Source organism: Streptomyces ruber (assembly GCF_014648075.1).
Taxonomy (GTDB): domain Bacteria; phylum Actinomycetota; class Actinomycetes; order Streptomycetales; family Streptomycetaceae; genus Streptomyces; species Streptomyces ruber.
Genome location: NZ_BMQK01000008.1, coordinates 57,672 through 114,460, shown reverse-complemented (window position 1 = coordinate 114,460; position 56,789 = coordinate 57,672). Strand labels below are relative to the sequence as shown.

The window sequence follows — 56,789 nt, the reverse complement described above, 5'->3', positions numbered from 1 at the left end:
GTTCGGAGCCGGGGTGCGGGAGTCAGGCCCTGACGCCGTCGTCCGCCGGGGACGGCACCTCCCGTGCCCGTCTCAGCGCCTCGTCCTCCGCGCTGCTCGCACGCAGCTGCAGCCGGGACGCCGGGCGGCCGCGGGGGAGGAGCAGGGCGAGCAGGAGACCGGCGGCGACCGCCGCGAGGGCGATCAGGAACGAGGTCCGGAAGCCGTCCATGGTCGGGACCGCGACGCCGTCCACGTGGTGCGCGGTGCCGGCGAGGACCATGCCGACGACCGCGCTGGACACCGAGGTGCCGATGGAGCGCATGAGGGTGTTGAGGCCGTTCGCGGCGCCCGTCTCGGAGGGGCCGACCGCGCCGACGATCAGCGCGGGGAGCGAGGAGTACGCGAGTCCGATGCCCGCGCCGAGGACCACCGACACGACGACCGTCTGCCAGGCCGCGCTCATCAGGTTCAGGCCCGCGCCGTAGCCGATCCCGATGATCAGCAGGCCGAGGACGAGCGTCAGCTTCGGGCCGTACCGCGCGGAGAGGCGGGCGTACACCGGCGCGGTGAACATCATCGTCAGGCCCAGCGGCGCCACGCACAGGCCCGCGACCACCATCGACTGCCCGAGGCCGTACCCGGTGGCGGTGGGCAGCTGGAGCAGCTGGGGCAGGACGAGCGAGACCACGTAGAAGGCGACACCGACCATGATCGAGGCGAGGTTGGTGAGCAGCACCTCGCGGCGGGCGGTGGTGCGCAGGTCCACCAGGGGGGCCGCGACGCGCAGCTCCAGCAGGCCCCACAGGACCAGGACGGCCACGGACGCGGCGAACAGGCCGAGCGTGGTGGTGGACGTCCAGCCCCAGTCGCCGCCCTTGGTGATCGGCAGCAGGAGGAGGACCAGGCCCGTGGTGAGCCCCAGCGCGCCCAGCACGTCGAAGCGGCCCCGCGCACGCGTTGCCGACTCCGGTACGGCGAGGAGGGTGAGCGCGATCGCCACCGCGCCGAGGGCGGCGGAGAGGTGGAAGAGGACGTGCCAGTCGGTGCTCTGCGCCACCAGGGCGGCGAGCGGCAGGGCGAGTCCGCCGCCGACCCCGATCGAGGAGCTCATCAGGGCCATCGCCGAGCCGAGCCGCTCGCGGGGCAGCTCGTCGCGCATCAGACCGATGCCGAGGGGGATCGCGCCCATGGCGAAGCCCTGGAGCGTACGGCCGACGATCATGACGAGCAGTTCACTGGTGAACGCGCAGACCAGCGAGCCGACGACCATCACGGCCAGGCTCGCGACGAGCAGCCGGCGCTTGCCGTACAGATCGCCGAGACGCCCCATGATCGGCGTGGCCACGGCGCCCGAGAGCAGGGTCGAGGTCAGCACCCAGGTGGCGTTGCCGGGCGAGGTGTCCAGCAGTTGTGGCAGATCCTTGACCACCGGTACGAGCAGGGTCTGCATCACCGCGACCACGATGCCCGCGAAGGCCAGGACCGGGACGATCGCGCCGGCCGGTCTCCGCGTGGGCTGCTTCGTCGTCGTGTGCGTCATCGGGTGGGGCCTCCGGAAGGGGTGGTGAGGTGGGTGGGTGCGCGGCTCGTCCGGGCGGACGGAGCACGGCTCGTCCGCCCGGGTGGCACCCCTCCCCAACTCCGTTGACCCAGGCCCCTATTCCGATGCTTCGAGTCACTAACGAAATCTTGACCTCACCTTGAATAACTGACAGCCCCTCAGAAGTACTGCGGGCAGCAGCCGGTGCCACGCGCGACGGGTGTTGAGAGCATGACACCCATGCTCCGAACCACCGCCGAAGACGCGCGTCCGTCCGTCAGCCGCCCCGCACCGCCCACCTGGCTCCTGGTGGCGCTCGCCTGTTCCGGTCAGTTCCTCGTCGTCCTTGACGTGTCCGTCGTCAACGTCGCCCTGCCCTCCCTGCGGGCCGACCTCGGCCTCGGCGCATCGGGTCTGCAGTGGGTGGTGAACGCCTACACCATCGCCTTCGCCGGCTTCATGCTGCTGGGCGGGCGGGCCGGCGACCTGTACGGGCGCAAGCGGATGTTCCTGGTCGGACTCGCCCTCTTCACGCTGGCGTCCCTGGCCGGCGGGCTCGCCCAGGAGAGCTGGCACCTGCTCCTGGCCCGGGCCGCGCAGGGGCTGGGCGCCGCGGTGCTCGCCCCCTCCACGCTGACGATCCTCACCGCGGCCGTACCGCAGGGCCCGGCACGCGCGCGTGCCATAGCGACCTGGATGGCGGTCGGCGCGGGCGGCGGAGCCGCGGGCGGACTGGTCGGCGGCGTCCTGGTCGACTTCCTGGACTGGCGGTGGGTGCTGCTCGTCAACGTGCCCGTGGGCGCCGTGATCCTGGCCGGCTCGGCGCGCTGGCTGACGGAGAGCCGGGCCGGGGACCGGCGGCGGCTCGACCTGCCGGGCGCGGTGCTGGTGACGGCCGGTCTCGCCACGCTCGCGTACGGCATCGTGCAGACGGAGGCCGAGGGCTGGGCCGCCCCGGCCGCCTGGGCACCGCTGTGCGCCGGGCTGGTGCTGGTCTGCGCCTTCCTCGCCGTCGAGGCGCGCACGAAGGCCCCGCTGATGCCGCCGCAGCTGCTGCGCCTGCGGTCGGTGGCGTCGGCGAACGCGGCGATGCTGCTGTCCGGTTCGGTGACGTTCTGCATGTGGTACTTCGTGACGCTGTACGCGCAGAACGTGCTCGGCTACACCCCGCTGGAGGCCGGCCTCGCCTCGATGCCGAGTTCGCTCGCGGTGGTCCTCGGCTCCAAGCTCGCGCCGCGGCTGATGCGGACGCTGGGGGCGCGGCACGTCGTGGTCCTCGGCATGCTGGTGTCCGCCACCGGGTTCGGCTGGCAGTCGACGATGACGGCTGACGGCTCCTACGTGACCGCCATCATGATCCCCGGCGTGCTGATGATGGCGGGCGCGGGTCTGTCGGGGACCCCGCTCGCGGCGCTCGCCACCTCCGGGGCGGCACCGGGCGACGCCGGACTCGTCTCCGGACTGGTCAACACCTCGCGCACGATGGGCGGTTCACTGGGCCTGGCCGTCATGTCGACCGTCGCGGCGTCCCGCACGGCGGGCGGCGAGGCGGCGTCGGCGGCGGAACTGACGGCCGGGTACGCGCTGGTGTTCCGTACGGGCGGGACCGTGCTGCTCGCGGGCACACTGCTGATGCTGGTGTGGCTGCCGCGGGGCGCGGACGGGGAATGAGCGGGCGGGGAAGCGCGTGGCCCCGCCCGTCGGACCGACGGGCGGGGCCACGCGCTTCCGTTCCGGAAGGCCGTGCGTCTCAGGCAGCCGACTCGGCCGGTGCGGCCTGCCCGGACGGCTTGCGGTGGCGGCCGCTCGGCGCCACTTCGACGTCCTCGGCGCGAATCACGCCGCGGTGCCGTCCGCGAGCACTGGTGTCCTGGTCCGGGACCTGCCCCTGGACCTGGTCCGTGATGTGCGTGTCGCTCATCTGCGAATGTCCCCCATCAGCAGTTTTCGTACAGGTGGGTGATTTTAACGGGGCCCGGTGCCGACTCCGACGCGGCCCACAGGGGATACGTACGTCCCGCTCACAGGGGAGGGAATACGTGCGCCCCGCCCACAGGGGAGGGAATACGCGCGCCCCGCCCACAGGGATACGGCGGCCCGCTCTCATCTGTTCGCCGCCACCGGTCCGACCCGCCCCCGCAACGGGGCCTCCTGCAACGGCACCGGCCGCGGAACGGTGGGCTCCGCGGGTACCGGGACCGGAGCCGTCGGCGCGTGACCGGGCGCCGGCGCGGAGGCCGGTCCCGGGCATGCGCCGACCGTGCGGCCCTCCGGGCCCGCGCCGCCCGTCCCCGCCGCCCGCGCCCCTCCGCACGGCCCCGCCGGCACGGTCACCCACGACACCCCGCACGGCGTCGCCCGCGTCGCGTGCGGCAGGCACAGCACCCCGTCCCTCGTCAGCAGGCCGGCGCCGGTCAGCCACCCCTCCGGCGGCGGCAGGTGATGCACCCGGCCCTCGGCGGGCCGCCAGGCGCCCACCCAGCTCCCGGCCGCGCTGTCGATCCGCAGCGCCACCGCACAGCTCTCCGGGGTCAGCACCTCCCCGGGCTGGATCGCGAACGGCGCCACCGCGCAGTCCCGCAGCCGCAGGCACTCCGGGAAGCGGACCGGCATCGTGCTGCCCAGCACGCCCCAGCCGAGGCGGGCGCGGCCCGGCGACGGCGCGTCCGAGCGGATCAGCAGCAGCCCGCTGTACGGGTCCGCGAGCAGCAGCCGGTCGTCGCTGTGGTCGGAGATCTGCAGCAGCGGGGAGACCTCGCCGGACCGCTGCAGGTCCACCACCACCGTCTTCGTCCGGCCGCCCTGCGTCCGGTCCAGGGCGAGGAGCCGTCCCGTACGGTCCAGCCACACCCCGCCCGAGCACCGTCCGGAGACCTCCGTCAGCTGCTCGGGCCCGAACTGCCCGCCCACCACGAGCCACACCGCCGTGGACCGGGGGCCCACGGCGAGGGCGTACGCGCGCTCCCCGCACGGGGCGGGCGGCAGCAGCCGCAGCTCGGCCGACGGGTCCTGGTTCTCGACCCCGCCGAGCGGCAGCTCGCCGGTGCCCGGCCCGGTCGGGTAGCCGGTCGGATAGAGCAGCGCGAACATGTGCCGCCCGCCGGCCGCCCGGTGTACCAGCACCCGTCCGTCACCCATCGGGTGCACCTCCGTGCCGGGCTCCTCCGGCTGGTGCACGGGCAGTGGCACGGCGTAGGGCTCGGGGCCGTCCAGGGTCCAGCGCTCCGGGTACCAGGACTCGCCGGCGCGGGCGAGGCGTGCCGCGTACGTCCCGTCCGCGGTGATCACGCATCCGGGGGCCATGAGCCCGGGGGGTTCACTGACCGTCATCGTTCGGTCACCTCCAGCCATGACGCTAGTTTTCGCACGCACGGGCGTGGAACCGGCAGGCAGCCTCTTCACACATAAGGGGGTTCGTGCCGCGGTTCGTCCGGGCAAACAGGGGCCGGTGTGCTGCCGGTGGCGCCGGTGGGGGAGAACCGCGCACGACAGCGGGCGAAAGCCGGCCCCGGACGGCCCCGGACGGCCCCGGGCTGGTCACATGACCCGCGGCCGGCGGGGCACCGCGGGAAGGCAGGTAGCCTTTTCCCCGTGCCCCGTCTGTCTGAAGTCATCGCCGCGCTCGACGCCCTCTGGCCCCCGGATAGGGCCGAGGGATGGGACGCGGTCGGCACGGTCTGCGGCGATCCCGACCAGGACGTCTCCCGTGTGCTGTTCGCCGTCGACCCGGTCGGTGAGGTCGCGGACGAGGCGGTGCGGCTCGGCGCCGACCTGCTGGTCACCCACCACCCCCTGTACCTGCGCGGTACGACGACGGTGGCGGCCTCGACCTTCAAGGGCCGCGTCGTGCACACCCTGATCAAGAACGACGTCGCCCTGCACGTCGCCCACACCAACGCCGACACCGCCGACCCGGGAGTGAGCGACGCCCTCGCCGGCGCCCTGGACCTGCGGGTCGTGCGCCCCCTCGTACCGGACCCCACCGACCCCGCCGGCCGCCGTGGCCTCGGCCGTGTCTGCGCGCTCGAGCACCCGCTGACCGTACGGGAGTTCGCCGCCCGCGCCGCCGAGCGGCTGCCGGCGACCGCGCAGGGCGTCCGCGTCGCCGGCGACCCCGACGCCCTCGTGCGCACGGTGGCGGTGAGCGGCGGCAGCGGCGACAGCCTCTTCGACGCCGTACGGGCCGCGGGCGTCGACGCGTTCCTCACCGCGGACCTGCGCCACCACCCGGCGTCGGAGGCCCGCGCACACGACCCACGTACACCTCTCGCGCTGTTCGACGCGGCGCACTGGGCCACCGAGTGGCCCTGGTGCGAGCTGGCCGCAGCCCAGCTCGACGAGATCTCCGACCGCCACGGCTGGGACCTCCGGGTCCACGTCTCCAAGACGGTCACCGACCCCTGGACCGCCCACGCGGCGTCCACCACCACCGATCACCCGGGAGCCCCCAACTGAACGCCGCGCCCGCCGACCAGATCCGACTCCTCGACGTGCAGGACCTCGACGTACGCCTGCAGCAGCTCGCCCACAAGCGGAGGTCGCTTCCCGAGCACGCCGAGATCGAGTCGCTGACCAAGGACCTCACGCAGCTGCGCGACCTGCTGGTGGCCGCGCAGACCGAGGAGGGCGACTGCGCCCGCGAGCAGACCAAGGCCGAGCAGGACGTCGACCAGGTCCGCCAGCGCGCGGCCCGCGACCAGCAGCGCCTGGACTCCGGCGCCGTCACCTCGCCCAAGGACCTGGAGAACCTCCAGCGCGAGATCGCCTCCCTCGCCAAGCGGCAGGGCGACCTGGAGGACGTCGTCCTGGAGGTCATGGAGCGCCGGGAGTCCGCGCAGGAGCGGGTGACCGAGCTGACCGGCCGCGTCGCCTCCGTCCAGGCCAAGATCGACGACGCGACGGCTCGCCGGGACGCCGCGTTCGAGCAGCTCGACGGCGAGGCCGCCGCGGTCGGCAAGGACCGCGAGGTCATCGCCGGCTCCGTCCCCGCCGACCTGCTCAAGCTCTACGACAAGCTGCGCGAGCAGCAGGGCGGCATCGGCGCGGCCAAGCTGTACCAGCGCACCTGCCAGGGCTGCCGTCAGGAGCTCGCGATCACCGAGCTCAACGAGGTCCGCGCGGCCGCCCCCGACACGGTGGTGCGCTGCGAGAACTGCCGCCGCATCCTGGTGCGCACCGCCGAGTCCGGTATCTAGGGCATACGGCGGTACGGGGTGGCGGAGTTCATCGTCGAGGCCGACGGGGGTTCCCGGGGCAACCCGGGCCCGGCGGGGTACGGCGCGGTCGTCCTGGACGCGGCGACGGGAGAGACGCTCGCGGAGCGGGCCGGGTTCCTCGGCACCGTGACCAACAACGTGGCGGAGTACCGCGGCCTCCTCGCCGGTCTGGAGGCGGCCCGCGAACTCGACCCGGCCGCCTCGGTGCACGTCCGCATGGACTCCAAGCTGGTCGTGGAGCAGATGTCGGGCCGCTGGCAGATCAAGCACCCCGACCTCCGGTCCCTCGCCCTGCGGGCGGCGTCCGTCCTCCCCGCGTCCCGGGTGACGTACGAGTGGATCCCGCGCGCGCGGAACAAGCACGCCGACCGCCTGGCCAACGAGGCGATGGACGCGGGGCTGCGCGGCGAACGGTGGTCGCCGGCGGAGTCGACGGCGGACCTGGACGCGGCGGCGTCCGCGCTCGTGTCCGGGCCGGTTCCGGGACCGGTCTCCGCACCCGAGCCGCTACCCGGCCCAGGTTCGGTACCCGGGCCGGTTCCGGGACCGGTCTCCGCACCCGAGCCGCTACCCGGTCCAGGTTCCGCACCCGAGCCGCTACCCGGCCCAGGTGCGGTACCCGAGCGGGTACCGGGCCCCGTCTCCGTACCCGCGGCGGTCAGGGCGGAGGCCGATTTCCGGGCCGCGCGCAACGTGGCGTCCACCGCGCCCGCCCCCGACCTCGGCCCGCCCGCCACCTTCGTCCTGCTGCGCCACGGCGAGACCCCGCTGACCCTGCAGAAGCGTTTCTCGGGCAGCGGCGGCTCCGACCCCTCCCTCTCCGCCGTGGGCCGCCACCAGGCCGAACGGGTCGCCGCGGCCCTGGCCGCCCGCGGCACGGTCCAGGCTGTCGTCTCCTCGCCGCTCGCCCGCTGCCGGCAGACCGCCGAGATCGTCGCGGCCCGGCTCGGGCTCGACGTGACGGTGGAGGACGGGCTGCGCGAGACGGACTTCGGCGCCTGGGAAGGGCTCACCTTCGCGGAGGTGCGCGAACGCCACCCCGAGGACATGGCCGCCTGGCTCGCCTCGCCCGACGCCGCGCCGACCGGCGGCGGCGAGAGCTTCGCGGCCGTGACGAGGCGCGTCGCCGCCACCAGGGACGCGCTCACGGCCGCCCACGCGGGGCGCACCGTCCTGCTCGTCACCCACGTCACGCCGATCAAGACGCTCGTACGACTGGCCCTCGACGCACCCCCGGAAGCCCTGTTCCGCATGGAGCTGTCGGCTGCCTCGCTGTCGGCGGTGGCGTACTACGCGGACGGCAACGCGTCGGTGCGGCTGCTGAACGACACGTCGCACCTGCGCTGAGCGGCCCCGTGCTCAGTGGACCTCGTCCACGAGCACGTCGAGCTCCCAGGCCTTCCCCGCCTTCGCGGGCGCCTCGGCCTCCACGACGTACCCAAGATCCCGCAGGGCCTCGACGAGCTCCGCGGGACGCGCGGGCGCGGCCCCTTCGGTGAGCAGACCGCGCACGATCCGCCCCTTGGTCGCCTTGTTGAAGTGACTGACGACCTTCCGGGTGGGCGCGTGCAGCACCCGCACGGTCGCGGTCCGCTCCGCCACCTCCCCCTTGGGCCTCCAGGCGGACGCGTACGCGGAGGACCGCAGATCGAGCACGAGCCCGTCCCCGGCGGCCTCGGGCAGCACGCTCGCCATCGGCGCACGCCAGTGCGCCGCCAGCGCCCCGAGCCCGGGGAGCTTCACACCCATGGAACACCGGTAGGACGGGATCCGGTCGCTCACGCGCACGGCCCCCCACAACCCGGAGAACACGAGCAGGGAGCCGGCCGCCCGCCGCCGGGCGGCGCCGTCGAGCGAGGAGAGACCGAGCGCGTCGTACAGCACCCCGGTGTAGATCTCCCCGGCGGGCCGCGCCCCCGCCGTCCTCAGCTCGGCGTTCTTGGCGACCTCGCCCCGCAGCCCGTCGCTCAGCCCCAGCACCTCCCGGGCCTTCTCCTCGTCCCCGGCACACAGCGCGACGAGCTCCCCGAGCACGGCCTCGCGGGCCGGGGTGAGCCCCGGCAGCGACAGCGACTCCAGCGCCAGGGGGGCGCCGGGGCCGGAGGGCGCCTTGCCTTCGGAGGGCGGGAGCAGGACGAGCACGGGAGGGTCTCCTTGTACGGGGTGTGACCGGTGGGTCGGGGCACGTGGAGCCCCGCGCCAGCGTACGGCGTCCGCAGGGCGACCGGTGACGCAGCCGGGGCGTCACCGAACCGGCCGTCACGCACCCGCTCCCCGCTCCCCGGGGACCAACCCGCTACCGCGTGTCACGCAACGCGAGAACGTACGTCGCGGTGAGCGCGACGGCACGGTCCTCGTCACGGGACAGCTCGGCGAGGGCACGTGAGCTGGTGATCCCCGGGATGTCCGCGAGCGCCTGGGCCAGCCGCCGCCGTCCGGAAGGCCCGAGGGAGTCGTGGGCGAGGTGGCCGACGAGCCCGGTGGCGATCCGGTCCGCCAGCGCGGGATCACTCGCCAGCGCGCTCAGCGCATCGGCCGCGTCGACGTCGTTCGCCTCCTCGACGATCATGTCGACGAGCGTCGGGACCGCGTCGGCCACGCCCCGTGCGCCGAGCGCCAGAGCGGCGTACCTGCGGACCACGACGTCGGAGTGGGCGAGGGCCTGCCGCAGCAGTGCGGTCGCCTCGGCGCCCGGCATCTCGGCGATGGACCGGACAGCGCGTGCCCGCACCTCGGCCACCGGTGCGTCGAGGCCCTCCGCCAGCAGGGCCGAGGCGCCCTCACCCGCTTGCGCCAGAGCCCATCGAAGGGCTCCGGCGACGTTCGTGTCGGTCTCCCGCAACGCGGCCTCGACCAGGGCTTCCACCGGCACCTCCCCGACCGAGGACAGGGCCGCGCGCTGGCGCTTCCCGGCGCTCTCCGATCCCAGGCCCTGCAGGAGCGCGACGACCTGGAGGACGTCCTCCCAGTCGCCGGGCTCCGCGGCACCGATCCGGCGGAGCCGTACGAGCAGCTCCTCCTCGGCCGCGATGCGTTCCCGCGTCCGGCGGGCGAGGTCGTCGACGAGCGCCGACGGTTCGAAACCGGGATCGTCCAGCGCGCGCCCGACCTCACGCAGGGACAGCCCCAGCGACCGCAGGCTCTCGACATGGAAGATCCGCCGGATGTCCTCGCCGGAGTACTCCCGGTAACCGGATCCGGTACGACCCGTCGGCCGCACCAGTCCCAGCGCCTCGTAGTGCCTGAGCATGCGGGCACTGACCCCGGACCGCCGGGCCACCTCACCGATCAACACCGCGGGTCATTCCTCCTGGCCGGTTGTGCGAGCCGTGCCGTGATCACCGAGGGCCATGATGCGCTTCGCCTCCTCGATCGCGAACTCGAACCCGGCGTCCGGGTCGCGGAACAGCCGTTCCGTGGCGATCGCGTGCCGGCGCACATGAGGGGCGGTACCCGTCGTCGCGGCGCGCAGAACCGGCAGCATCACCTCACCGAGCGCGACCAGCGCCCGGCTGAGGCTGAGCTGCGTCTCGCGCCCACCGCGCCCGAGCTGCGTCACCAGCGCATCGGCCAGCTCGCATACCTCCTCCTCGGGCACGAGCACGACCGCCGCCCGCCAGGCACTCCGCGCCACCTCGTCGTCCGCGTCGGACAGCAGCGCCCGCGTGATCGCCGGCCACGCCCGCCGGTCGCCGATCTTGGACAGCGTGTGCAGCGCCTGACTCCGCGCCTGGGCACGCGCCGAACCAAGCTCGCCGATGAGCGCCGGCACCGTCCCGGACGCCGGATGACGGGTGAGCGCCCACGTCAGCATCTCGCGCACGGAGAACTCGGGCTCGACCGCGCACCGCTCGACGAGCGCGCCGACGAACCCCGGATCCGGATCCGTACCGACCGTCAGCGCCGCCCGCAGCCGCACCGACGCGTCGCCGTCCTCCAGCCCGCGAAGGGCTCGCCTCGCCATCGTGTCCTGTTCCGTGTCCTTGTCCTGTCCCTGCATGGTCATCGGGACCACCTCCCCGACGGCAGTGAAGGGCTTGTCACTGTGTCAAGGTCAAGAGGGGCCCGACGCTGCGGCGGGGTCAAGCGGCGGGCGCGCGTGCCTGACGGCCCACGGGCCCGTGTGCCACGATCGAGATAACGGTTTCGATCTCACGGACAGGCGGCCCGCTGATGTCTCAGTCTGACCGGCGACAGAAGGAGGGGCGTGACATGACTGCCATGGCCCACGAGCCGCTCACACAGGAAGACGTCCTGCTGGAGGGCTTCCTCGCCCTGGACACGCCGGAGGGCTTCCGGGCGGAGCTGATCGAGGGGGAGATCGTTGTGACACCGCCGCCGGACGGGGAGCACGAGGACCACATCGAGCTGATCCTGATGCAGGTGTACCGGCGTTCCCGGACCGACATGCAGTTCTCCGGAACAAAGGCCTGCGGGTGGACGGCGGAAGCGCCTGCCCAGCGGACCACGTGATCCCGGACGGCACCTTCGCTCCGCGGAAGCTCCGGCTCTACAGGGGTTCCGACCCTTGGATGCCCTGCGAAGGCGTGGCCATGGTGGTCGAGGTCACGTCCACCAGGCCGCAGGCCGACCGCGACGCCAAGCGACGCTGCTACGCCCATGGCCGCATCCCGTTGTACCTGCTGGTCGACCGCGAGTACTCGTCCATCACGCTGTTCAGCGACCCGGAGAGAGGCGACTACCGCCAGCACCGCACCCTGCCCTTCGGCAAGCCGGTCGCTCTGCCCGAGCCGTTCGCCTTCGAACTGGACACAGCGGACTTCCTCTGAGCTGCGGCGCCGACACCGGCGGCGAGGGGGACCGGACGCCCGGTACCATGGTCGGCACGGCAGACGAGCCGGGCGGGCGGCCGCGTGGAGTCCCTTGAGGGCTTCCCGAGGAACGTCCGGGCTCCACAGGGCAGGGTGGTGGCTAACGGCCACCCGGGGTGACCCGCGGGACAGTGCCACAGAAAGCAGACCGCCCGGTGCTCAGGCACTGGGTAAGGGTGAAACGGTGGTGTAAGAGACCACCAGTGCCCAGGGTGACCTGGGCAGCTAGGTAAACCCCACCCGGAGCAAGGTCAAAAGGGATCGCTTCCCGGATACGGAGGCGCTCCTGCGCGGACGTTCGAGGGCTGCCCGCCCGAGTCCGCGGGTAGACCGCACGAGGCCGGCGGCAACGTCGGCCCTAGATGGATGGCCGTCGCCGGACGGTCCGCGAGGACCCTCCGGAACAGAACCCGGCGTACAGCCCGACTCGTCTGCCTGTCAACGGTGAAGCACCCGATCAGGTGCAACACCTGTAAGGCTCGTCCAGGTGCTTCCCCTCGGGGTCCGACCTGAACGGTAACCCTCGCCTCTGCAACTGGTCACGCGTGGGTTGTGGCGCTCAGTGACGATCGGGTGGCCAGGAGAAGGCCCCAGGGGGGGCAGCGGGTGCACGTGTTTCCGGTCCGCCGCAGACTGCGGGCCGCAGTGCGGACGCTAACGCTCACGGCATTCTGGTGGTTCCACGGCATTCTGGTGGTTCGTCGCGGTCGCGGCTCGGTTCTGAACGGGCGCAGCGACGATTGCGCAGGGGGAAGACACATAATCCATGACCACGTGCTGTTTCGAGTGAGTAAATCGAAACCTATGCCAGTGCATACTGCCTTCATCACCTGACGGTGAATGTGACAGCTTCCCGCAGAACGGAATCGGCGCTTCTAAGATCGGCCAGCCGGTTGGCCATCGTAGCTTCGGCGAGACGCGGCGGGAGCGCTGCGCTGAATCCCAACCCGCTGAGTGCGCGGGAGTCCACTGCGGGGAGGCGGAGGTGATCGGCCGCGTCCGCGATCGCCTTTCTCCACTCATGCGAGGTGACGTCTTCGCGCAAACGGACGTAAGCGTCCGTAGGGCGTTGCTGGGAATCAGCGACGCTGGAGAGGGTCGCGGCAAGGGTGGCGTTGGCGCGGTGTCCTGCCCACGTCCACCACCGTACGTTCGCGTCGCGCCCGCCCCGCACGATGACGGTCGCGCCGTGGTGCACCACTTCCTCGTTCTCCTCCCGTAGGCGGCTGAGCGTGTTTCCCGCGCGACGTGTAAGCCCGACCAAAGGAGTAGCGCCGAGCAGGAGTTCGCGGGCGGCCCGTGTCAGGTCGTACGACGCGGTGCGGGTCAGGCCGACACCACCCCAGCGAGCCCGGCCACCACCTTCCACTGCCTCGACGAAACAACGTCGGCGTGACCAGTCGATGTATGTCACCTGCCAACTGCGTCCGGCGAGCAGCAGTCGGCGTGGACCGACGACTTCCTCCGTGAGTAACGCGGGATCGGTCGTACCGATCTCGGTCCGGCCCGACAGAACGGTAAACTCCGGAGCAGCTGTGAAAACCGCGGTCAGGTCCATGAAATGCCGAAAGCCAAAACGCTTTTCGGCCTCAGGACCGATGAACAGCAGCTCACCGTCTTGCTTCAGGAAACCCTTCTTGACCAGGTGGCGCACGATCAACTCAGCGGAACGGTCGAAGGGAGCGAGACCTCTCCACCACTCCTGCCACAACTGGCTGCCGACTCGATGCTCTTGCAGGCACAGCGCGAGCACCTGCTGCGCAGCGATGTGCTGAGGCTCCGGAGGGGCGATGACCGGTTCCACCCAGCCACGCGACCACAGCAGCAGGAGTGCCGCCGCGGACAGGAAGCTGGAATCGTCGGTGGCCAGAAACAGACAGTTGCGGCTGGAGCCCGGCCGTCGGCCGGTGCGGCCCAGGCGCTGCAAGAACGAGGCCACCGTGCTCGGCGCATCAATCTGAACGACTCGGTCAAGGTCGCCGACGTCGACACCTAGTTCCAGGGTGCTGGTCGAGACGATGACGCAGTCGCGGGCCTCCGCGAAGGCTTCCTCAGCTCGTCTCCGCGCGTCCGTGGACAGCGACGCATGGGACAGGAAGGTGGTCACGCCCTTGGCGCGCAGCGCGGCGCCGAGTTCCTCGACTTGCTTGCGCGATTCGCAGAACACCAGTCGCTTCTCATCTCGATGCAAGGCCGCGATCACTGTGGTGGCGTTGGGGAGGACCCCGCGTAGTCCAGCTGGATGTCACCCGGAGGAGGCAGCTGCGGTTTCTGTGCGTCGAGGTGCGGGGCGATAACCCGTGCCGTGCGCTGCCCGGCCTTCGCCCCCTGCAGCCAGGTGAGCAACTCCTTCGGGTTGCCGACGGTCGCGGACAGGCCGACGCGCTGCACAGGGCGTCCGGCCACTCGCTCCAGCCGTTCCAGCACGGCCAGGAGATGCCATCCTCGGTCGTCGCCCGCGAACGCGTGCACTTCGTCGACGACGATCGCCTGCAGCCCGGAGAAGAAGGCGCGGTGGTCGACGTTCGAGCTGACCAGCATGGCTTCCAGGGACTCAGGAGTGGTCAGCAGCAGATCCGGGCGTTCGCGCAGGACGCGTCTGCGGAGGGAGTGCGCGATGTCGCCGTGCCGCAGCGCGGCCGTGCGTCCGAGTCAGGAGGTGTACGTCTCCAGCCGGGGCAGGAGGTTGTTGAGCAGCGCCTTGAGAGGGCAGACGTAGAGGACAGAGGTGCCTTCCCAGTTCTCCTGAGCCATCCGTGACAGCGGCGGGAAGCACGCGGCCTCTGTCTTCCCGCTGGCGGTGGGGGCGATCAGCACGGCGTCGGCACCGTTCTTCAACGGGGCGATCGACTCCTCCTGGAGGGGGCGCAAACGGGGCCGGCCCAAAGCGTTCACGATGTGGTGGATCAGTCCCGGGTGGAGCAGGTCCGTCGGGTCGGGCGGTACATCGCTCACGGAAGGTCCAGCTCGACGTCGTCAGCACTGTTGATCGCCGCGGCGCTGCGTTCGGTCTCGGTCAGTTCCGAAGCGCCTACTGTGAGCGCGTAGTGGTCACGCGGGTCGAAGTCCTCGAACTGGTCCACCCGGCCCAGGACGTCGCCGACGAGTTTCTTCAGGAACAAGCGCGGCGCGACGCCCGCCTTGCCTCCCAGGGTTCCGCTCACGGCTTCCGCCAGATCGGCGACGTAGAAGTCGTCTACGGTGCCCTTGATGCGTTCGGCTGCCGGAGACCCGGATGCGTACAGGTCCCGGATGGTCAGCCCAGGATCGGCCAGCGAGTCGAGAGTGAAGCCCGGCAGCCTGAGCTGTACGGCCCGCGGGTTGTCGAACCGCGCATCCGTGGTGAAGTCGGTGGCCAGCCTCTGGGCCAGTGGAGCGAGCCGCTGCACGCCCTGCCGACCGTCGTAGAACGCCGGTGTGCCGGTGATCAGCAGATACAGGCCGGGGAACCGCCCGGAGTGCACCTCGTCGATGAGCTGGCGCAGGGCCTTCAAAGCTTTGTCACGGGCGTCGGAGCGGACCCGCTGCAGGGTCTCCACCTCGTCCAGTACGACGAACAGGCCTGCGTGCCCGGAGTCGCGCAGCACGGTGAGCAGCCCCTGCAGGAATCCGAGGGCGCCGAAGTGGTCGAGGTCACCGCGCACCCCGGCCGACCTGCGGGCCGCCGCGGTTACGTGCGGCTGACCACCCAGCCAGGCCATGACGGCCGAAGCGGTGGCCTCGTCCCTCGACTCGAGAGCCGTACGGTATCCCCGCATCGCCGCCGCGAACGACGGAGCGTGCCGGGACACCTCGGTGAGCCGGGCCGTCATCAGCCGTTCCACTTCTGCGGACAGATCCTTCTCCGCTGTGTCCGCGGCGAGGGCATCCTCCTCAAGGGCGTAGAACCAGGCATCGACGACGGGGCGGAGCGCGCTCGGGGAAAACCTGGGGTGGCCAGCCTTTCGGTGAGCCGACGGTAGACGGTTTCCAACTTGTGCAGCGGCGTCTCGGTCTCCGAGACCTGGATCTCGGCGACGGCGAAGTTGCGCCGCTTGGCGCGCTCGCCCAGCCAGCGTGCGAAGAACGTCTTGCCCGCCCCGTATTCGCCGCGCACCGCTTTGAACACCGACGCGCCCGATGCGACGCTGTTCAGCTCTGCGTCAAGGGCCTCCTGGAAGCGGTCCAGGCCGGTGGCCAGCAGGTCGAGTCCGTTCTCGGGAACGGCTCCCCGGCGCAGCGCGTCGATCACGTCACGGCGCCGAGCGGCACTGACGGGTCCGTTTCGGCCAGGGCTGTCTGTACTCACCCGAACAGTTGCCCATCGGCCGGAAGTCGGGTGCCGGCAACCGGCACGGCAATACGGGATGCATGGGACGGCAGCGCGGACCGCGGTGCGAACCGAGGGTGGCGGCTCTCGTATCCGGCACCGGCGCTGAGAAGAGTGAAACAGGCTTGACTACCGTCAACACCGTTGCTGCAATGGCATGTTCACCGCCGTGAGGGGGCGGTGACGCACTGCTCGGTCCGAGACGAAAAGACACAGCGTGGCACTCGACAGTCTGAAACTCAGCGACGCCCTCGCGGACGTCGCATCCGGCGCCCTGCAGCTCCCGGACTTCCAGCGTGAGTGGAAGTGGGACGACGAACGCATCAGGGCGCTCATCGCAACGGTGACGCTCGACTATCCGCTCGGCGTGGTGATGGCGCTGCAGACCAACGGCACGTCACCGTTCCGTACCCGGACACTCAAGGGTGCCGAGGACGCACAAGCCAGGGTGCCCGATCTCCTGCTCCTCGACGGCCAGCAGCGGCTGACCTCTCTCTTCCAGGCACTGCACCGGGACCGTCCGGTCGAAACGGTTGACGCCCGGGGCAAGGAGCTGCGGCGCTGGTACTACATCGACATCGCCAAGGCCATCGGGCCGCCGTCCGACCGTGACGACGCAATCGTGTCGGTGCCGGAGGACCGGATCCTGAAGACCGGGTTCAACCGCAGGGACATCGTCGACCTGACGACCGTCGAGGGCGAGTGCGCGGCGGGCTACTTCCCGCTGCACTTCGTCTTCGACACGCAGCGGGTGAACGCCTGGCACCAGGAATACGTGAAGGTCGACGTCACGAACTGGGGACTGTGGGGACAGTTCCAGCAGTACGTGCTCAGCCGCATGCAGTCCTTCCAGGTGCCGATGATCAAACTGGCGGCTTCCACGACGATGGACGCGGTCTGTGCCGTGTTTGAACGGGTGAACACGGGTGGTGTGCCGCTCAACGTCTTCGAACTGCTAACGGCCACCTATGCGGGCAACCAGGACTACGTGACCCAGCACGGCGACTACTACAAGCTGCCCGACGTCTGGCTCGACATCAAGAAGGGCCTGGCGTCCTCGTACCCCGTCTTCGGGCGTATGGAGGCCGGCGTCGAGGACGGACTGAGCAGCAGCGATTTCCTCCAGGCCGTGGCCCTCGTCCGGACCTGGGAGCGCAAGCGGCAGGAGCCGCGCGCCGCGGTGTCGTGCAAGCGCCGAGACCTGCTGGAACTGCCCCTCGCCGACTTCAGCCTGCTCGCTCCACGCGTCACGGAGGCGTTCGAGTGGGTGGGCGCCTTCCTGGAGCGGCAGTGCATCGTGCGCGCCCCCGACCTCCCGTACCGCACCCAGCTCGTGCCGCTGGCCGCCGTACGAACCATCCTCGGCGAGGAGACCGACACCACGGCGGCCGACGAGCTCCTCACCCAGTGGTTCTGGTGCGGGGTGCTCGGCGAGATGTACGGCGGTTCGACGGAGAGCCGCTTCACGCGCGACGTGGAGCAGCTCATCGAACGGCTTCAGGGGCACACGGAGATGGTGCCCGACACCATCGCCGAGGCAGCCTTCCTGGACGACCGGCTGGACACTCTCAGCACCCGCAACAGCGCTGCCTATAAGGGCATCTACGCCCTCCTGGTCAAGCAGGGAGCGGTGGACTGGTACTTCACCGAGGCACCTCTGAACGCGGCGCGTCTGGCCGAGTACAGCGTCGACGTGCGTCAGGTCTTCCCGAAGGCGTGGATCGACAAGAACGTCCCTGCCTACAGCGGCAGGGCGAACTCGATCGTCAACAAGACCCCTCTGTCGCTGCGAGCCAGCAAGAGCATGGCAGGCTCGCCCGCTGGGTACCTGAAGACCCTCACACTCGAATCGGGCATGCGCCCCGAGTGGTTCGACGACGTGATCGGTACCCACCTCATCGACCCGGCCGCACTGCACTCCGGCGATTTCGAGCAGTTCTACCAGAGCAGATCAAAGCAACTGCTCGAGCTGGTCATGTCGGCCATGGGTAAGCGCACCGTCTTTCGTGAAGTGAAGGCCGGGTGACGCGGCCGTGCTCCGGACCCCCACCGACGAGGAACTGCTGGCGCTGAAAGGCCGGCGTGTACCGCTCGTCGAGTTCCTGACCTGTTTCAACACCCGTTTCCGCAACGACCAGGCCATCCTGCACATCGAGCAGAGGCTGAAGGAGGTCGGTCTCGCCACCCTCCCGTACTTCGCCACCTGCAGCAGCCAGTCCGAAGTCCATGTCGTGGCTCGGGAGTCCACGACGGCGGATCAGGCGGACGGCGCGGGTGAGGAGCAGGAGGACGAGGCGGGGCTCCTGCCCGGTGCCCTGCCGCAGCAGCCCTTCCGGATCGGTGATCTCCCGTGTGCCCACGCCGGAGTCGACTCGGTGACTCCGGCCTCGGACCTCACCGAGGCGACGTACCTCATGCACACGAAGAACTACTCGCAGGTCCCGGTCCTCGAGGACCAGTACACGGTGGCAGGCGTCGTCACCTGGCGGTCGGTCGCCAAGATGTACGCCACAGGGGCGGACACCGCACTGACCAACGCCATCGTGGAGGATCCCCCGGTAGCGCACGCTCACGATGACTTCTTCGCCATGCTCCCCAATATCTGTGAGCATGGGTACGTACTGGTCAGAGCGCACAACGGGCGTATCAGCGGCATCGTCACCGCCACGGACATCACTCAGCGTTTCGACGCGACCGCATGGCCGTTCTTCGTCGTCGGTGAAATCGAGTTCCGGCTGCGCAAGTGTCTCGGCGCGAGGATAGGCGAGGACGCCATTCGTGCCGTGCAGCGCGACGACCGAAAGACCGGGAAGATCGCGGACCTCATGTTCGGCCAGTACGTGATGCTGCTTGACGGTGATCAGCGAACCAAGCAGGGGAAGCGCAAAGAACAGCTGTGCGCGGCAGCTGATCAGAACTGGCAGACCTTGGGCTGGGCCGGGGTGAACCGCGTCCAGTTCGTGCACCAGCTCGACCGGGTGCGCGATATCCGGAACCGGATCGCACACTTCGACCCCGAGCCGCTGTCGCCGCAGCGCAGCGAGGAACTGCGCCAGTTCGTGGGGCTCCTGCGCCAGCTCACCTGATTCGGCGCGCAGGGGAGCCGGCCCGGACTCCCCGGGCCGGCTCCCCTGCTCACTCAAACCAGCTTGAACTGGTCCCGCAGCAGCCGGGCGTTCAGCCGCAGTGTCCGCCCGTCCGGGAGCGTCTCGAGCACCTGGACACCGTCATGGTTGAGCAACTGCCGTAGCACGGCGGCAAAGCCGTCGGCCGGACGGTTCGCGGGCAGTCCGACACGCTGGGCCAGAGCGATCACCGGCAGGGTGCCACCCACATCCAGCAGCGTACGTACGGCCTTCTCCACCCGGACAAGATCCGGCTTACGGGCGAGCAGTTGCACCTGTGCCGCGAAGACCTCGGACCTCAGGAGAGCCTCGACCACGGCGTCGTCCGGGGACACGGGAACCGCGGCAAGCAGAGTGTCCTCGCCGGACTCAGCGGGAACCAGCGCCATGTCGAACAGCGCCTCGTGGTTCCTGGCGACTTTCGTCTCGTTCATCGTCCTTTTGGACAGCTTACTCGGTACGGAAGCGGGTGCTGTGACCGTGGCAGCGTCCGCTCGCGACGGCTGCTCCGGTACCCGAAGGCCCGGTGACCACCAGGTCGGCTGCTGACCCCCCAATTCCCGCCAACCGCTCGGCGGCTTCGCCCCGAAAGGAAGAAAGGCCAGCACCGGTATGGCGAACTCGACCAGGGCGGCACCACCGTGGTAGCCCGCCTTGCGTGCTGTGTAGCGGGCGTCGGAGTCCCAGAGGGCGACGATCTGGCTCTCCGGTTCCGGATCGAGTACCCGGGGCCCCGTCAGCACGACTTCTTTCTCCGTTACCGGGCCTCCCGGAGCGCGATGCCTGGCGGACTGCACCCTCGCAGCGTCGACCCGCGCGCCACGCCGGTCGATCACGTGGCCATGGTCGCTGGTGAGGATCACCGCCCGGCCCTGCGCCGCTGCGGACCGGAGGAGCGCTCGCAGGCCGCCTATGTCGGACGGCCGCCAGGCACCGTCACCGAGCTTCTGCTCGGAGGCCAGCCGGTCGTCCACCGTGTTGAGGACGACCGCGACATGCGTACGGTCGCCGACGAGCGCCTCATGCAGTTCGGGGCTGAATGGTTCACCACTGCTCTCGGCGCGCAGGTCGTTCTTGTGGAAGACCGGCACGTCCTCCCCGCCCCAGAAGCGGTGAGCAGGGAACAGCCTCTTCTCGTCAGCCTGTGTGCCCTTCATCAGCCGCGCGGCGAAGAGCGAAGTCCGCGACACGGACGTGACCGTGGGAAGCGCCGCCGCCATCGCGCGTCGTCGGGGGGAGCCCTTCGCTTCGGGCAGCGGATCGTACTCGGCCCAGTGGTCGCGCAACTGCTCACCCAGTTCGGCGGCGATGGCGGCGCTCATCCCGTCGAGCACCAGCAGCAGCACTCTCCGCTCCCCGGCCTTCACGACCGGGGCGACGACCTTCGGCTGGAACGTCTCCACGGTCAGCATCGAGGCGGGACCGCGATCGCTTGCCGTCCGGGTGGCGAGCACCCGGGCGAAGTGCCGGTCGATCTCCCGTCGGCGGTCGCGCGCCGAGGCACACAGGGCGTCGTACGCGGACCGGAGTACCGCGTCTGGGTCGCCCCCTGACTCGATGTGCTCCAGCGCGAGATCCACCCAGCTCGTCTCGACGACATGCCGGTCGATGGCGGCCGCCACCGTGTCGGCGTCCACGGGCGGGTCGGTGGCGAGCCACTGCGCGAGCCGTCGCGCCATGCGGACACGCTCGATGCGGATTCCGTTGTCGGGGTCGCGGACCAGCCGGTGGCCGGTGAGGGCCGCCACCGCTGCCGCGATCCGCTCCGTGTCACCGGCCAGCAGGGCCTCGCCGGCGGCGGTGAAGCGTGCCGCGAGTCCCGCCTTCAGCACGGGACTCGAGGCCGTGGCCCGTTCCGCTCCGAACTGCCGCGCCAGGGTGGCCGCCCGGTCGAGCACGGCACTGGTCAGCCGCCGGGCCTCCGCCGCTGTTTCGTCACCGTCCGCTCGCCCGCCAGCAACAGAGCGGAGACGAACTCCTCGCAGGGCAGGACCGACCGAAGGCCGCCGCGAGCATGTCCAGGTGCTCGCCCTGAACGGGAGGCTCCTCCCCGAACCAGCGCTCCGCCCGTCCCCGGGCCCGGTAGTCCTCCACGTCCGCCGCCGCGTCGGCGTGCCCCACAACGCCGCGCACACCAGCCCGAACGCCACCGCGTCCGGCTCGTGTTCGGCCGTCACCAGGGCGAGCATCGCCTGTCCCGCGCGCCCGGCCTGCTCCTCCTCGCCCAGGAACCGCACGAGCCCGGTCCGTTCAGGCGTACGGAGCGCCAGGAGCCGTTCGGGGCCACCGGGCGTCAGGGACCAGCGCAGCAGGGTGTGGATGTCCAGGTCGTCACTGCCGGTGGACGGGGCGGCGGAGGCAGGGGAGTCCTCGGCGTCCGGGTCGTAACGGCCGATCCCCAGCCGGCGCAGCGCCAGGGCCGTCAGCGCCTCGCGCCGCGACAGCGTGCCGCCTCCCAGCTTCGGCCATCCGCCGTGCGGAGGGGCGGCGTCCAGCAGCGCCTCGGCCGCCCAGTTCTCCTCGAACAGCCGGTGGTCGGAGGCGCTCGCGCCGAACGCCTCCCGTACGACGTCCCAGATGTCGACGGCGTTGACGCGCTGCCGGTGCACCCGGGCCAGCAGGTCGGGCCCGAGCTCCGCCTCCTCCCGGTCCGTGAGAATCACCAGCACGTCGGGTCCGGTGGCCGACGGCTTCTGACGCGCCAGGAGCAGTTCGTAGACCCCGAGCGGTGAGGGCGCCGCCGCGACCGTGGCCCGACGCCGCTCACCCCACGGCAACTCGTCCGGGCCGTCCCAGGACGGCGCGGCACGCAACAGCACGACCCGGCGCTTGCCCCCCCCCGAGACCGGGCTGCGACGCCAGGTACTGGGTGATGGTCGCGGCGTTGAGCCGCACCGCGCTGGTGGTGGTCACGGCCGTGTCGGTACTCACAGTTCGCATGTCTTCGCCGTCCGCCGCATCCCGCTCATTCCACAACCCGCCAGCTGATCTCGACTGAGGAATCTGCCGGCCGTTGGGCTGGGTCTGCAGCCAGGTGCCGTTGCGGGACTCGACGGAACCGTGCCAGTCCTTGAGCTCGATCAGGTGGATCCCGCCCGGAGCGATCACCAGCAGATCCACTTCCCGGACGTGGCCGGTGTGGGCGGTGAAGGTGAAGTTCGACCAGGCGTGCCAGGGGTCGTTGTCCGGCAGCTTCTCCGGATGGCCTCCAGGCCCCGGTGCTCATGCTGGAACTCGGAGTCGGTGACCGCGGTCCACCGGCCGTTCCGCATGTGTCATCCCCGCTTCGTGCGCTCTGTGCTGATTTCCGCTGATCAGGCAGCAAAAAGCCTCACGGATCGTAGCGGTGCGGGGGCGGGAGGCGAAGGCCGATCGGGTGCGCGACGGCGCGGGCCGCCCGACTGTGCGGGGTGAGGCGGAGCTGCGGCGACGGAGGCGCAGGGCTGGAGTGTGGGACTCCGCGGGGCCGTAGGCGGTGACGCGTCGATTTCGTCGTCAATTGGTTTGCCGAATTTTGCAGCCATTAGTGAAGTTCACATCTCGTGAGAGTACCAAGCAGACTGCTGAGTGACGCCAAACGGACTGCTGCATGGGCTAGAGTGGGCTGTGCGCGGTACGGGGGGACTGGGTCTCGCCGTTTTGCAGTGCTTCGTTGGCATGCGTACCGAGGGGAGATCGAAGTGAGCGGGATGCGTCTTGTGGCGGCGGGATTCGCCATAGCGGCGGGGGTGATCAGTGGGCTGGCGGTGGCATTCTGGCGCCTGGCCCGTACCGGAGACGTGGACCAAGCCGTCATGACCGGCGGGGGTGCCTTCGTCGGTGCTCTCGGTGTGGCCTTTGCGGTGCTGACCTACGTACATCGCGACTGAGCCGCGACAGGCATGATGGGGCGGACGAGGCCGGCCGCCCACGGCGGGCCGCGACACAGGTGGGAGTCAGAAGTGGAGAGGGCGCGAACGGGGATGCCATCGCTAAAGCGGGCACTGGACACCCTGCGCGGGATCGCGGCACCCGAGAGCGCTCTCACCCTCGCCATGATGTTGATTGTGTTGCGGCACAGGGCGGAGTCCGAACGTGCCGACCCGGCGGCCTCCGGCACCGACGCTTTGGACGCCTGGCGGGCGTTCGGCGACCGAGGCTTTCGTCTGTCGAACGGATATGAGGCAGTGGGCATCATCTCGCAGGGACTCTTGGACGGGGGACTCCCGGACCTCTTCGTCTCGAACCTGCGGGATCTCGATGATGTACCCGGAAGCCGCCTGATTCCCCTGTTCGACAGTGTCGTGACGGCTGCGGACCCGGCCGTGCTCTTCGACGACTGCCTGCGGCTGGCGCAGACGAAATCGAAGGGCGGCGACTACTTCACACCGCCCGGTCTTGCCCAGCTGTTGATCGGCCTGATGGATCCCGAGCAGGGGGACGCCGTCTACGATCCGGTCTGCGGAGCCGGAGGGTTCCTCCTGCGTGCTCGCGATCACGTGGCATCGCACGGCGGGAGTGCCGAGCTGCTGGCGCTGTACGGACAGGACGCAAGTCGTTTCGCCTTGCAGACAGCGGTGATGAACCTGACCGTCCACGGTGCCGAAGCGCATCTCATGGGGCCCGCCTCGTCTCTGACCGACGACAGGTTCCCGGAGTCGACCTTCGACGTCGTCGTGGCCAACCCGCCCTTCAACCAGACCGGCTGGGACGAGAACGGTTACAGCCGCGGCGACTACCGCTGGCGTTACGGAACCCCACCGGCCGGCAACGCGAACTTCGCGTGGGCTCAGCATGTGCTGAGCAAGATGGCACCCGCCGGGCGAGGGGGGATCCTCCTGCCGACGGGTGCGGCCTCCACGACCAAGCCGGCGGAACGCGACATCCGCACCGCCATCGTGGAAGCCGACGTTCTGAGCTGTGTGATCGAGCTCCCCGCCGGGTTGCTCCCCCATGTACGCAATCCGGTGAGCCTGTGGCTGTTCACCGGCAGCAAGCAGCCCCGCCGGTCCTGGGGCCACCACGATCAGTCGGGACGGACACTGGTGATCGACGCAGGTGACACCGCGGTCTTGACCGGGCGAGGCCGCCGAGAGCTGACGGACGAGACCAGGGCTCGCATCGTCGATACCTTCGCAGCCTGGCGAGGTGTGCCAGGGCACGAACCGTACGAGGACGTACCTGGTTGGTGCAGGTCCTTGTCCAGAGAGGAGATCGCCGCCGCCCATTACGACGTACTGCCTTCCCGGCACGTCGGTTCCCCTGCTGTTGTGACTCCCTCGGTCGACTTGCATGACCAAGTGGACAACCTGGCCGAGGAGCTGTTGGAACTGTTCGAGACGTCCGGGCGGCTGGAGGATGAGTTGCGTGATCTGCTGAGGCAGCTGTGATGCCGGAAGCCCTGGAGGACCGGTTGCGACGGCTCCCCGGGGAGTGGGCCGTGCAGCGTCTGGAAGATGTGCCGACCGTGCAGGTGGTCGGTTACGGCATCACCCGCCCGGGGACGCACGCCGATGGCGGTGTGCCCATGATCAGGGCTGCCGACATCCAGGACGGGCGACTGCATGGCGAGGAACTGAGGCGGATCAGTACCCGCGTGCACGATGCCCATCCGCGCAGTCAGCTGCGGACCGGTGATCTCGTCGTCGTCCTCGTGGGCAGAGTGGGCGAGGCTGCCGTCGTCACGCGCGACTTCCACGGCTTCAACGCCTCCCGCACCGTCGGAATCATCCGCATCGCCGACTCCGACGACTCGGACTGGCTGAGGTTGTGGCTAAGGGTGTGGCTCGGATCGCCGGAAGTGCGCGCATGGTGTGAGCGTCGAACCACCGGATCCACCCTTCAGCGCACGCTCAGTCTGTCCGTGCTACGTGACCTTCCGGTACCTCTACCGCCCCCCGCGCCGAGGGCACCGCTCGTTCGGGCGCTCGATCTGCTGGAGGCGAAAAGGGCGACGAACACGCGTATCGCCGACTGCGCCATGCAGTTGGCCGACACACAGTTCGCCGTGGAGGCGCGTGGAGGTGAGACGTGGCCTGTCTCGTCTCTTGGCAGTCTGACGGTGATGATCGTCGGCGCGGCGTCACGACCACGCGTGGCCGAGAACGAGGAGTCCTCGGAGAACTCGGTCGTACTCGTCGCTCCTGCGGACATTCTGCAGAGCCGATTCCCCTATCTGTACGAGGGCGAGCACCACCTGACCTTCGGCGCAGCGGGCGATGTGTGCGATCCGGGCTCGCTTCTGGTGGCCTCCAGGGAGGACGGAGTACGGGCTGTCGTGAACGAAGTCCCGGCCATTCCCGGACGTAACGTCCTCGTGCTCCGGACCGAGTCGTCGATCGACGCGCACTGGTTGTTGCACGACATCCGCCTGCGCAGTACCGAGCTCGCTTCGGCCGCACAGGGATCCGCCGGCCGCGAACTCGGCCGGCGCGCGTTCGCCGCGACCATGGTGAGGTGGCCTCCGCAGGAGGTGCGTGAGCGGTTCGCCCGGCTCGTTGAGAGCCTTTACGGGCGGGTCCGTGTCGCGCAGCTGGAGAACGAGAAGTTGCACGGCTTGCGAAAACAGATCCTTGACAGCTTCCTGTCCGGGAACTTTCCGGTGCTGCCCGCGAGTGGTGAACACCTCGATCTGTACCGGGGTTGGCCGCGTGGCGTCGGCCAGTGATATGGACAAGTGGATCCCACAACTGGAAGCGCAGGTGCGGGAACTCAATGTGACGAAAGCGTCCAGAGACGTCACCTTGATCACGGCGGCGCCCAATTGTGGGGCGGGTCACTGCATCCTGAGCAGGACGAGATTCACTTGCCGCCCGACTTGATCCTTCGCCATGCAACGGCGCAGACCACGACGGGCGCGACGAGCATGGCCAGCATCCACAAGCCCACGCTCGCTGGCGAGTAGATGTAGTAGTGCCAATGCTCTGGCAGGAGCGACGGCGCGAGCAGCAGCAGGACCAGCACAGCCCAAATGACCATCACTGCTGCTGCCATGCGCAGCGCCGCCATTCCTACTGGCCCCCTTTACGGCTGCTCGTCTCGTGGAGACGAAAGACGGAACGGAGGAGATGATCCTGCTGTGGCTGGATGATCACGGCGTCAAAGCCTATACCTATTCGCCGGGCTGAGCCCGCGGATCCGGCCCCGGCCACCGTGGCCGGGGCCTCGTCCGCGGCGCCGACCGACCCCGTCGTCAGCGTGGCGCCCGCCTGGTCACAGGGACGCGGCGCCGGTACGCATCACCGTCTTGCTGCGCATCAGGAACTCGGCCAGGTGCCCGTCGTGCGGCAGCCCGGGGGCCATCAGGTGTGTGGCGTGGTCGCCGACGTGCACGTTTCTGATCGAGGGTTCGGCCACCAGCCGCGTCACCAGGTCCTCGTCCTCGGTGATCGCCGTCAGTGTCAGTGTGTCGCGCAGCGGCCCCGTGCCGTCCTGCGGGGACCACGGTGCCACCCACACGCACGGGAACGGCAGCTCGATGCGGGCCTGGGCGGCCTGCGGGGTCCGCAGCAGCATGACGGCCGGGCGCAGCGCGGCGGCGCCGGAGGGCAGTTCCACGGTCAGCGCGGACTCGGTGACGAGCCGGGCGTCGCCGAGCTTGCCGTGCAGGTACGCCTCCAGGTCCGCGGCGCGCCGCGACGGGTGGACGGGCAGCACGGCCCGCTCGTCCAGCGCTTCCAGCACCGGTATCCCGTCGAGCCGTTCGGCCAGCCGGCCGGCCAGCTCGGCGGCGTCCCCGTCGACGAAGACCGCGGTGGCGTTGACGCAGGCGGTGCCTCCGTGCCCGGTGACCGAGTCCACCAGCACGTCCAGGTGATCCAGCGGCCGGCCGTCGGCCAGCAGCACCTTGGAGCGGCCGGGCCCCCGCACCAGCACGTCCGCCCGTGCTCCATAGCGCTCGGCCGCCTGGTCCCCGCCGTAGACGAGGGACAGGTCGGCGGTGCGGACGAGCTCGTCGGCGACGTCGTGACCGCTCGGCAGCAGCACCACCTGATCCGGTCCGAACCCGGCCTGCCGCAGCACCGCGACCAGCCGGTGCGGAGTGAACGGTTCCCGGTTGGAGGGCCGCACCGCGATCCGGTAGCCGAGAGCCAGCGCTTCGATCCACTCGGTGTGGGTCGCGGGGTGGTTCCCCGGGGCGTGCACCGCGAGCACCTCGCCACGACGTGCCCAGACGGCCCCGGTGCCGGGCCTGTCCCGCCAGTCGGCGACCGAGCCCGCGGGCCGGGCCGCCGCCACCGACTCGGCCGCGAGCCGCGCACTGCGCACGAGTTGCCGGGAAGCCGCGCGCACCACGGGCAGCGCGACACCGGTGGCCAGGCTGACCCGGCGCTCGTGCTCGGCCGGCGTCACCCCCTCGACCTCGCCCAGGAAGAGCTCCGCAGCCGACCTCAGCGCCCGTTCGCGTGCGTCGGCGGGCAGCGGTTCGGCCCGCCGCAGCGCGGCGACGGTGCGCACGACGTACAGCCGCGGCACCTGGCTGAGTTCGGCCAGCGCCGAACCGTCGACTCCGGTCACCTGGTGCCGGCGCTCGGTGCGGTACGGCCCCGAGGCGCCCAGGGCGTCCAGCAGGACGGGCGCTGTCATCAGTAGACCCCCTCGATCACCGTGGCGTTCTCGAAGGACGCCACCGGGGCGACGTCGGCGACCGAGACGCCGAGCGAGCCCGCCGGGGCGGTCACGCGGGTGGCGGTGTCCCGTTCGAGGTTGTTCGGCAGCAGCATCGCCTTGCTCACGTGGTGCATCACGACCTGCCCGCGCTCGCCCTCGGCGACCTCCTCACGCGTGTGGGGGTCCACCACCGAGAACGTCGTGTAGGGCGAGAAGGAGTCGAACACGCAGGCCTTCGAGGACTCCGCGCCAGGCCCGGCGGGGCGCTCCATGCTGCCCCCGAGGATGGTGGTGCTGCCGTACTGCCCTCGCAGCGCCACGTCGGGGAACACCTCGTGCCGCAGCAGGTGCCGGGTGTCGGGATCCATGTGCGCACCACCCCACATGATCACGGAGACCTTCGTGTTGATGGTCTCCACGAGCGACTCGCGTTCGGCCATGCGCTCCAGCAGCGGCGGAGTCGCCACCAGCACCCCGATCCGCTGGCTCGCCAGCACGGTCTCGACCTGGTCGACGACGTGCTCGGCGTACCGGTCGGCCTCCTCGGCGCGTCCCTCGGCCAGGCAGCGGCGCACCCAGCGCGGGTCCAGGTCGACGGTGAACGCCACGCCACCGCGCATCGCGGGAAGTTCGGCCATCAGCCTGCCGAAGATGTGCGGACCGGACGGCGCCACGGTCAGCCAGTTCGCGTCCGCGCCGCGCGGGAACCCAAGGTCGTCCATGCGGGCGGACTTCCAGGCCAGCGAGTGCCGCATCCAGTCCCGTTGCAGCACGACCCGCTTGGGCGAACCGGTGGTCCCGCCGCTGTCGTACGCGCCGATCACGTCCGCGGACTCCCCGTACCCCCGGGGCACGAGGTCCTCGACGGGGACATCGCGCAGATCGTTGGCCAAGTTCGGGAAGAGCGCGAGATCGGCGTGCGTCCGCACGTCCCGGACGGGGTCGAAGCCGAGACTCTCGAGACGGTCCAGCCAGAACCGCGATCCGGTCTCCGGGGAGAAGTGCCAACTCATGGCGTTCGAGAAGAACTCCTCCTCGTCGAGTCCCGGGGCTTCGTGCCAATTCCAGTGCACAGATGTCTCCGCATGCGTTCGATGGCGACGGCGATGTCCCGTTCCCCGCGCCGTACGACGGCGTTCGGGCGGGCAGGGTTGTGTCGCGGCGCGCGATAAAACCGTGAGTCCGGGCACGTGAGCCGTGGCGGGCAGCACCGACCTTCCAGGTGCGTCGTGGCCACATCGCGCCCCACGAACACACAAGCACACGAGTGATCATCCGGAAAGGGGGCGTGACTGGGTTCACAGCCGGGTGGACATTTTTTCTCGAGCGCTCGTGACCTGGACGTTTGCCGTACATCTGGCCGAGCGTCAGAAGTCTCTTGCGTTTGAGCGCACTCCAATTGTCACGATGCCTTCGCAGGCGCATCGCGTGTGCAAGTCCCGCTGCCACTTCCATCCGTTTGCCCGTCCCTGGAAGGACCGAGCCATGCCCGAAGTGAACTTCGCCCTGGGAACCATGAAATTCGGCACCGAGGTGGACGCCGGCACGTCGTTACGTCTGCTCGACCAGTTCGTCGACGCCGGTGGGACCATGCTCGACACCGCCGACTGCTACTCCTTCTGGTCCGACCCGAGCGGTTTCGGCGGGCAGAGCGAGGAGGTCCTCGGGCGGTGGCTGGCCCGTCGTCCCGGGCGGCGGGAGCGGGTGTACCTCAGCAGCAAGGTGGGGGCCGAACCCGTCGACGGCGGGGAGTGGCCGGCCAATCGGGAGGGGCTGTCCGCGGCGGCGGTCAAGGCCGGAGTCGAGGGGAGTCTGCGGCGGCTGGGTGTCGATCGGATCGATCTGTTCTGGGCTCACATGGAGGATCGGACGGTTCCGCTGGAGGAGTCCGTCGAGGCGTTCGGCGCGCTGGCCGCCGAGGGGGTCGTGGGGCGGCTGGGGTGCTCCAACCATCCGGTGTGGCGGGTGGAGCGGGCGCGGCGGATCGCCCGGGAGAACGGGTGGGCCGGGTACAGCGCGCTGCAGCTCCGGCACTCCTACCTCCAGCCCCGGCCCGGCGTGCCCGTGCCCGGGCAGAACCACCGGTTCGGGTGGGTGACGGACGAGGTGCTCGACTACGTCGGCAGCGAACCGGAGTTGAGCCTGTGGGTGTACACCGCCCTGCTGTACGGGTTCTACAGCCGGCCGGACGGCCGGGCGCTGCCCGAGGCGTACGACCACCCCGGTACGGTCCGGCGGCTGGCGGCGCTCGACAAGGTGGCCGGGGAGCTCGGGGTCAGCCGGAACCAGGTGGTGCTGGCCTGGCTGATCGGCGGGGAGCCGGGCGTCGTTCCGATCGTCGGCGTCAGCAGTGCCGAGCAGCTCGACGAGGCGCTCGCCGGGGCGCGGCTGCGGCTGCCCGGGGAGCTGCGGCGCGTTCTCGACGAGGCGCTGTGACCCCGTGCCCCGGTGAGCCTGTGACTCCGCGCGACAGATAGGTTAGGGTTACCTAACTGGGTTGGTGGAGGCCGTCTCCGTACGCCGGTCGCCGCCAACCCTTCGTCGTGCTCGGCTTGTCCAGGGGGAAGGAAACCCATGCTCAACGCATCCGGCCGGAGGCCGCGTCGCGCTCTCGCCGCCGTGGCGATCGCTTCCGTGATGCTGGCGGTGAGTGCCTGTGGTGGCGGGGAGGAGAGCGGTACCTCGTCCGCCGGCGGTGACGCCGGCGGCGCCTTCCCCGTCTCCATCAAGAGCGCGCTGGGCACCGCCACCATCGAGAAGGCGCCCGAGCGGATCGTCACCCTCGGGCAGGGTTCCGCCGAGACGGCCATCGCGCTGGGCCACACGCCGGTCGGCGTGGAGGAGTACGCGTGGGGCAGCGACGACTCCGGCTACCTCCCCTGGATCAAGGAGGCCGTGGAGGAGAAGGGCGACGAGCTGCCCGAGCAGTTCGCCGGCGGCGAGCAGCTCGACATCGAGGCGATCACCGAGCTCGCGCCCGACCTCATCCTCGCCCCGTGGTCCGGCATCACGCAGAAGCAGTACGACGTGCTGAAGGACATCGCCCCGACCGTCGCCTACCCGGACCAGGCGTGGAGCACCGACTGGGACCAGCAGATCGAGATCGTGGCGAAGGCCGTCGGGGAGCCCGAGCAGGCCGACAAGCTCATCGCGGACATCAAGAAGCAGCTCGCCGACGCGGCCAAGACCCGGCCCGACTACGCGAACTACCAGTTCTCGTACATCTACACCTCGGGACCGGGCACGCTCGGCGTCTTCAGCTCCACCGAGCAGCGCGTCGAGATGGTGAAGTCGCTCGGGCTGAAGGTGGACCCCGTCGTCGACACCTTCGAGGAGACCGAGGGCACCGACTCCTCCCTCATCGGACTCGAGAACGCCGACAAGCTCAACGACAGCGATCTCCTCTTCACCTTCTACACCGACGAGAAGACGCGCAAGGAGATCGAGGCCCAGCCGCTGTACGCGGCCATGCCCGCCGTCAAGAAGGGCGCCCTCGTCTACAGCGACGACTACTCCTTCGTCACGGCGTCCTCCATGCTCAACCCGCTGACCGTGCCGTACAGCATCGAGCGCTACCTGCCGATCATCGACAAGGCCATCGAGAAGGCCGGCAAGTAGCCGACGAGGAGCGACGACAGGTCAGGCACAGGTCAGTCAGGTACAGGTCGGCGACAGTATGCGGGTGCACTCCCGAGCGCGGACGGCCGTCATCGCCCTGGGCGCGGTGGCGGTCCTCGTGCTCGTCTGTTTCGTCAGCGTCATGGTCGGCAACAAGAACATCCCGCCCGGTGAGGTCTGGGAGGCCGTCCTCGGGCGCGGGGACGCGTATGCCACGGTCGTGGTGGAGAGCCGCTATCCCCGTACCGTGCTCGGGCTGCTCGTCGGGGCCGGGCTCGCCGTGGCCGGCGTGCTCATGCAGGCGGTCACCCGCAACCCGCTGGCCGAGCCCGGGCTGATGGGCATCAACACCGGGGCCGCCGCCAGTGTGGTCGCGGCCAGTGCGTTCCTGGGCGCCTCGGGGCAGATGCAGTTGCTGCTGTGGGCGCTGCCCGGGGCGCTGCTCGCCGGGGCGTTCGTCCACCTCCTGGGCGGGAGGGGCGCCGGGGCCAGTCCGGCCCGGCTGGTGCTGGGCGGGGCCGTGCTCACCGCGGTGCTCAGTGCCTTCATCCAGGCGGTGACGCTCAGCAGCCCGCGGACCTTCGACAGTTACCGCTACTGGGTCGTCGGCGCGCTGACCGGGCGCAACTTCGAGGCGGTATGGACCGTGCTGCCCCTGATCGCCGTGGGGCTCGTCGTCGCGCTGCTGCTGGGCAGGGCGCTCGACGCCATGGCGCTGGGGGAGGACTCCGCCGCCGCCCTCGGCGCCAGTCCGGCCCGGGTGCGGGCCGTCGGGCTGCTGACGGCGGTCGTGCTGAGCGCGGGCGCGACCGCGGCCGCGGGGCCGATCGTCTTCGTCGGTCTCGCGGTTCCTCATCTGGTCCGGGCGCTCGTCGGGATCGACATGCGGCGCCAGGTCGTCTTCGCCGCGCTGCTCGGTGCGGTTCTGCTCCTGCTGGCGGACGTGGTCGGGCGTGTGCTGGTGCGGCCGCAGGAACTCATGGTCGGTGTCGTGACCGCGTTCGCCGGAGCCCCCGCCCTGCTGCTCGCCGTGCGCAGGATGAGAGCCACGAAGTGAAGAGTCCGAAGTGAAGAGTCCTCGTTCCGCAGCCCGTGCCGTGCGGTCCCGTGAGCGGCCCGCCACGCGCTGGGCGCTCCTCCGGCTCGGGCCGTCGGTCGTCCTGCGCGCGCAGGTGCGTGTGCTGTACGTCGGCGCCGGTCTGCTGCTGCTCCTCGCCCTCGCCTGTGTCGCCACGCTCACGGCCGGGCGGCTGGGCATCGGCCTGGCCGACCTGCCGTCGGCCCTCGCCGGGAACGCCACCGGCGTCGACGCCTTCGTCATCGACCGGCTGCGGGGACCGCGGCTCGTCGTGGCCGTCGCCGCGGGCGCGGCCTTCGGGCTGTCCGGGGCCCTCTTCCAGTCCGTGACGCGCAACCCGCTCGGCAGTCCCGACGTCATCGGCATCGCGCCGGGCGCGGGGGCCGGCGCCGCGCTCGTCGCCCTGCTGTTCCCCGGCAGCGTGCCCGTGGCCCTGGGCGCGCTCCTCGGCGCGGTGGCGGCCATGGGCGTCGTCTACGTCTCGACGGGAACGGGCTTCCGCAACCCCACGCGGTTCGTCATCGCCGGTGTGGCGGTGTCCGCGATGGCCAACGCGTTCATCCAGTACATCGTGTACGCGATCGAGCGCGACCAGGCCACGGTGCTCAGCGCCTATCTGAACGGCAGCCTGACCGCACGCTCGTGGGAGGACGCGGCGACCATCGGCGTGGTCCTGCTCCTCTGCGTGCCTCCGGCGGTCCTGCTGTCACGGCCGTTGGGCATGGCGGAGATGGGGGAGACCACGGCGGCGGCGCTGGGTGCCCCCGCCAGGCGGACGTACACCTGGGCCATCGTGCTCTCCGTCGCCCTGTCCGCCGGTGCGGTCACCGCCGCCGGGCCCATCGCGTTCATCGCGCTCACCGCACCGCAGATCGCCCGGCGGATCACCCGGGGAACCGGTCCCCACCTGGCCCTGTCCGCGCTCATGGGTGCCTTGCTGCTGGTCGTCGCCGACCTCGCCGCCCAGCACGCCCCCGTCTTCGAGGACCTGCCCGTCGGCATCTGGACCATGGCGATCGGTGGTGCGTACCTCGGGTATCTGCTCTCCCGGGAGTGGCGCAAGGGTGCCCTGTGATCCTCAGGGGGAGGTGGCGGCCGAGCGTTCCACCACCTCCGCCAGGCGGGCCGTGAAGACCTCGCGGGCGTCCGGAGTCAGGGTGTGCAGGGCCACCAGGGCCGTGATCACCACGTCGCACAGTTCGGAGCCCACGTCGTCCCAGGAGTGGGTGGTGCCCTTGCGCGGGTTCTGGCCGGTCGCGCCGATCACCGCCTGGGCGACCTCGCCGACCTCCTCCGACAGTTTCAGGACGCGGAGGAGGAGGGCCGACTGAGTGTCGTCCCGGCTGCTGGCGGGGTGACCCGCGTCCAGCCAGGAGCGGAGGCGGGCCACCGACTCCCAGAGGCCGGGCTGCTCGTGGTGATCGCTCATGCCCGCAGCCTGCCATGGCCCGGCTCTCAGTCGAACGGCGCCTGCTGCTGCTCCGCCTTCTGCGACCGCACCCGCCTGCTCCGCGCCCCCACGACCAGCGCCGTGGCCGCCGCCGTGCCCGCGAGGGCCACCGGGACCATCCAGCCGCGGTTGAGGACGTGCCGGAAGGCGTGGTCCAGGGAGAGCCGGCCGGGGCCCGTGACCGCGAGGCCCGCGGAGGTCAGGCCGAGCGCCGCCGCGTACTCGTAACCGCCCTCCTGGGCGAAGAACCCGTTCGGTGTGTGCACCGCGGCCGCGCCCGCCATCGCCCCCGCGGCGGCCGCACCGGCGGCGGGCGTGGCGAGGCCCAGCGCGAGCAGCGTGCCGCCGCCCGTCTCCGCCAGCCCCGCGGCCATCGCGCTCGCCCTGCCCGGCGCGTACCCGATGGACTCCATCCAGCCGCTCGTGCCCTCGAGGCCGTGCCCGCCGAACCAGCCGAAGAGCTTCTGCGCGCCGTGCGCCGCCAGTACGCCGCCTGTGCCGAGACGGAGCAGCAGCAGTCCGAGGTCACGTCGGTCGTAAGGGGTCACGGTGACTCCAGAATCTGAGAGGAACTGAGAGGAACTGAGAGGAACTGAGAAGGGCCGATCAGGGTCGTGTGGAACTCCGGTGCGTGTTGCTACGGTCCTACGGTTCTACCGTCCCACCGACCACACCCGCGCGACCGTCCCACGCGGCCGATCGGGTGGCCGCGCCCCGCCGTGCGGCAGCCCTCCCGGTCCCGGCTCACGGAACTCACACGGCGGTCATCTGACTGTTGTGTACGTGTCAGCCGGGTGTCGATCCCGGCCATTCCAATCGACGTACACCAACCGTCAGGGGAAGGCCGGATGACACCCGCGACACCCGCGACTGCACTTCAGCCGCACACCACCCCCATCACTCCCACCACCACGCCCACCTCCTCGCGCCACGACTCCGAACTCCGCGCCGTCGCCCGCCACTTCGGGCGCCGCGGTTTCCTCACCACCACCGGTGCCGCCGCCGCGCTCGCCTTCTCGGTGAACCTGCCGGCCGCCGGTGCCGCGAGCGCCGCCGAACTGGACGCGGCCCGGATCGCCGAGGACCCGTTCACGCTCGGCGTGGCCTCCGGCGACCCGCTGCCCGACTCCGTGCTGCTGTGGACACGGCTCGCCCCGGTGCCGTACCAGGCGGACGGCGGGCTGCCCGCGCGGCGGATCACCGTGCAGTGGGAGGTCGCCCTCGACGAGCGCTTCCGGCGGGTGGTGAGACGCGGGACCGCCCAAGCCCATCCCGAGTACCACCACACCGTCCACGTCGAGGTACCGGGCCTGGCCGCCGGGCGCGTGTACTTCTACCGCTTCCGCACCGGGCGCTGGACCAGCGACACCGGCCGTACCCGCACCGCCCCCGCCCGCGGCGACCGCGCCCCCGCCCTGACCCTCGCGGCCGTCTCCTGCCAGGCGTACCACGACGGGTACTTCACGGCGTACCGGCACCTGGCGCAGGAAGACGTGGACGTGGTCTTCCACCTCGGGGACTACCTGTACGAGTACGCCGTCAACTCGGTGGGCGGGTACCGCAACTACACCGACCGCGTCCTGCCCGACCACTTCAACCGCGAGACGGTCACCCTGGAGGACTACCGCCTGCGGTACGCCCTCTACAAGACCGACCCCGACCTGCGGGCCGCGCACGCCGCGCACCCCTTCGTCGTCACCTGGGACGACCACGAGACCGAGAACAACTACGCGGGCGACGTCCCCGAGAACTCGGTGCCGCCGGAGGAGTTCCTGCTGCGCCGCGCCGCCGCGTACCGCGCGTACTTCGAGAACCAGCCGCTGCGCCGCCCGCAGCGCCCCGACGGGTCCGACATGCGGCTGTACCGCCGCCTGCACTGGGGTCGGCTCGCGCAGTTCGACATCCTCGACACCCGCCAGTACCGCTCCGACCAGGCGTACGGCGACGGCTGGCAGACTCCGGGCCCGGAGTCGGAGGACCCCTCGCGCACCATGACCGGGGCCACGCAGGAGCGCTGGCTGCTGGACGGCTGGGCGAGCTCGCGGGCGGTGTGGAACGTCGTGCCGCAGCAGGTCACCTTCGCCCGGCGGCGCAACGCCACCGGGGAGGACTACAAGCTGTCCATGGACTCCTGGGACGGCTACCCCGCCTCCCGGGAGCGGGTCCTGGCCGGTGCCGAGGCCGCCGGGGTCGAGAACCTGATGGTCCTCACCGGTGACGTCCACGTCGGGTACGCCTTCGACCTCAAGCGAGACTTCGACGCTGCCGACCAGGACTCCCGCACGGTCGGCACCGAGCTCGTCGCCACGTCGATCAGCAGCGGCCGCGACGGCTCCGACAGGCCGGCCAACTGGGACACGTACATGACCGCCAACCCGCACATGCGGTTCTACAACGGGCGGCGCGGCTATGTGACGGTCGCGCTCGGCGAGGACGCCGCCCGCGCCGACTTCAGGACGCTGCCCGCGGTGACGACGCCCGGCGCGCCGATCGGCACCGCGGCGTCGTTCGTCACCGAGGCGGGGAACCCGGGGCTCGAACCGGCCTGACGCCCGCCCCCCGCACCGCCCCCGTCACTCGCCGGGATACCGGACACCGATGCGCGACCGTATCGCGTCGAGCGTCCGCATCACGGCGAGGGTGCCGTCCAGGGGAACGAGCGGGGACTCGGTCTCGCCGGCCCGCAACGCGCGCATGACCTCCAGCGCCTCGTGCTTGAGGCTGTTGCGCGGGCCGGCGGCCGGGTCCGCCTTGAACGTCTCCGGCTCCCGGCCGTCGCGGTGCAGCACGAAGTGGTCCGGGAAGAAGAAGCCGTACGGCACGTCGATGCGGCCCTTCGAGCCCGTGATGTACGCGGACGTGGACGTGGAGCCGACGATGGAGCAGTGCAGCTGGGCGAGGGCGCCGTTGTCCCAGGACAGCAGCGCGCCCGTCTGGAGGTCGACGCCCTCGTCGGAGAGCGTCGCGCGCGCCGTCACGTCCGCGGGCTCACCGAGCAGCAGATGCGCGAACGACACCGGGTAGACACCGAGGTCGAGCAGCGCGCCGCCGCCCTGCGCCGGGTCGCGCAGGCGGTGCGAGGGAGGGAACGAGCCCGCGAGCCCGAAGTCCGCCTGCAGGGTCCGTACTTCACCGATCGCGCCGTCCCGGACCAGGCCGGCCAGGCGGCGGACCAGCGGGTTGCAGTGCATCCACATGGCCTCCATCAGAAAGCGGTCGTGCCGCCGGGCGAGCCCGACCAGTTCCTCCGCCTCGCGCGCGTTCAGCGTGAACGGCTTCTCCAGGAGGACGTGCCGGCCGCCCTCCAGGCACAGTCCGGCCGCCGCCCGGTGGGCCGAGTGCGGGGTGGCGACGTACACCACGTCCACGTCCTCGTCGGCGGCGAGGGAGGCCCAGTCGCCGTACGCCCGCGCTATCCCGAACCGTTCGGCGAATGCCTCGGCCGAGTCCGCGCGGCGCGAGGCCACGGCCACGACCTCCGCGTCCGGCAGGTCGACCAGGTCCGCCGTGAACGTGGCGGCGATCCCTCCGGTCGCCAGGATTCCCCACCGCACGCGTTCGCCGACCGCCCCGCCGCCCATGCCCACCCCTGAAAGAGTCGTGACCGATCACATCGTTCGAACTGAGAGCATAGGTGCGAACCGATCACAGAGGGAGGGGCACATGTCCGAGCGTGGCCGTACCACGCGGGACCAGGCAGGCCAGGAGAGGCACATACCGGAGGCGGCGGCCGCCGGACCCGTGGTGGGCGGCGGGCGAGACATCGGCTCCCTCCGCCGCACCGGACTCCTCGTCACCCTCGTCCTCGGCGGGCTGACCGCCACGCCCCCGCTCGCGATGGACATGTACCTCCCGGCCCTGCCGGAGGTCACCGAGGCGCTGAGCGCGCCCGCCGCGACCGTGCAGCTCACCCTGACCGCCTGCCTGCTGGGCATGGCGCTCGGGCAGCTCGTCGTCGGGCCGATGAGCGACCGGTGGGGGCGCCGGCGGCCGCTGCTCGCCGGGATGGCCGTCTACGTCGTCGCCACCGCGCTGTGCGCCGTCGCCCCGACCGTCGAGACGCTGGTCGCGTTCCGGCTGGTCCAGGGGCTCGCGGGAGCGGCCGGGATCGTGATCGCCCGGGCCGTCGTCCGGGACCTGTACGACGGCATGGAGATGGCCCGCTTCTTCTCCACCCTCATGCTCGTCTCCGGTGTCGCGCCGATCGTCGCGCCCGTGCTCGGCGGGCAGGTGCTGCGGGTGACGGACTGGCGGGGCGTGTTCGTCGTCCTCGTCGGCTTGGGCATCGCGCTCACCGCCGTCGTCTGGGCCAGGCTGCCGGAGACGCTCGCACCCGCCGAACGGCACGCGGGCGGTGTGCGCGAGACCCTGCACGCGATGCGGGGACTGCTCGCCGACCGGGTCTTCACCGGGTACATGCTCGCGGGCGGGTTCACCTTCGCCACGCTGTTCGCGTACGTGGCCGCCTCCCCGTTCGTGGTGCAGTCGGTGTTCGGGGCCTCCCCGCAGACGTACAGCCTGCTGTTCGGCGTCAACTCGATCGGGCTGGTGATCGCCGGGCAGGTCAACGGCCGGATCCTCGTCGGCCGGGTCAGCCTGGAGCGGGTGCTCACCGTCGGGCTCGGCGTCGTCACGGCGGCCGCGGTCGCGCTGCTGCTGATGACCACGGGCGTGTTCGGCGAGGCGGGCCTCGTCCCGGTGTCCGTCGCGCTGTTCGTGCTGATGTCGGCGATGGGCGTCACCCTGCCCAACATGCAGACCCTCGCCCTGCTGCGGGTGCGGCACGCCGCCGGTTCCGCGTCCGCGCTGCTCGGCACGTCCTCGTTCCTCATCGGCGCGATCGCCTCGCCGCTGGTCGGCGTCGCGGGCGAGGACACGGCCGTCCCGATGGCCGTCGTCCAACTGGCCGCCGTGCTGGTCGCCGCGGCCTGCTTCGTGGCATTGTGCCGTCCCTGGAGGGACCGCGCGGCACTGGGAGGAGCCGACAGCTGAGCGCACCGAGACTGCGCCCCGGTGCCCCGGAACGGGCTGGACTCGACCCGGGTCACCTGCGGGAACTCGCGACCGAGGTGCGGGCCGGCACGGAGGGGCGGCGCCCGTGGGCGGCGGGCGCCGTCGTGATCGCCGGACGCGGCCCGGTCGTGGCGGCCGAGGAGGCGACGGGCTGGGCGGTCCGGTACGCGTCGTACGACGAGACGACGGGCCGGGGCGTCGAGCTGCCGCCGGACGAACGCGTGCCGGTCACCGTCGGCACCCCGTTCGACCTGGCCTCGCTCACCAAGCTGTTCACGGCGGTCGCGGCCGTGCAGCAGGTGGAGCGCGGCACGCTCCGGCTCGACGGCCGGGTGGGGACGTACCTGCCGGACTTCCGCGCGGCCGCCGAGCACGGCGTCACCGTACGGCAGCTCCTCACCCACACCTCCGGGCTCCGCCCCGAACTGCCCCTGTACGACTGCCCGACGGCGTCGGCCCGGCTCGCCCGTCTGCGGGCCGAGGCACCGCTGACCCGGCCGGGCACCGCGTACCGCTACTCGGACCTGAACATGCTGCTGCTCCAGCACCTCCTGGAGCGCCTCACCGGCCGCACGCTGGACGTCCTCGTCCGGGACGGCATCACCCGCCCGCTGGGCATGACGGCCACCGGCTTCGGGCCCTGCCCGGGCGCGGCGGCCACGGAGGACCAGCGGCGGCCGTGGGCCAAGGCGGACCGCGGCATGCTGCGCGGCGAGGTGCACGACGAGAACGCGTGGGCGCTCGGCGGGGTGGCCGGTCACGCGGGCCTGTTCGGCACGGCCCGCGACCTCGCGGTGTTCTGCCGGGCGCTGCTCTCCGGCGGCTCGTACGGCGGGGCCCGCATCCTCGGCCCCGGCCACGTGCAGCTGATGCTCACCCCGCCGGGCCTCGGGTTCCTGCTCGACCGGCCGCGGTTCATGGGCGAGCTGGCGGGGCGCGGCGCGGCGGGCCACACCGGGTTCACGGGGACGTCGCTGGTCCTGGACCCGGCGACGGACACGTTCCTGGTGCTGCTGGCGAACGCGGTGCACCCCCGGCGGCGGCCGGTCCCCGAGCACGGGCCGCGCGCGGCGGCGGCGACACGGCTGGCGCGGGCGGTGCGCGGAAGCTGAGAGAATCGGGAGGTGACACCCCCCGTTTCCCCAGCCGAGAGCCACGAGCCGGCCGGCGGTCCGCAGTCGGCCAGTGGCCTCGATGCGGCCGGCGGCCCCGCTACGGCCAGTGGCCCCGACGCGGCCGAGACCGCCGAGATCCTGCGCAACGCCCTGGCCGGGCTGCTCGACGGGCTGCCGCCGAGGACGGCCGCGCAGGCGGTCGAGCGGCTGATCGCCAACTACCGGGGCCGGACCCCGACGGACGCGCCCGTGCTGCGGGACCGCTCCGACGTGGTCGCCTACGCCGCGTACCGGATGCCGGCGACGTTCGAGGCGGTGCGCTCGGCGCTCGGCGCCCTCGCGGACGCCGCACCGGACTGGGCGCCGGGCAGTCACGTGGACATCGGGGGCGGCACCGGCGCGGCCGTCTGGGCCGGTGCCGCCACCTGGGCGGGCCGGCGGCCGGTGACCGTGCTCGACTGGGCGGAACCCGCGCTCGCGCTGGGCCGGGAGATCGCCGCCGCCCACCCCGGCCTGCGGGGCGTCGAGTGGCAGCGGGCCCGGATCGGGGCGGCGCTGGATCTCGGCGGCGAAGGGGGCTCCCCCGATCTCGTCACCGTCTCGTACGTCCTCAAGGAGCTGACCGACGCCGACCGCGCCTCCGTCGTGGACGCCGCCGCGGCCGCGGGCCGGGCGGTCGTGATCGTGGAGCCGGGCACCCCGGACGGCTATGCGCGCGTCATCGAGGCCCGTGACCGGCTCATCGGCGCCGGCTTCCGGGTGGCGGCGCCCTGCCCGCACAGCGCGGCCTGCCCGATAGCGCCCGGCGAGGACTGGTGCCACTTCTCCGCGCGGGTGAGCCGTTCCTCACTGCACCGCCAGGTCAAGGGCGGCTCCCTCGCGTACGAGGACGAGAAGTTCGCCTACGTCGCAGCCACCCGCTTCCCGCCCGCCCCGGCCGCGTCCCGCATCGTGCGCAGGCCGCAGATCCGCAAGGGCCAGGTGCTCCTGGACCTGTGCGAGACGGAGCCGTCGCTGAGCCGCAGCACGGTCACCAAGCGCCACGGACCGCTGTACCGGTCGGCCCGCGACGCGGACTGGGGCGACGCCTGGCCGCCGGCGGACGCGTAGCCGGACGTACGGTGCAGGCGGCAGGCGGCAGGCGGCAGGCGGCAGGCGGCAGGCGGCAGGCGGCAGGCGGCAGGCGGTCAGCGGCGGTCGCCGTCCCCGTCCCCGTCGGCTCTGCCCTCGCCGCGTTGCTCCCGCAGCTTGCGCAGCAGTTCGCGTTTCTGGGCCGCGGGGTCCTGACCGCCGCCGAGGTGGCCGTTGCGGCCTCCGCCGCACAGGGCCTTGCGGCCGAGGCCGCTGCGCGTACCGCCCACTCCCGGCATGTTCCCGGATCCGTTCCGGGCCATGGTGTTCCTCCTTCACCTGTTGTGTCGTGTTGAGATCAAACGAGACGTCTCGTCTCGGATAATGACCCCCGGAGTCGGGCGAGACGTGCCGTCTTGTCAACCTGATAAATTGAGGCGTATGGCCCAGAAGTCCGCCCCCGACTCCACCCGGCGCAGCGAGAAGTCCCGCCGGGCGATCTACGCCGCCGCCCTCGCCCTCGTCGCGGAGGTCGGGTACCCCAGGACGACGGTCGAGGGCATCGCCGCCCGTGCCGGGGTCGGCAAGCAGACTATCTACCGGTGGTGGCCCTCCAAGGCCGACGTGCTGCTGGAGGCGTTCCTCGACCTGAGCGGACAGGCCGCCGAGGCCGCCGCGGCGGCCGGCGAGGAGTACGCGATCCCGGACACCGGGGACCTCGCGGCCGACCTCAAGGACGTGCTGCGGGCGACCGTCGACGAACTGCTCGACGAGCAGTTCCAGGCGCCCTACCGGGCCCTGGCCGCCGAGGGCGTCGTCAACGAGAAGATCAGCAGCGAGTTCGTCTCCCGGCTGCTCGAACCCCAACTGCAGTTGTACGTCCGGCGGTTGGAGGCGGCGCAGGAGGCCGGTGAGGTACGGCCCGGGATCGATCCGCGCATCGCGCTCGAACTCTTCGTCGCCCCGCTCGCCCAGCGCTGGCTCCAGCGCAGCGGTCCGCTCTCGCACGCGTACACGGACACCCTCGTCGACTACGCGCTGAACGGGCTGGCGCCCCGCTGAACCCCGGCCGTGTACCACTCTGTGCGACCGCCCTGTGCCTCCGTGCGACCGGTGTGCGACGGGTGTGACCAAGGTGACCGTGGATACCCGCGACGGTGCGGCAAATACCGTCAAAGCCGCCGTAAACGCGTGTTGGTCGCCGGGAGGCGGGCCGGAACCGGAGCCGTCCCACCCATCCCGGGGGCGGTCCCGGGTCACCCGGAGCGCAGGATGGTGGGAGCATGAGGCATGCTGTCCGCACCACACCGAGGCGAGGGGACAGATGAGCGCTGAGTTCGGCCGCCGCTCCGGCGGGCAGGGCAGGATCTCCCAGTGGCTCCGCGGTCGCCGTCCGAAGGAGGACAGTGGCGACGGCGGGCGAGAGGCCCTGCTGCTCGCCGCCGCCGCCGCGGGACTGCCGCTCGCACCGGCCGCGCATCCCGCCGGCTACCGCTGTTCCTGCGACCGCGTCGGCTGTCCCACCCCCGCGCGCCACCCCGTCTCCTTCGCCTGGCAGACGCAGTCCACGACCGACCGCGCCCAGGTCGAACGGTGGGTCCGCCACCAGCCCCAGGCCAACTTCATCACCGCGACCGGCATGGTGCACGACGTCCTCGACGTGCCCGTGGAGGCCGGGCGCGAGGCGCTGGAGCGGCTGCTCGCCGCCGGTATCGAGGTCGGACCGGTCGCCGAGTCCGACGACGGCCGGATGCTGTTCTTCACCCTCACCCGCGGCACCCCCGAGGACGAGGACGAGTGGTGGCCCTGCGAACTGGACTGCCACCCCGAGACGATGGACGAGCACCCGGGACTGCGCTGGCACTGCCGCGGCAGTTACGTCCTCGTCCCCCCGGCCCGGCTCCCGGGCGACCTCTCCGTCCACTGGGTGCGCGGGCCCGAGCACCCGCTGCCGGACCCGCTGAGCCTGCTGGAGATCCTCACCGACGCGAGCGCCCGGTACGCGGAGGACGCGGACCACGCCTCGGCGGCGTGGCCGCTGCGCGGCTGACCGGGTCGGGGCACGTCCGCCCCGTCACTCGCCCTTCGCGCCCGTGAGGCCGTCCACCCGGCTCAGGAACCGTACCTGCTGGTCCGACGCCGTCCGCGCCGGGTCGAGGACCGCCTGGTTGGAGACGTGCTCCAGCGTCAGTGACGACTTCACGTCGCCGGTCAGCAGCGCCCGTACGTTCGCGTCCGCGACGGGGAGGTCGTAGCCCGGCGCGGCGGTCTGCTTCTCGAAGTGGCGCGTGGCGAAGAAGACCAGCGCCCCGCCGTCCTTCGTCCGCAGGCCCACCGGGGCGTACGCGCCGTCGGTCAGCGGCTCGTCGATGTACTGCCGGACGAGCCCCGGCTTCTCCGCGCTCTTCTTCCGGTCCGCCCGCCACGTCGAGGTGTGCTTCCCGGGCGCGAAGGTCCCGCCCTCGTCATCGCTCTCGTCCGTGGCCTTCAGGTACGTCGCGTACTCCTCCCCGAGCTTCTCCGGGGCCACCGCCAGCTCCGCGTCGTCGGCCGTGACCGGCTGCGCGTTGCCGTCCTCGTCCTTATCGAACTCGGGGACGTCGTCGGCGTTCAGGATCGTCAGGTACGACACCGCCCACACGTCGTCGGCGCTCGCCCGCGTGAACACCAGTAGCCAACGGGTGTCGCGCGCGCCCTTGTTGGCGGCCGTGTCGGCGACGAACCAGCGCGGCCAGCCCGCCTTCTCCGGGATGGTGTACTCGGCGTCCGTCAGTTCCAGCGGCGAGTGGGACGGGTTGCCGTCCGGGTGGTTCTCGCCGCCCGCCTCCAGCTTCGCGCCGTCGATCTCGGCGAGCGCGCCGGCCACCCGGTCCGCGTCCAGGGAGCGGTCGAACTCCTTGTCCGCCTCGTTGTACGCGGTGGCGAAGTCCTTCAGCGCGCGGGCGGCCTCGGCCCGCGTCGCCGTCGGGACGATCTCCCGCTCGCCGTGCACGACCACGCAGCCGCTCGCCGTCACCGACAGCACGGCCACCGACGCGGTCACCGCGGCGAACCGCCCGAACCGCCCGCTGAGAACCCCGCGATCCCTGCTCATCAGGTTCCTTCACCTTCCCCTTCCCGGAGGCGAACCCTACCGGTGGCGGAAGGGGCGCGAGTGGCGGGACCGGGTACCGCGGCCGCACCGTGACCTCGGTGGCCGCAGTGACCTCGACAGCTTCGACAACCTTCACAACCTCTACAACCTCAGCTGTCACCCAGGTCGCGTCTCGGCGCGATGAGACCTCGCCGGTGCGGGGGTGCGGGAACACCTCCACCGGCTGCCGGTACACCTCGGACAGCAGCCCGTCCGTGAACACCCGATCGGGCGGGCCCTCGGCGGCGACCCGGCCGCCGTGCAGTGCCGCCACCCGGTGCGCGTACGCCGCCGCGAGTCCCAGGTCGTGCAGGACGACGACCACCGCGTCCCCGGCGCGCGCCCGTTCCCGGCACACCCGCAGCACCAGCTCCTGGTGGCGCAGGTCCAGCGCGGCGGTCGGCTCGTCGAGCAGCAGCAGCGGCGCCCGCTGGGCCGGCACCCGGGCCGGCGCGGCCCGGGCCCGCTCGCCGCCGCTGAGCGCGGAGAAGTCCGGCCCGACGGGGTCGGCCGGCTTGTCCGGTACGGTCATTCGGCTTCCTGACAGGTGGTGTCGCGATTGGTGTTGAATGCGCGGGTGACTGACTACGACGTGGTGCGGGTCTTCTGCGGCCCCCGTGCCGGACACGGCAACGAACTGGGTGTCGTCCGGGAGGGCTCGACGCTCCCGGACCCCGCCGACCGGCAGGAGTTCGCGGCGAAACTCGGCTTCAGCGAGACGGTGTTCGTCGACGACCCCGAGCGCGGGGTCATCGACATCTACACCCCCACGTCACGGCTGCCCTTCGCGGGGCACCCCTGCGTGGGTGCGGCCTGGCTGCTCGACGTGCCCGAACTGGTCACGCCCGCCGGAGTCGTCGGCGCCCGGCTGGACGGCGAGTTCACCTGGATCGAGGCCCGCCCGGAGTGGGCGCCCCCGCGCACCCTGCGCCGGTACGCCTCGGCGGCGGAGGTGGACGCGTTGCAGGTGCCGCCGCCGGGGGTGGGGGCACCTCCCACGCCTTTCGGGCAGTGGGGGAGGATCTATGCGTGGGCGTGGGAGGACGAGGCGGCCGGGCGGGTCCGCGCCCGTGCCTTCCCGGGGCGCGACGACGGGATGGACGAGGACGAGGCGACGGGTGCCGCGGCCCTGCTGCTCACCGCCCGGCTGGGCCGCGCCCTGAACATCGTCCAGGGCGCGGGCTCCCAGATCCTGACCGCACCGCAGCCCGGCGGCCGGGTGGAGGTCGGCGGCAGGGTGCTGCTGGAGCGGCGGCCGCTCAGGCGCTGAGCGGGAACTCCTCGCCCAGCGCCCGGAACACGGCGGTGTTCAGCGCGAACGCCTGCCTGCACTCCGTGACGATCCGCTGCTTCTCCAGGTCGTCGGCGGGCACCCGGTCGAGCAGCTCGCGGTAGGCCCGCTTGAACGCGGCCGGGTTGGCGATGTCCTCGAAGACGTAGAACCGGACGCCGTCGCCCTTCCTGGCGAAGCCCCAGGTCCGTTCCGCCCGGTCGCGGATGATCTGGCCGCCGGAGAGGTCGCCCAGGTAGCGGGTGTAGTGGTGGGCGACGTACCCGCCGGGCCAGGTGCGCGCGCACTCGGCGACCCGGTCGGCGTACGCCCGCGTCGCCGGCAGTGCGGCCAGCGTCGACCGCCAGCCGGGTCCCCGCAGGTGCTCCAGGTCCCGCTCCAGCGCGGCGAGGCGCATCAGCTCGGGCTGGACGAACGGCCCCGCGACCGGATCGCCGGCCAGCTCACGCGCCCCGCTCTCCAGCGCCGCGTACACGAAATACAGCTGCTCCGTGTAGCGGGTGTACGCGTCCACGCCCAGTCTGCCGCCGAGCAGGTCGCTCATGAACGTGGATGTCTCCGCCTCCGTGTGCTGCTCGTGGGACGCGGTGCGGATGAGGGTCGAGAACGCGGTGACGGGTGTGTCCAGGTTCATGAGGGGCCTCCGGGGCCGGAAGGAGCGACGAGAGCCACTCGGCATCTTCCATGGTTAGGCTTACCTAAGTCAACGCCTTCCCGACGTCCTGTCGGTAAAAAAGACGCTACCCGAGGCCGATCGCCGCCACACGGGAAAAGCCCGCTCTCCTCAAGGAGAGCGGGCTCGTCGTCCGGCCGGGGACGGTGCTAGGGCAGCGTGAGGATGTCCGCCCCCGTGTCCGTCACGACCAGCGTGTGCTCGAACTGGGCCGTGCGCTTCCGGTCCTTGGTCACGACCGTCCAGCCGTCGTCCCACATGTCGTACTCGTGGGTGCCGAGGGTGAGCATCGGCTCGATGGTGAAGGTCATCCCGGGCTGCATCACGGTCGTGGCGTGCGGGCTGTCGTAGTGCGGGATGATCAGGCCCGAGTGGAACGACGAGTTGATGCCGTGGCCCGTGAAGTCCCGCACCACCCCGTACCCGAAGCGCTTGGCGTACGACTCGATGACGCGACCGATGACGTTGATCTGCCGGCCCGGCCTGACCGCCTTGATCGCGCGGTTCAGGGACTCGCGGGTGCGTTCCACGAGCAGCCGGGACTCCTCGTCGACGTCGCCGACGAGGTAGGTGGCGTTGTTGTCGCCGTGCACGCCGCCGATGTACGCGGTCACGTCGAGATTGATGATGTCGCCGTCGCGCAGCACCGTGGAGTCGGGGATGCCGTGGCAGATGACCTCGTTGACCGAGGTGCACAGCGACTTGGGGAAGTTCCGGTAGCCGAGCGTGGAGGGGTAGGCGCCGTGGTCGCACATGTACTCGTGGGCGACCCGGTCGAGCTCGTCCGTCGTCACCCCGGGGGCGATGATCTTCGCCGCCTCGGCCATCGCCTGCGCGGCGATCCGCCCGGCGGTCCGCATCGCCTCGATCGTCTCCGGGGTCTGCACCTCCGGTCCGGTGTACGGCGTGGGAGCGGGCTTGCCCACGTACTCGGGCCTGCGGATGTTCCCGGGGACGGTACGGGCGGGGGAGAGCTTCCCCGGTGCGAGCAGTGACTGGCCAGACATGTCTGCGAGTTTAACCAGCGGGTGCGGGGGACGATGTTCCGTGGCGACGTGGTGAGAGGAGCGGTGACCATGCCCCTGTTCAGGAAGCGCTCGGCTGGCAAACCGGGCGAGTGGTACTACTGCCTGGTGCACAAGAAGGTCGAGGAGGGCCCGGAGTGCCCGGCCAAGGACCGCCTGGGCCCCTACGCGTCCCCCGGTGAGGCCGCCCGCGCGATCGACACCGCCCGCGAGCGCACCGAGGACTGGGAGACGGACCCCCGCTGGCGCGACGGCGACCGGACGGACGACCGGGACTGAGGGGGCGGGAGCCGGGCGCTCCGGGGACCCGGGCCGGTGCTACCAGTGGTCAGGCGGCGGGGACGTCAGCTGGTCGGCCAGGCGGGACAGGCGGTCCCGCAGGCGGTTGCGGCCCCGTCGGGGGGCGGGGAGGGAGTTCTCGCCCGCCGCCGCGCTCACCAGGTGCTGGGCCGTGTCCAGGTCCAGGCCGGCGTCCGGGGGCACCGTCAGGCACTCGTGCGCCATCGGGTCCAGCTCCCGGTCGCCGGTGCCGAGCGCGAGCACCGTCGCACCGGCCCGCCGGGCGTCGCGCACCCGCTCCAGCAGCACCTCGCCCGGCGCGGACGGCGACACCACGAGCAGCGTCTCGCCCCGCCGGGCGGCCGTCACACGGCCCAGCCCCACCGCGAGGTGCGCGGGGTCGGAAGGGCGCGCCCCGTGCCGCACGAGCGTCGGCACGAGCTCCGGTGTGCCCGCCCACGCGGCCTCGTCGACCAGGTGCGCGGCCAGGTGCCACGGCTCGTACTCCGGCGTACCCACCAGCAGCAGCCCGCCGCCGTAGGAGGCCACGGACCCGCGGAGCGCCCCCGCGAAACGCCGGGTGGCCGCCGGCCACTCGGTCCCGGCGAGCACGTCACGCATCAGGGTGACCCGTACGGCATCCATGGGGACGCATCCTGCCCCAACCCGGCACTCGTGACCCGGAGTTCACCGCGAGTTCGCCCGGCCGGGGCACAGGGGCCTCCTGACCCGGAAGCCCCGAGCGAGCCCGGGCACTCCCGAGCGTGCCCGGCCATCCCCGAGCGTGCCCGGGCATCCGAGCAACCATGAGCAACCCCGAGGAGAGCGGCATGACCGAGATCGAGACCAGCGTCCCCTTCCGTGCGGGCCGGGAGGGGTACGCCAGCTTCCGCATCCCGGCCGTCGTCGCCGCGCGGTCCGGCGCCCTGCTCGCCTTCTGCGAAGGACGGGTGGAGTCCGCCAGTGACGCCGGGCACATCGACATCGTGCTGAAGCGCTCCACGGACGGCGGCCGCACCTGGGGCCCGCTCCAGGTCGCCGCGGCGAACGGCGACGGCCTCGCGGGCAACCCCGCCCCCGTCGTCCTCGACACCGGCCGCGTCCTGCTCGTCCACGTGCGCAACGCGGCCGCCGCCTCCGAGGCCGCCATCCGCCGCGGCGAGGTGAGCGCCGCGGACGGGCGCCGCGTCTGGGTGCAGCACAGCGACGACGAGGGGGCCACCTGGTCCGCCCCGCGGGACATCACCGAGGACACCAAGCGGCCGGAGTGGCGCTGGTACGCCACCACCCCCGGCCACGCCCTCCAGCTCGGCACCGGCCGGATCGTCGTGCCCGCCAACCACTCCGTGCCGCCCGCCGACGGGGACGATCCCGGCGAGGGCCGGTACGACGGCGGCCACTGCCTGCTCAGCGACGACCGCGGCGAGACCTGGCGCATCGGGTACGTCGACGACGACACCGACGGCTACGTCAACGCGAACGAGACCACGGCGGCCGAGCTCCCCGACGGGCGCGTCTACTTCAACACCCGCACCGACTCCCGGTCCCCGGGCACCCGCGCCGACGCGTACTCCGAGGACGGCGGCGAGAGCCTGGTCAAGCCCTTCCGGCCGCAGGCGGGCCTGACCGGCCCCGTCGTCGAGGGCAGCCTCCTCCAGCTCCGCGACCCGGACGTGCTGCTGTTCGCCGGGCCCGCCGACCCCGGCGCCCGCGCCTTGATGACGGTCCGCGCCAGCACCGACCACGGCACCACCTGGCGGCCGGCCCACACCGTGGACGGGCTGCCCGCCGCCTACTCGGACCTCGTCCGCGCCGACGACGGCACGGTCGGCCTGCTGTACGAGACGGGTGACTTCGGCGCGTACGAGACGATCACGTTCCGCCGGATCCCGGCGGGCGCGTTCGGCTGAACCGGCCCCTCGGTGTCATGGTCCGCACCCGTAGAGTCGGCGCATGACCTCTACCGACAGCACCCCCACCGCCGGCAACGACGACACCAGTGGCGCCGCCGCACAGCGGCCCGCCAAGGCCCCCGCCAAGGACCCCTGGGACCTGCCCGACGTGTCCGGCCTCGTCGTCGGCGTGCTCGGCGGCACCGGGCCGCAGGGCAAGGGCCTCGCGTACCGGCTCGCCCGGGCGGGGCAGAAGGTGATCATCGGCTCCCGGGCCGCCGAGCGGGCACAGGAGGCGGCGCGGGAGCTCGGGCACGGCGTCGAGGGCGCCGACAACGGCGAGACCGCGCGCCGCAGCGACATCGTGATCGTGGCGGTGCCGTGGGAGGGGCACGGCCCGACCCTCGAGTCCCTCCGTGCCGACCTGGCGGGCAAGCTCGTCGTCGACTGCGTCAATCCGCTCGGCTTCGACAAGAAGGGCGCGTACGCGCTGAAGCCCGAGGAGGGCAGCGCCGCCGAGCAGGCCGCCGCGCTGCTGCCGGACTCCCGGGTCACGGCCGCCTTCCACCACCTCTCCGCCGTCCTCCTCCAGGACCCGGAGATCGAGCGGATCGACACGGACGTGATGGTCCTCGGCGAGGCCCGCGCCGACGTCGAGACCGTGCAGGCGCTGGCGAACCGCATCCCCGGCATGCGCGGCATCTTCGCGGGCCGGCTGCGAGGCGCCCACCAGGTCGAGTCCCTGGTCGCCAACCTCATCTCGGTGAACCGGCGGTACAAGGCCCACGCGGGGCTGCGGCTGACCGACGTGTAGACACCTCGTGCGAGGCGAACCGGGGCATGGGGGACACTGGACGCCGTAACACCCGTCCGACCGTCCCGTGGGGACGATGCCGATAGGAGCCGACCCCCATGCCCCGCCTCGCCCTGTACGCCCTCGTCGTCTGCCTGCTCTCCGTGGCCGCGGCCGTGGTCTCCTTCGTCGAGGGCAGCTGGCTCGGCATCGTGTGGGTGCTGCTCGCGGGCCTGTCGTCCAACATGGCCTGGTACTACGTACGCCAGGCGAAGGCGCGCAGGACCGCGGCCCAGGGCTGAGCCGGGGAGCTCACTGGGGCACGGCGCAGAAGCCGTCCTCCTGCCAGAAGCGGTACAGGCTGTGACCGCAGTAGGACTCCAGCTCGCTGATCCCGAGGACGCGCAGGATCGCGTCGACCGCGCCGAAGAACGCGCCGTTCACCTCCGGGATCCACAGGATCGCGAACACCAGGATCAGCCCGAACGGCGCCAGCGGCTCCAGCTGGCGGCGCACCTTGTACGACAGCCAGGGCTCGATCACCCCGTAGCCGTCCAGGCCCGGCACCGGCAGGAAGTTCAGGATCGCCGCCGTGACCTGGAGCAGCGCCAGGAACGCCAGCGCGAACCGGAAGGGGAACGGCACGGTGTCCATGGCACCCAGCCAGAAGGGCGCCGTGCAGACCACGGCGAAGGCCACGTTCGTCAGCGGGCCCGCCGCCGAGATCAGGCTGTGCTTCCACCGGCCCCGGATCCGGCCGCGCTCGATGAACACCGCGCCGCCCGGCAGACCGATCCCGCCCATGATCAGGAACAGGACGGGGAGCACGATGCTCAGCAGCGCGTGCGTGTACTTCAGCGGGTTGAGCGTCAGGTAGCCCTTCGCGCCGATCGAGATGTCCCCGCTGTGCAGCGCCGTGCGCGCGTGCGCGTACTCGTGCAGACAGAGGGAGACGATCCACGCGGAGGTCACGAAGAGGAAGACGGCGATCCCGGGCTGCTCGGCGAAGCCGGTCCAGGTGGCCCATCCCGTGACCGCCATGACGGCGACGATGCCGATGAAGACCGGACTGATCCTCCGGTCGCTACGGCGGGACATGGCGGTGGTCATCGGAAGGCTCCTGCTGTGTGCTGACGGGTGTGCGGGTCGACCGTACCGGTGGTGTGGGGGGAACGTCCCGCGCAGGGGCCAGGGTTCCTCCTGCCCGCGCCCCGTCCCTTCCGTGCTGTCCCCTCTCCGTCCCCTCTCCGTCCCCTCTCCGTCTCCTTGTCGTCCCCTTGCCGTCCCGTCCGGTCCACGCGGCCGGGAAACCCGCGGGCGGTGCGGCCGGTTCCCAAGGGACAATGGGCCCGTGCGTTACCGAGTCCTCGGCACCACCCAGGCCATCCGCCCCGACGGCTCCCCCGTACCGGTCGGCGGGGCGCGGCTGCGTGCCCTGCTGACCGTGCTCGCGCTGCGGGCGGGGCGCACGGTGCCCGTGGGGCTGCTGGTGGACGAGGTATGGGCGGCCGGAGAGCCGCCCGCCGAGGCCACCGGGGCGGTGCAGGCGCTGGTCGGGCGGCTGCGCAGGATCCTCGGCGCGGACGCGGTCGTCTCGGCCGACGGCGGGTACCGGCTCGCCGCGCGCCCCGACGACGTCGACCTGCACCGCTTCGAGCGGCTCGCCGGGGAGGGCGTGCGCGCGCTGGCCGACGGCGACCCGGCGAAGGCGGCCGTCGTCCTCGACGACGCCCTCGCCCTCTGGCAGGGTCCGGCCCTCGCCGACCTCCCCGACCGTACGGCCGAGGCGGCCCGCCGGGAGGTGCGCCGGCTGGACGCCCGCCGGGCCCGCCTGACCGCGGCCCTCGCCCTCGGCCAGGCCGAGGAGTACCTCCCCGAGCTCACCGCCCTCTGCGACACCCACCCCCTGGACGAACCCCTCCAGGCCCTGCGCCTGCGCGCCCTGCGCGACGCGGGCCGCCCGGCGGAGGCACTGGCCGCCTACGCGGAGGTACGCGACCTCCTGGCCGACCGCCTCGGCACGGACCCCGGCCCGGAACTGCGCGCCCTGCACGAGGAACTGCTGCACCTGGCCGACGTGGACGCACATGAGGCGCCCGGTGCCGCTCCCGGGCCGCCGGGCGGCACCGCGTCCCGCCCCCGGCCCGGTAATCTCCGCGCCCGGCTCACCTCCTTCGTCGGCCGGGACGCCGACATCGGGGCCATCCGGGGGGACCTGGCTGCGGCCCGGCTCGTCACGCTGCTGGGGCCGGGCGGATCCGGCAAGACGCGGCTGTCGCAGGAGGCGGGGGAGACGCTGGCCGGGGCCCTGCCCGACGGGGTGTGGCTGGCCGAGCTCGCCCCCGTCGACGACCCCGAGGACGTGCCCGAGGCGGTCGTCACCGCGCTCGGTGCCCGGGAGACCGTGCTGCGCGGGGCCGGCGCCGAGGAGATGCGGGTGGTCGCCGATCGGCACGACGACCCCGTCAGCCGGCTCGTCGAGCACTGTGGCAGACGGCGCATGCTGCTCATCCTCGACAACTGCGAGCACGTCGTGGACGCCGCCGCCCGGCTCGTCGAGCAACTGCTCGAGCAGTGCCCCCACCTCACCGTCCTCGCCACCAGCCGGGAACCCCTCGGCGTACCGGGAGAGCTGCTGCGGCCCGTGGAGCCGCTGCCGGAGCCGTACGCGCTGCGGCTGTTCGCCGACCGCGGGGCCGCCGCCCGGCCCGGCTTCACCGTCGAGGACGACCCCGAGGCCGCCGCCGAGATCTGCCGGCGGCTCGACGGGCTCCCGCTCGCCATCGAGCTGGCGGCCGCCCGGCTGCGCATGCTGAGCCTGCGCCAGATAGCGGACCGGCTGGACGACCGGTTCCGGCTGCTCACCAGCGGCAGCCGGACCGTACTGCCCCGGCAGCAGACCCTGCGCGCCGTCGTCGACTGGTCCTGGAACCTCCTGGACGACGACGAGAGGGACGTACTGCGGCGGCTGTCCGTCTTCGCCGGCGGCTGCGACCTGGCCGCCGCCGAGGCCGTCTGCGGGCCCGCCGCACTCGACGCGCTGGGTTCGCTGGTCGACAAGTCCCTGGTCGTGTCGGCGCCCTCGGCCACCGGCGACATGCGCTACCGGCTTCTGGAGACCGTCGCCGAGTACGCGCGCGAACGGCTGGAGGAGTCCGGTGGCCGGGCCGCCGCCGAACGCGCCCACCTCACCTACTACCGCGAACTGGCCCGCACCACGGACCCGTTGCTGCGCGGCCCCCGCCAGCGCGAGGCCATCGCGCTGCTGGAGCTGGAGGACGACAACATCCGCGCCGCCCTGCGGCACGCCGTCGACGCCCGCGACGAGCAGGAGGCGCTCTGCCTGGTGCTGTCGCTGGCCTGGTACTGGATGATGCGCGACCTGCGCATCACGGCCCGCCAGTGGACGGCCGAGGTCGCGGCGCTCGGCCCGGACCCCTTCGCCGGGCCCGCCCGCCCCGTCCCCGACCTGCTCGAACGCTGCACCGACGCCCCGCCCCCGATGAGACCCGAGATCCTCGACGAGGCCCGGCGCGGCGTGCATCTCGCCAATTTCGCCTGCATGGACACGGACCTGGCGGCCTGGGCCACCCCGCGTGCGAAGGAGAAGATGCGCGTCATCGCCGACACCTACCGGCCCGGCCAACCGCAGACCTGCCGTCTCCCCGGCTTCATGTGGTTCTTCGCCGTGCTGCTCAGCGGCGACATGGACCGTATGCGCGCGGTCGTCGACGAGACCGTACGCGGCTGCCGCGAGCTGGGCTACACCTGGGAGCTGTCCCAGGCCCTGCAGATGCGGGCCAACATCGTGGCCAACCGCGGCGACTGGGAGGGGGACGCCATCCGGGACGCGGACGAGGCGCTCGAGCTCTCCCTCGGGATCGGCGACGCCTGGGGCGCGGCCGAGGCGCTGGCCGCGCGGGGCGAGGCGAAGGAGCACAAGGGCGAGTACGCGGGCGCCGCCGCGGACTACGAACGGGCCATGGAGTACGCCGAACGGCTCGGTGCCCGCGCCCAGCTCGGCATGCTGAAGGCCCGCCTCGGCAGCGCGCTCATCGACGGCGGGGACGCCGAGCGCGGCGAGCGGCTGCTGACCGAGCTCCTGGCCGACGACCACGCCAACGCCGAGGCCAGGCCCGCCGCCCGGCTCTTCCTCGCGACCCAGCTCGGCCGCACCGGACGCCTGGCGGAGGCGAGGGAACACATGCGGCTGCTCAAGGAGGGCTTCGACGTCGTCAACTTCGCGGTCTTCATCAGCTTCGTCACCGGTGCCGAGGCCTGGCTGGAGGGGATGGCGGGGCGTTGGACCGAGTCCCTGGCCCTGGCCCGCAGGGCGGTGGAGCAGGCCGGTGACCCGCTCGCCCGGATGATCGCGCCCCACCTGGACCACAGCCACCTGGTCACGGCCGCCTTCGCCGTCGCGGGAGTGGACGGCGGCGCCCGCGTCCGGGACGCGGCCCGGCTCCTGGGCGCCGCCGACGCGCTGCTGCCGCCCGGCCGGTTCCCGGCCCCGCTGGAGGCGGAGAACCGGGCGCGGGCGGAGGCGGCGGTACGGGCGGTGCTGGACGACAGCGCGTACGAAACGGCCCACGCCGAGGGCGCCGCCCTGTCGTTCGAACAGGCCGGCGCCCTGATCTGATCTGATCGATCGATCGATCCGACGGTCCGGCACGAGCGGCAGGGCGTCTCCCGTGCGCCCTGCCGGGCACACCGTGCGTGACTCAGCTCTTCGTGCGGTACTTGTGGATGGCCACGGGCGCCATCACCAGCGTCAGCGCCACCGACCAGCCCAGCGTCACCCACAGGTCGTGCGCGACCGGTCCGCCCGACATCAGCCCGCGGGCGGCGTCGGCGAGGGAGGACAGCGGGTTGTACTCGGTGAAGCTCCGCAGCCAGCCGGGCATCGCGTCGGTCGGCGTGAAGATCGACGAGCCGAACTGCAGCGGCATCATCACCAGCATGCCGACGCCCTGTACGGACTGCGCGTTCTTCATGGTCACGCCCAGCGTGAGGAAGATCCACATGATGGACGAGCCGAACACGGCGGCCAGCCCCACCGAGGCGAGCAGTCCGCTCCAGCTGGTGATGTCGAACCCCACGACGACGCCCACGACCAGCAGGATCGCCGTGGCGAGGAGCATCCGCAGCAGCTCGACCACGATCTTGGCCACGAGCACCGAGGAGCGTCCGATGGGCAGCGACCGGAAGCGGTCCATGATGCCCTTCTGGAAGTCCTCGTTGAAGCCGGTGCCGACCGCCATCGAGAGGTTCATGCCCATCATGGCCATCAGACCGGGCACGACGTACTGCACGTACTCGTCCTGCCCGCCGCCGAGCGCCATGCCGATGGAGCCGCCGAAGACGTACACGAACAGCAGGGTGAAGATGATCGGCATGAAGACCGCGTCGAACATCGACTCCGGGTCCTGGCGGATCCACAGCAGGTTGCGGCGGACCAGCGCGCCGGTGTGACGGGCGTGGGCCCGCAGCCCGATACGGCCGTCGGCGGCGCCGCGCAGGGCGGGGGCGTCGACGGCGGTGGCCCCGGCGGCGGGTGCCGTCCTCGTCGTGGTGCTCATGCGGCGGCCTCCTCGGCGTCGGCGGACCCGGAGCCGGTCCGCGGGGTGCTCGCCCGGTGGCCGGTGAGGGACAGGAACACCTCGTCCAGGCTGGGCAGTTCGGTGGTGATCGAGGCGATGGTGACGTCGCGTGCGGTGATGGCGCCGACGATCGCGGTGAGCTGGTCGTCGCTGAGGACGGGTACCAGCAGGGTGCCGGTCTCCGTGTCGACGGTGGCGGTGGCGAGACCGGTGAGCCCGGAGTCGTCGAGCACGGCCGCGAGCGGGGCGAGCTGGTCCGGGTCGGCCGGGCGGACGCGCAGGGTGCGGCCGCCGACCTGGGCCTTCAGCTCCTCGGTGCGGCCGCTCGCGACGACCTTGCCGCGGTCGACGACCGTGAGTTCGGAGGCGAGCTGCTCGGCCTCCTCCATGTACTGCGTGGTGAGCAGCACGGTGACCCCGTCCGCGACCATGCGCTTGACCTCGTCCCACACCTCGTTGCGGGTGCGCGGGTCGAGGCCGGTGGTGGGCTCGTCCAGGTAGAGCACGGCCGGGCTGCCGATCATGGAGGCGGCGAGGTCCAGCCGCCGCCGCATGCCGCCGGAGTACGTGCGGGCCGGGCGCCCGGCGGCCTCGGTGAGCGAGAACCGCTCCAGGAGCTCGCCGGCGCGCCTGCGGGCGTCCTTGCGGGACAGGTCGAGCAGCCGGCCGATCATGTACAGGTTCTCGAAGCCGGAGATCTTCTCGTCCACGGAGGCGTACTGGCCGGTGAGGCCGATCACGCGGCGCAGCTGCCGGGGCTGCCGCACGACGTCGTACCCGGCGACCGTGGCGGTGCCCGCGTCGGGCTTGATGAGGGTGGACAGGCAGCGGACCAGGGTCGTCTTGCCGGCGCCGTTCGGACCGAGGACGCCGAGGACGGTGCCCTCGCGCACGTCCAGGTCGACGCCGTCCAGGGCCTTGGTCTCGCCGTAGTGCTTGACCAGACCCCGGACGGTGACGGCACTGCCCTTGTCGATGGGTGTCGGTTTCATGAGGACGACGGTGCCAGCAGGCACCGACAACCCGCCGACAAGCCGCCGACAAAGCACAGACAGTTCACCGCATCCCGGCATCCCGGCATCCCCGCATCCCGGCATCCCGGCATCGCCGCACTCCGGCGACGGGCGCGGCAGCGGGGACGGGACGGGAACGGCACAGCCCGTCG

The 56,789-nt window shown here is 71.8% G+C and carries 46 protein-coding genes, 1 other RNA gene and 5 pseudogenes; 27 read left to right on the top strand and 25 right to left on the bottom strand.

The genetic code is table 11. From position 1 onward, the window contains the following. Positions 1–22 precede the first annotated feature (22 nt). Positions 23–1,522 carry an MFS transporter gene (locus IEZ04_RS18965; protein ID WP_189218086.1) on the bottom strand — a complete coding sequence of 500 codons (1,500 nt, stop codon included), beginning with the start codon at positions 1,520–1,522 and terminating at the stop codon, positions 23–25. Between the two features lie 231 nt (positions 1,523–1,753). Between IEZ04_RS18965 and IEZ04_RS18960 the strand changes: the two genes are divergently transcribed. Further along, positions 1,754–3,193, top strand: a complete 1,440-nt coding sequence (locus IEZ04_RS18960) for an MFS transporter (protein WP_189218085.1) — start codon at positions 1,754–1,756, stop codon at positions 3,191–3,193. Positions 3,194–3,272: 79 nt separating this feature from the next. On the opposite strand, the gene IEZ04_RS18955 is transcribed toward IEZ04_RS18960, so the two are convergent. Both IEZ04_RS18955 and IEZ04_RS18950 read right to left on the bottom strand, forming a co-directional pair. Next, positions 3,273–3,443 carry a hypothetical protein gene (locus tag IEZ04_RS18955; protein WP_189218084.1) on the bottom strand — a complete coding sequence of 57 codons (171 nt, stop codon included), beginning with the start codon at positions 3,441–3,443 and terminating at the stop codon, positions 3,273–3,275. Between the two features lie 182 nt (positions 3,444–3,625). Further along, on the bottom strand, positions 3,626–4,852 hold the full coding sequence (locus tag IEZ04_RS18950) for a hypothetical protein (protein ID WP_229821116.1): 1,227 nt from the start codon (positions 4,850–4,852) through the stop codon (positions 3,626–3,628). 261 nt (positions 4,853–5,113) lie between these two features. Between IEZ04_RS18950 and IEZ04_RS18945 the strand changes: the two genes are divergently transcribed. Genes IEZ04_RS18945 through IEZ04_RS18935 form a run of 3 tightly spaced genes read left to right on the top strand, consistent with a single transcriptional unit; the run spans position 5,114 to position 8,085 of the window. Then, positions 5,114–5,977 carry a Nif3-like dinuclear metal center hexameric protein gene (locus tag IEZ04_RS18945; RefSeq protein ID WP_189218082.1) on the top strand — a complete coding sequence of 288 codons (864 nt, stop codon included), beginning with the start codon at positions 5,114–5,116 and terminating at the stop codon, positions 5,975–5,977. Then, on the top strand, positions 5,974–6,717 hold the full coding sequence (locus IEZ04_RS18940) for a zinc ribbon domain-containing protein (protein ID WP_189218226.1): 744 nt from the start codon (positions 5,974–5,976) through the stop codon (positions 6,715–6,717). The genes IEZ04_RS18945 and IEZ04_RS18940 overlap by 4 nt, the downstream gene beginning before the upstream one ends. An 18-nt stretch (positions 6,718–6,735) precedes the next feature. Beyond that, a complete protein-coding gene (locus IEZ04_RS18935) occupies positions 6,736–8,085 on the top strand; it encodes a bifunctional RNase H/acid phosphatase (RefSeq protein WP_189218081.1) in 1,350 nt (449 codons plus the stop codon). Positions 8,086–8,097: 12 nt separating this feature from the next. Here the strand turns inward: IEZ04_RS18935 and yaaA are convergent, their stop codons facing one another. The 3 genes from yaaA to IEZ04_RS18920 all read right to left on the bottom strand — a co-directional run bounded on the left by yaaA (position 8,098) and on the right by IEZ04_RS18920 (position 10,738). Beyond that, positions 8,098–8,880, bottom strand: coding sequence for a peroxide stress protein YaaA (yaaA, locus tag IEZ04_RS18930; RefSeq protein ID WP_189218080.1), 783 nt, complete (start codon positions 8,878–8,880; stop codon positions 8,098–8,100). Between the two features lie 154 nt (positions 8,881–9,034). After that, positions 9,035–10,033 carry a MerR family transcriptional regulator gene (locus IEZ04_RS18925; protein ID WP_189218079.1) on the bottom strand — a complete coding sequence of 333 codons (999 nt, stop codon included), beginning with the start codon at positions 10,031–10,033 and terminating at the stop codon, positions 9,035–9,037. Positions 10,034–10,039: 6 nt separating this feature from the next. Further along, a complete protein-coding gene (locus IEZ04_RS18920) occupies positions 10,040–10,738 on the bottom strand; it encodes a HEAT repeat domain-containing protein (RefSeq protein ID WP_373296335.1) in 699 nt (232 codons plus the stop codon). A 221-nt stretch (positions 10,739–10,959) separates the two neighbouring features. Here IEZ04_RS18920 and IEZ04_RS18915 point away from each other — a divergent pair. Beyond that, positions 10,960–11,528: pseudogene (locus tag IEZ04_RS18915) on the top strand (Uma2 family endonuclease). Positions 11,529–11,592: 64 nt separating this feature from the next. Continuing rightward, an RNA gene (gene rnpB / locus IEZ04_RS18910) (RNase P RNA component class A) lies at positions 11,593–12,004 on the top strand. A 392-nt stretch (positions 12,005–12,396) separates the two neighbouring features. Here rnpB and IEZ04_RS18905 read toward each other — a convergent pair. Next, positions 12,397–14,525, bottom strand: a pseudogene (locus tag IEZ04_RS18905) (DEAD/DEAH box helicase). After that, a pseudogene (brxD, locus tag IEZ04_RS18900) lies at positions 14,522–15,858 on the bottom strand (BREX system ATP-binding protein BrxD). Before brxD ends, IEZ04_RS18905 begins: the two co-directional pseudogenes overlap by 4 nt. 238 nt (positions 15,859–16,096) lie before the next feature. Between brxD and IEZ04_RS18895 the strand changes: the two are divergent. Both IEZ04_RS18895 and IEZ04_RS18890 read left to right on the top strand, forming a co-directional pair. Next, a complete protein-coding gene (locus tag IEZ04_RS18895; RefSeq protein ID WP_189218077.1) occupies positions 16,097–17,905 on the top strand; it encodes a DUF262 domain-containing protein in 1,809 nt (602 codons plus the stop codon). A gap of 7 nt (positions 17,906–17,912) precedes the next feature. Continuing rightward, positions 17,913–18,965: a CBS domain-containing protein gene (locus IEZ04_RS18890; RefSeq protein ID WP_189218076.1), complete on the top strand. Its 1,053-nt coding sequence runs from the start codon at positions 17,913–17,915 to the stop codon at positions 18,963–18,965. 53 nt (positions 18,966–19,018) lie between these two features. Here the strand turns inward: IEZ04_RS18890 and pglZ are convergent, their stop codons facing one another. Beyond that, complete coding sequence (gene pglZ, locus IEZ04_RS18885) at positions 19,019–21,823, bottom strand: BREX-2 system phosphatase PglZ (RefSeq protein ID WP_229821115.1); 2,805 nt, start codon at positions 21,821–21,823, stop codon at positions 19,019–19,021. 184 nt (positions 21,824–22,007) lie between these two features. Further along, a pseudogene (locus tag IEZ04_RS18880) lies at positions 22,008–22,276 on the bottom strand (NERD domain-containing protein); the annotation flags it as partial. A 408-nt stretch (positions 22,277–22,684) separates the two neighbouring features. On the opposite strand from IEZ04_RS18880, the gene IEZ04_RS18875 reads away from it, so the two are divergent. From IEZ04_RS18875 to IEZ04_RS18865, 3 genes are all read left to right on the top strand, one after another. Then, positions 22,685–22,873: a hypothetical protein gene (locus tag IEZ04_RS18875; RefSeq protein ID WP_189218075.1), complete on the top strand. Its 189-nt coding sequence runs from the start codon at positions 22,685–22,687 to the stop codon at positions 22,871–22,873. 93 nt (positions 22,874–22,966) lie between these two features. Then, positions 22,967–24,373 carry an N-6 DNA methylase gene (locus IEZ04_RS18870; protein WP_229821114.1) on the top strand — a complete coding sequence of 469 codons (1,407 nt, stop codon included), beginning with the start codon at positions 22,967–22,969 and terminating at the stop codon, positions 24,371–24,373. A gap of 50 nt (positions 24,374–24,423) precedes the next feature. Then, positions 24,424–25,650, top strand: coding sequence for a restriction endonuclease subunit S domain-containing protein (locus tag IEZ04_RS18865; RefSeq protein ID WP_189218073.1), 1,227 nt, complete (start codon positions 24,424–24,426; stop codon positions 25,648–25,650). A gap of 134 nt (positions 25,651–25,784) precedes the next feature. Here the strand turns inward: IEZ04_RS18865 and IEZ04_RS18860 are convergent, their stop codons facing one another. The 3 genes from IEZ04_RS18860 to IEZ04_RS18850 form a co-directional block, all read right to left on the bottom strand. Continuing rightward, a complete protein-coding gene (locus IEZ04_RS18860) occupies positions 25,785–25,991 on the bottom strand; it encodes a hypothetical protein (protein ID WP_189218072.1) in 207 nt (68 codons plus the stop codon). A gap of 204 nt (positions 25,992–26,195) precedes the next feature. Then, positions 26,196–27,569: an aldehyde dehydrogenase family protein gene (locus tag IEZ04_RS18855; protein WP_189218071.1), complete on the bottom strand. Its 1,374-nt coding sequence runs from the start codon at positions 27,567–27,569 to the stop codon at positions 26,196–26,198. Beyond that, positions 27,569–28,606 carry an AMP-binding protein gene (locus IEZ04_RS18850; RefSeq protein ID WP_189218225.1) on the bottom strand — a complete coding sequence of 346 codons (1,038 nt, stop codon included), beginning with the start codon at positions 28,604–28,606 and terminating at the stop codon, positions 27,569–27,571. The genes IEZ04_RS18855 and IEZ04_RS18850 overlap by 1 nt, the downstream gene beginning before the upstream one ends. Before the next feature lie 472 nt (positions 28,607–29,078). Here IEZ04_RS18850 and IEZ04_RS18845 point away from each other — a divergent pair, with 472 nt between their 5' ends. The 4 genes from IEZ04_RS18845 to IEZ04_RS18830 all read left to right on the top strand — a co-directional run bounded on the left by IEZ04_RS18845 (position 29,079) and on the right by IEZ04_RS18830 (position 33,364). Then, positions 29,079–30,029, top strand: coding sequence for an aldo/keto reductase (locus tag IEZ04_RS18845; protein WP_189218070.1), 951 nt, complete (start codon positions 29,079–29,081; stop codon positions 30,027–30,029). Between the two features lie 138 nt (positions 30,030–30,167). Beyond that, positions 30,168–31,211, top strand: coding sequence for an iron-siderophore ABC transporter substrate-binding protein (locus IEZ04_RS18840; RefSeq protein ID WP_189218069.1), 1,044 nt, complete (start codon positions 30,168–30,170; stop codon positions 31,209–31,211). A 58-nt stretch (positions 31,212–31,269) separates the two neighbouring features. Further along, positions 31,270–32,268: a FecCD family ABC transporter permease gene (locus IEZ04_RS18835; protein WP_189218068.1), complete on the top strand. Its 999-nt coding sequence runs from the start codon at positions 31,270–31,272 to the stop codon at positions 32,266–32,268. 103 nt (positions 32,269–32,371) lie between these two features. After that, on the top strand, positions 32,372–33,364 hold the full coding sequence (locus tag IEZ04_RS18830; RefSeq protein ID WP_229821131.1) for a FecCD family ABC transporter permease: 993 nt from the start codon (positions 32,372–32,374) through the stop codon (positions 33,362–33,364). 3 nt (positions 33,365–33,367) lie between these two features. On the opposite strand, the gene IEZ04_RS18825 is transcribed toward IEZ04_RS18830, so the two are convergent. Next, complete coding sequence (locus tag IEZ04_RS18825; protein ID WP_189218067.1) at positions 33,368–33,718, bottom strand: MazG-like family protein; 351 nt, start codon at positions 33,716–33,718, stop codon at positions 33,368–33,370. Positions 33,719–33,744: 26 nt separating this feature from the next. Continuing rightward, complete coding sequence (locus tag IEZ04_RS18820) at positions 33,745–34,287, bottom strand: DoxX family protein (RefSeq protein ID WP_189218066.1); 543 nt, start codon at positions 34,285–34,287, stop codon at positions 33,745–33,747. Between the two features lie 300 nt (positions 34,288–34,587). On the opposite strand from IEZ04_RS18820, the gene IEZ04_RS18815 reads away from it, so the two are divergent. After that, positions 34,588–36,288, top strand: a complete 1,701-nt coding sequence (locus IEZ04_RS18815; protein WP_189218065.1) for an alkaline phosphatase D family protein — start codon at positions 34,588–34,590, stop codon at positions 36,286–36,288. A 24-nt stretch (positions 36,289–36,312) separates the two neighbouring features. Here the strand turns inward: IEZ04_RS18815 and IEZ04_RS18810 are convergent, their stop codons facing one another. Continuing rightward, complete coding sequence (locus IEZ04_RS18810; RefSeq protein WP_189218064.1) at positions 36,313–37,320, bottom strand: Gfo/Idh/MocA family protein; 1,008 nt, start codon at positions 37,318–37,320, stop codon at positions 36,313–36,315. An 82-nt stretch (positions 37,321–37,402) separates the two neighbouring features. Here IEZ04_RS18810 and IEZ04_RS18805 point away from each other — a divergent pair, with 82 nt between their 5' ends. The 3 genes from IEZ04_RS18805 (at position 37,403) to IEZ04_RS18795 (ending at position 40,977) form a co-directional block, all read left to right on the top strand. After that, positions 37,403–38,731: a multidrug effflux MFS transporter gene (locus IEZ04_RS18805; RefSeq protein ID WP_189218063.1), complete on the top strand. Its 1,329-nt coding sequence runs from the start codon at positions 37,403–37,405 to the stop codon at positions 38,729–38,731. Next, positions 38,683–39,864 carry a serine hydrolase domain-containing protein gene (locus IEZ04_RS18800; protein WP_189218062.1) on the top strand — a complete coding sequence of 394 codons (1,182 nt, stop codon included), beginning with the start codon at positions 38,683–38,685 and terminating at the stop codon, positions 39,862–39,864. The genes IEZ04_RS18805 and IEZ04_RS18800 overlap by 49 nt, the downstream gene beginning before the upstream one ends. 138 nt (positions 39,865–40,002) lie before the next feature. Next, complete coding sequence (locus IEZ04_RS18795) at positions 40,003–40,977, top strand: small ribosomal subunit Rsm22 family protein (RefSeq protein ID WP_189218223.1); 975 nt, start codon at positions 40,003–40,005, stop codon at positions 40,975–40,977. 77 nt (positions 40,978–41,054) lie between these two features. Here IEZ04_RS18795 and IEZ04_RS18790 read toward each other — a convergent pair whose 3' ends face one another. Next, positions 41,055–41,261, bottom strand: coding sequence for a DUF6243 family protein (locus IEZ04_RS18790; protein WP_189218061.1), 207 nt, complete (start codon positions 41,259–41,261; stop codon positions 41,055–41,057). Between the two features lie 118 nt (positions 41,262–41,379). On the opposite strand from IEZ04_RS18790, the gene IEZ04_RS18785 reads away from it, so the two are divergent. Continuing rightward, a complete protein-coding gene (locus IEZ04_RS18785; protein WP_189218060.1) occupies positions 41,380–42,000 on the top strand; it encodes a TetR/AcrR family transcriptional regulator in 621 nt (206 codons plus the stop codon). A gap of 262 nt (positions 42,001–42,262) precedes the next feature. Further along, positions 42,263–42,988, top strand: a complete 726-nt coding sequence (locus tag IEZ04_RS18780) for a bifunctional DNA primase/polymerase (RefSeq protein WP_189218059.1) — start codon at positions 42,263–42,265, stop codon at positions 42,986–42,988. A gap of 24 nt (positions 42,989–43,012) precedes the next feature. Here IEZ04_RS18780 and IEZ04_RS18775 read toward each other — a convergent pair whose 3' ends face one another. Next, a complete protein-coding gene (locus IEZ04_RS18775; protein WP_189218058.1) occupies positions 43,013–44,032 on the bottom strand; it encodes an SCO2278 family lipoprotein in 1,020 nt (339 codons plus the stop codon). A gap of 149 nt (positions 44,033–44,181) precedes the next feature. Then, positions 44,182–44,603 (bottom strand): annotated as a pseudogene (locus IEZ04_RS18770) (ATP-binding cassette domain-containing protein). Positions 44,604–44,648: 45 nt separating this feature from the next. Between IEZ04_RS18770 and IEZ04_RS18765 the strand changes: the two are divergent. Continuing rightward, positions 44,649–45,341, top strand: coding sequence for a PhzF family phenazine biosynthesis protein (locus tag IEZ04_RS18765; protein WP_189218057.1), 693 nt, complete (start codon positions 44,649–44,651; stop codon positions 45,339–45,341). Here IEZ04_RS18765 and IEZ04_RS18760 read toward each other — a convergent pair. Further along, positions 45,331–45,996 (bottom strand): biliverdin-producing heme oxygenase, encoded by a 666-nt coding sequence (locus IEZ04_RS18760; RefSeq protein ID WP_189218056.1) that lies wholly within the window; start codon positions 45,994–45,996, stop codon positions 45,331–45,333. The genes IEZ04_RS18765 and IEZ04_RS18760 overlap by 11 nt on opposite strands. Positions 45,997–46,184: 188 nt before the next feature. Beyond that, entirely contained in the window at positions 46,185–47,042 is an 858-nt protein-coding gene (gene map, locus IEZ04_RS18755) for a type I methionyl aminopeptidase (RefSeq protein WP_189218055.1), read from the bottom strand. Between the two features lie 69 nt (positions 47,043–47,111). Between map and IEZ04_RS18750 the strand changes: the two genes are divergently transcribed. After that, complete coding sequence (locus IEZ04_RS18750) at positions 47,112–47,339, top strand: hypothetical protein (RefSeq protein WP_189218054.1); 228 nt, start codon at positions 47,112–47,114, stop codon at positions 47,337–47,339. Positions 47,340–47,378: 39 nt separating this feature from the next. Here IEZ04_RS18750 and IEZ04_RS18745 read toward each other — a convergent pair whose 3' ends face one another. After that, positions 47,379–47,984, bottom strand: a complete 606-nt coding sequence (locus IEZ04_RS18745; RefSeq protein WP_189218053.1) for a hypothetical protein — start codon at positions 47,982–47,984, stop codon at positions 47,379–47,381. Positions 47,985–48,145: 161 nt separating this feature from the next. Here IEZ04_RS18745 and IEZ04_RS18740 point away from each other — a divergent pair, with 161 nt between their 5' ends. From IEZ04_RS18740 to IEZ04_RS18730, 3 genes are all read left to right on the top strand, one after another. Then, on the top strand, positions 48,146–49,249 hold the full coding sequence (locus tag IEZ04_RS18740; RefSeq protein WP_373296332.1) for a sialidase family protein: 1,104 nt from the start codon (positions 48,146–48,148) through the stop codon (positions 49,247–49,249). Between the two features lie 43 nt (positions 49,250–49,292). Beyond that, entirely contained in the window at positions 49,293–50,045 is a 753-nt protein-coding gene (gene npdG, locus IEZ04_RS18735) for an NADPH-dependent F420 reductase (RefSeq protein WP_189218052.1), read from the top strand. 98 nt (positions 50,046–50,143) lie between these two features. Then, positions 50,144–50,326, top strand: coding sequence for a hypothetical protein (locus IEZ04_RS18730; protein ID WP_189218051.1), 183 nt, complete (start codon positions 50,144–50,146; stop codon positions 50,324–50,326). 10 nt (positions 50,327–50,336) lie between these two features. Here IEZ04_RS18730 and IEZ04_RS18725 read toward each other — a convergent pair whose 3' ends face one another. Further along, entirely contained in the window at positions 50,337–51,134 is a 798-nt protein-coding gene (locus IEZ04_RS18725) for a site-2 protease family protein (protein ID WP_189218050.1), read from the bottom strand. Positions 51,135–51,375: 241 nt separating this feature from the next. On the opposite strand from IEZ04_RS18725, the gene IEZ04_RS18720 reads away from it, so the two are divergent. Further along, the gene (locus IEZ04_RS18720; protein WP_229821113.1) at positions 51,376–54,663 is read left to right on the top strand and encodes an AfsR/SARP family transcriptional regulator; all 3,288 of its coding nucleotides are present in this window, start codon (positions 51,376–51,378) and stop codon (positions 54,661–54,663) included. A gap of 82 nt (positions 54,664–54,745) precedes the next feature. On the opposite strand, the gene IEZ04_RS18715 is transcribed toward IEZ04_RS18720, so the two are convergent. Continuing rightward, complete coding sequence (locus IEZ04_RS18715; RefSeq protein ID WP_189218048.1) at positions 54,746–55,603, bottom strand: ABC transporter permease; 858 nt, start codon at positions 55,601–55,603, stop codon at positions 54,746–54,748. Then, positions 55,600–56,616, bottom strand: a complete 1,017-nt coding sequence (locus IEZ04_RS18710) for an ATP-binding cassette domain-containing protein (RefSeq protein ID WP_189218047.1) — start codon at positions 56,614–56,616, stop codon at positions 55,600–55,602. Before IEZ04_RS18710 ends, IEZ04_RS18715 begins: the two co-directional genes overlap by 4 nt. Positions 56,617–56,789: the final 173 nt, after the last annotated feature.

Coding starts and splice junctions, on each gene's coding strand:
- IEZ04_RS18965 (WP_189218086.1), bottom strand. CDS start 1,522: ATGACGCACACGACGACGAAGCAGCCCACGCGGAGACCGGCCGGCGCG.
- IEZ04_RS18960 (WP_189218085.1), top strand. CDS start 1,754: ATGACACCCATGCTCCGAACCACCGCCGAAGACGCGCGTCCGTCCGTC.
- IEZ04_RS18955 (WP_189218084.1), bottom strand. CDS start 3,443: ATGAGCGACACGCACATCACGGACCAGGTCCAGGGGCAGGTCCCGGAC.
- IEZ04_RS18950 (WP_229821116.1), bottom strand. CDS start 4,852: ATGACGGTCAGTGAACCCCCCGGGCTCATGGCCCCCGGATGCGTGATC.
- IEZ04_RS18920 (WP_373296335.1), bottom strand. CDS start 10,738: ATGCAGGGACAGGACAAGGACACGGAACAGGACACGATGGCGAGGCGA.
- IEZ04_RS18870 (WP_229821114.1), top strand. CDS start 22,967: ATGCCATCGCTAAAGCGGGCACTGGACACCCTGCGCGGGATCGCGGCA.
- IEZ04_RS18860 (WP_189218072.1), bottom strand. CDS start 25,991: ATGGCGGCGCTGCGCATGGCAGCAGCAGTGATGGTCATTTGGGCTGTG.
- IEZ04_RS18855 (WP_189218071.1), bottom strand. CDS start 27,569: ATGACAGCGCCCGTCCTGCTGGACGCCCTGGGCGCCTCGGGGCCGTAC.
- IEZ04_RS18850 (WP_189218225.1), bottom strand. CDS start 28,606: ATGAGTTGGCACTTCTCCCCGGAGACCGGATCGCGGTTCTGGCTGGAC.
- IEZ04_RS18845 (WP_189218070.1), top strand. CDS start 29,079: ATGCCCGAAGTGAACTTCGCCCTGGGAACCATGAAATTCGGCACCGAG.
- IEZ04_RS18840 (WP_189218069.1), top strand. CDS start 30,168: ATGCTCAACGCATCCGGCCGGAGGCCGCGTCGCGCTCTCGCCGCCGTG.
- IEZ04_RS18835 (WP_189218068.1), top strand. CDS start 31,270: ATGCGGGTGCACTCCCGAGCGCGGACGGCCGTCATCGCCCTGGGCGCG.
- IEZ04_RS18825 (WP_189218067.1), bottom strand. CDS start 33,718: ATGAGCGATCACCACGAGCAGCCCGGCCTCTGGGAGTCGGTGGCCCGC.
- IEZ04_RS18815 (WP_189218065.1), top strand. CDS start 34,588: ATGACACCCGCGACACCCGCGACTGCACTTCAGCCGCACACCACCCCC.
- IEZ04_RS18810 (WP_189218064.1), bottom strand. CDS start 37,320: ATGGGCGGCGGGGCGGTCGGCGAACGCGTGCGGTGGGGAATCCTGGCG.
- IEZ04_RS18805 (WP_189218063.1), top strand. CDS start 37,403: ATGTCCGAGCGTGGCCGTACCACGCGGGACCAGGCAGGCCAGGAGAGG.
- IEZ04_RS18790 (WP_189218061.1), bottom strand. CDS start 41,261: ATGGCCCGGAACGGATCCGGGAACATGCCGGGAGTGGGCGGTACGCGC.
- IEZ04_RS18785 (WP_189218060.1), top strand. CDS start 41,380: ATGGCCCAGAAGTCCGCCCCCGACTCCACCCGGCGCAGCGAGAAGTCC.
- IEZ04_RS18780 (WP_189218059.1), top strand. CDS start 42,263: ATGAGCGCTGAGTTCGGCCGCCGCTCCGGCGGGCAGGGCAGGATCTCC.
- IEZ04_RS18775 (WP_189218058.1), bottom strand. CDS start 44,032: ATGAGCAGGGATCGCGGGGTTCTCAGCGGGCGGTTCGGGCGGTTCGCC.
- IEZ04_RS18760 (WP_189218056.1), bottom strand. CDS start 45,996: ATGAACCTGGACACACCCGTCACCGCGTTCTCGACCCTCATCCGCACC.
- map (WP_189218055.1), bottom strand. CDS start 47,042: ATGTCTGGCCAGTCACTGCTCGCACCGGGGAAGCTCTCCCCCGCCCGT.
- IEZ04_RS18750 (WP_189218054.1), top strand. CDS start 47,112: ATGCCCCTGTTCAGGAAGCGCTCGGCTGGCAAACCGGGCGAGTGGTAC.
- IEZ04_RS18745 (WP_189218053.1), bottom strand. CDS start 47,984: ATGGATGCCGTACGGGTCACCCTGATGCGTGACGTGCTCGCCGGGACC.
- IEZ04_RS18740 (WP_373296332.1), top strand. CDS start 48,146: ATGAGCAACCCCGAGGAGAGCGGCATGACCGAGATCGAGACCAGCGTC.
- npdG (WP_189218052.1), top strand. CDS start 49,293: ATGACCTCTACCGACAGCACCCCCACCGCCGGCAACGACGACACCAGT.
- IEZ04_RS18730 (WP_189218051.1), top strand. CDS start 50,144: ATGCCCCGCCTCGCCCTGTACGCCCTCGTCGTCTGCCTGCTCTCCGTG.
- IEZ04_RS18725 (WP_189218050.1), bottom strand. CDS start 51,134: ATGACCACCGCCATGTCCCGCCGTAGCGACCGGAGGATCAGTCCGGTC.
- IEZ04_RS18715 (WP_189218048.1), bottom strand. CDS start 55,603: ATGAGCACCACGACGAGGACGGCACCCGCCGCCGGGGCCACCGCCGTC.
- IEZ04_RS18710 (WP_189218047.1), bottom strand. CDS start 56,616: ATGAAACCGACACCCATCGACAAGGGCAGTGCCGTCACCGTCCGGGGT.